The organism is Curtobacterium sp. MCPF17_003, assembly GCF_003224385.1.
GTDB classification, from domain to species: Bacteria; Actinomycetota; Actinomycetes; order Actinomycetales; family Microbacteriaceae; genus Curtobacterium; species Curtobacterium flaccumfaciens.
In genome coordinates, this window is record NZ_QKLC01000007.1 from 111,491 (window position 1) to 169,161 (window position 57,671).

Consider the following 57,671-nt stretch of genomic DNA (forward strand, 5'->3'; position numbering starts at 1 on the left):
TGAGCACGACGATGATCTTGATGCCCTCGGCCACGGCCGTGACGAGCTCGGTGTGCAGCATGAGGTAACTGCCGTCACCGACCATCACGATGGCGTCGCGGTCCGGAGCTCCGCGGCGGACCCCGATGCCACCGGCGATCTCGTAGCCCATGCACGAGAACGCGTACTCGACGTGGTACCCGAGCTCGTCACGCACCCGCCAGAGCTTGTGCAGGTCGCCGGGCAGCGAACCCGCCGCCTGGATGACGACGTCTCGGGGATCGGAGACCGACTGCACGGCGCCGATGATCTCGGGCTGGCCGGGCAGGTCTGCGCCGGACGGCGCGAAGGCACCGTCGACCGCAGCGTCCCACGCCGCCTTCAGCGAGGCGATCTCGGAGGCGTAGCCGGGCTCGACGACGTACGCCGCGTCCGAGGTGAGCGACTCGGTCAGGGCGACCAGCGCCTCCTTTGCGTCGGCAATCAGCGGCAGCTGCGAACCGTGCTTGTAGGCGTCGAACGCGGCCACGTTGACGTTGACGAACGTGACGTCCGGGTTCTGGAACGCGGTTCGGGACGCCGTGGTGAAGTCGCTGTAGCGGGTGCCGATCCCGATGACGACGTCGGCCTGGGCGGCGATCGCGTTGGCCGCCGCGGTGCCCGTCGCGCCGATCCCGCCGAGGTACTGCGGGTGGTCCCAGACCAGGGATCCGCCGCCGGCCTGCGACGTGCCGACCGGGATCCCGGTGGCCTCGACGAAGGCGCGGAGCTCGTCGGCGGCGTCGGAGTACAGCACCCCGCCGCCGGCCACGATGACCGGACGCCGGCCGGCACGGATCGCGGCCACGGCACGCTCGAGCGGGCCGCGCTCGGGCAGCGGGCGGCGGATGTGCCACTCGCGCGGCTGCAGGAACGCGACGGGCACGTCGAGCTCCTCGGCCTGGACGTCCTCGGGCAGCGCGATCGTCACCGCACCGGTCTCGGCCGGATCGGTCAGCACCCGCATCGCGGCGAGGGCGATCGAGAACAGCTGCTCCGGACGCTCCACACGGTCGAAGTAGCGCGACAGCGGACGGAACGCGTCGGTGACCTGCAACGACGTGTCGTGCGGCAGCTCGATCTGCTGGAGCACCGGGTCCGTGGTGCGCGTGGCGAAGGTGTCCGACGGCAGCAGCAGTGCCGGCAGCCGGTTCGTGGTGGCGAGTGCCGCGGCGGTCAGCATGTTGGCGGCGCCCGGGCCGACCGACGCCGTCGACGCGTAGGTCGCGCGGCGGCGGTGCATGCGGGCGAAGCCGACGGCCTCGTGCACCATCGCCTGCTCGTTGCGGGCCTGGTGGTACGGCAGCAGACCGGGCTGCTCGACGTGGAGCTGCTTGATGGCCTGACCGACCCCGGCGACGTTGCCGTGCCCGAAGATGCCGAAGATCCCCGGGATGGTGCGTTCGCGGACTTCGCCGTCGACGGTCCACTGGTTGGCCAGGAACTCGACGAGTGCCTGGCCGACCGTCATCTTCCGCGTGGTGGTGGTCACGCCTGCTTCCTTTCGTAGGGCAGTCGTGGGTCGATCGATTCCGATGCCCACGCCTGCCGGACCCACCCGTGGGCCGGGTCGTCGGTGATGTTCCAGACGCGCTCCGGGTCGGGCCCGGCCATCACGTTCAGGTAGTACATGTCGTAGCCCGGAGCGGCGACCGCCGGACCGTGCCAGCCGTACGGCACCAGGGCGACGTCGCCGGTCCGGACCTGCCGGAACTCGTCGATGGCGCGGTCGTCCGAGGCGTACGTGCGGTGCAGGGCGAACGGGTCGGCGGCCTCGGGCGCGATTGATTCGAGCCCACGGGACACCGCAGCCTCGTAGTAGTAGATCTCCTCGAGGTTCGACTCTGAACCGGGCACGTTCGTGTCGTGCTTGTGGGGCGGGTACGACGACCAGTTGCCGGCCGGCGTGATCACTTCGCACACGATGAACTTGACGGCGTCGAGCGCGGCCGGGGTGCCGAAGTTGTGCACCTGACGGCTCGACTGCCCGGCGCCGCGGAGCTCCACCGGCACGTCCGGCCGGGCCACGTAGGTGGTCGGCTTGACGGTGTCGGTGGGCGCCTCGGCGACGGCGAACCGGCCACTGCCGGTGATGGTGGCCGCGGAGCCCGATCCCAGGTACAGGACGTCGGTGGGACCGTCGAAGACGCTCCCCCGACCCTGCAGGGCCTGCTCGCCGTCGCCGGGAGCGCCCGAGTGGGTCACGTGGAACGACCCCGCGAGCGGCACGACGATGCGCTCCACGGCGTCGGCCGGGAGGCGCAGCTCGCCCCCGTCGGTCAGCGCGCCGGTCCGGAGTCCGGTGTGCGCCCACCCCTCGATGCGACCGTCGACCACGTCGGTCCAGCCCGCCTCGGGCCGGGAGCCCGCCGGGATGAACCACTGGTCGTGCTGGTGCTGTTCGTTCGCCATGCTGCGGGTCAGTTGTTCGACGGGAAGCCGAGGTTGATGCCGCCGTGCGACGGGTCGAGCCAGCGGCTCGTGATCGCCTTCTGACGGGTGAAGAAGCTCACGCCGTCGGCACCGTACGCCTTGTGGTCGCCGAACAGCGAGTTCTTCCAGCCGCCGAACGAGTAGTAGGCGACGGGCACCGGGATCGGGACGTTGATGCCGATCATGCCGACCTGCACGTCGCGCTGGAACCGTCGGGCGGCGCCACCGTCATTGGTGAAGATGGCGGTGCCGTTGCCGTACGCGCCGGAGTTGATGAGCTCGAGGCCCTCTTCGTAGGTGGCGACCCGGACGACGCTCAGCACCGGACCGAAGATCTCCTCGGTGTAGACGCGGCTGGTGGTGGGCACCTGGTCGATCAGCGTCGGACCCAGCCAGAAGCCGTTCTCGTCGCCGTCGGGTCGGACGGTGCGGCCGTCCACCACAACCACCGCACCGTCCTGCTCTGCGACCTCGATGTACGAGGCGACCTTGTCACGGTGCTGCTTCGTGACGAGCGGCCCCATGTCGCACCCGCGACGACCGTCGCCGATGCGCAGGGTCGCCGCGCGGTCCTTGATCTTCTGGATGAGCTCGTCCGCCACCGGCTCGACGGCGACGACGACCGAGATCGCCATGCAGCGTTCACCGGCCGAACCGAAGCCGGCGTTGATCGCGTTGTCGGCGACCAGGTCGAGGTCGGCGTCGGGCAGGACCAGCATGTGGTTCTTCGCGCCGCCGAGGGCCTGCACGCGCTTGCCGTGCTTCGTGCCGGTCTCGTAGACGTACTGCGCGATGGGCGTGGAGCCGACGAACGAGATCGACTCGACGTCGTCGCTGGTGAGCAGGCCGTCGACGGACAGCTTGTCGCCGTTGAGCACGTTGAAGACGCCGTCGGGCAGCCCGGCCTCCTTGAACTTCTCGGCGAGCCAGATGGCGGCCGACGGGTCCTTCTCGCTCGGCTTCAGCACGACGGTGTTGCCCGCGGCGATCGCGATCGGCAGGAACCAGAGCGGCACCATCGCCGGGAAGTTGAACGGGCTGATGATGCCCACGACGCCGAGCGGCTGGCGGATCGAGTAGACGTCGATGCCGGTCGAGACCTGGTCGGAGAACTCACCCTTCATCAGGCTCGGGATGTTGGTGGCCAGCTCCACGACCTCTTGACCACGGGCGATCTCACCCAGGGCGTCGTCGATGACCTTGCCGTGCTCGCTCGTGATGATCTCGGCCAGCTCGGCCTTGTCGCGGTTCAGGATCTCGCGGAACGAGAACAGGATCGCCTGGCGCTTGGCCAGCGACAGGTTGCTCCAGCCGGGGAACGCCGCCTTCGCGCTGCCGATGGCCGCCTGGATCTCGGACTCGTCGGCCAGCGCGACCTGCTTGGTCGCGACGCCGAGCGCCGGGTCGTACACGGGGGCGGTGTTGCCCGACGCGGATTCGACGCGCTTGCCGTCGATCCAGTGCCCGACGGTCGTGGTGGTCGTGTCGGTGAGCGTCATGCGTTGCTTCCTTCCGGGATGGACGAGTCCATGGTGGTGGCGCCCGCGAGCCGAGCGGCTGGGTCGTGGGCATCTGTGGAGAACCCGCCCCGGGCCTCCTGGCTGTGGACGAGACCGGCGGCCACGTCCACGGCGGCGGCGACGTCGCCGTCCGAGGGGTAGAGCAAGGTGCGTCCGACGACCAGGCCGCGGACGCCGGGCAGGGCCAGGGCGTCAGCCCACTTGGCGTACGTCTCCAGCGGGCGCGAAGCCGGGTCGCCGCCGAGCAGCAGCGTCGGCAGCGTCGTCGCGGCCATCACGCGCTCCATGTCGTCGACGACGGGGATCTTGAGCCAGCTGTAGGCGCTGGACTCGCCGAGCCCCGCAGCGATCGCCATCGAGGTGATCACGGCGTCGGTCGACAGGTCGTTGACGACCCGGCCGTCCCGCCACTCGGACATGAACGGCTCGAGCATGATCGGCAGCTGGAGCGCCGCGGCCTCGCTGACGGCGCGGGCCGTGGCCTCGAGCGTCGGCGCGGTGCCCGAGTCCTCCAGGGCGATGCGCACCAGCAGCTTGGCGAAGTCGAGCCCGGAGTCCTTGATCGCCTGCGCCGAGTACGCCGTGTACCGGTCGTCCATCTCGAACGTGGCGCCGCGGAGTCCACCGCGGTTCATCGACCCGACGACGACCTTGCCGTCGAGGGCGCCGAGCAGTGCGAGGTCCTCGAGGATGTCGGGAGTGCCGAGCACCCCGTCGACCCCCGGACGGCCGAGGGCCGTGACGAGCCGCTCGAGCAGGTCGTAGCGGTCCGCCATCGCGGACTCGTCGTCGCGCACGGCCAGCGCACCGCGTGCGGGGTGGTCGGCGGCGACGATGAAGAGCTTGCCGTCGTCGGCGAGCAGGGAGCGCTTGCGGCGGGCGTCGAGCGTGGCACGTACCAGGTCGGGCTGGCCGGCACGGATGTCGCGGAGGCGCTGGAAGTCAGCGGGGCTGAGCTCAGGCATGGGTCTTCTCCTCGGTGTGTGTCTCACCCGTGTGGTTCGTGCCCTCGGCGGGGTTGTCGGTCAGGAACTGCTCGATCTCGTCGCTCGTCGGCATCGCCGTCGAGCACTCGAACCGCGTCGCGACGATCGCGCCGGCTGCGTTGCAGAACGCCAGGATCCGCTCGAGGCTCCAGCCCTGCAGCAGCCCGTGGGTCAGGGCGCCGCCGAAGCCGTCGCCCGAGCCGAGCCCGTTCACGACGTCGATGTGGTGCGGACGGAACTCGACGAACTCGTCGCGGGTCTTCGCCAGCACGCCCTTCGGTCCCTGCTTGACGATCGCGATCTCGACGCCGCGGTCGAGCAGGGCGTCAGCGGCGCGGACCGGGTCGGTCTCCCCCACCGCCACCTCGCACTCCTCGCGGTTGCCGACGGCGACGGTGGCGTGCTCGAGGGCGATCGCGACCTCGCGGGTCGCGGCCTCGGGGCTCGACCAGAACATGGACCGGTAGTCCAGGTCGAGCACGGTGTGGGTCTTCGTGCTGTTCTGCGCCGCGGACCGTGCTTCGTAGGCGACGTGGTGCGCCTGTCGGCTCGGCTCCTCGCTGAGGCCGGTCACCGTGGTCCAGAAGATCTTCGCGCGCTCGATCTCGTGCAGCGGCAGGGACTTCGCCGTGATCATCAGGTCCGGCGCCTTCGGGGCCCGGTAGAAGTAGAGCGGGAAGTCGTCCGGCGGGAAGATCTCGCAGAAGGCGACGGGGGTGTTCAGCCCCTCCACCGTCTCGACGAAGGCGTTCGCGACGCCGTACTCGGGCAGCGTGCGGGCGATGTACCGGCCGAAGGGGTCGTTGCCCGTCCGGGTGATGACGGCGGCGTCCGCGCCGTGGCGAGCAGCGGCGATGGCGACGTTCGTGGCGCTGCCGCCGACGGACTTCGAGAAGGTCGAGACGTCCTCGAGCGGGCCGGTCTGCTGCGGGTAGATGTCGACGCTGACGCGTCCCATCGTGATCACGTCGTAGGCGTGGGGAGCTTGGTTCGTCATGCGACGCGGTGGACCTTCCGTGCGGCTTCATCGGCGGACGATCACGACTGTACACCCTGTTTGCCCTAATGTCATGACATGGATCCCGAGGTCCGTCGCGCTGGCCCGGCCCGTTGCGCCGGTGTGCCGGGAGGCGCGGTGTCGGTGGGTTCTGCCAGGGTCGCGACATGCAGATCCTCGCCCTGGTCATCGGTCTCGTGATCGGCATCGCCGTCGGTTCGGTCGTCGCCTGGTCGCTCGCCCGGTCGCGCGCGGGCGTCGACGCCGCATCGGCCCGTGCGACGGCCGAGGCACTCCGCGGCCAGCTCGAAGCCGCCCGGCGCGACGCCGAGGAACGCCTCGATGCCCAGGACACGCAGTACCGCCGCCAGGTCGACTCGCTCGAACGGCGCTCCGCCGAGCTCGAGCACCTGGTGCAGCGCATGCACGGCGTCGACGCTGCGCGCAACCAGAACGAGTCGAAGGTGCTCTCCGCGCTCAGCCCCGTGGCGCAGACGCTCGACGTGATGCGCACGAAGATCGCCGAGCTCGAGCAGTCGCGGAGCGAGCAGTACGGCGCGCTGTCGGCGCAGCTCCGGTCGGCCGCCGAGTCGGAAGAGCGCCTGCGCGCCACCGCCGACACCCTGGCCAGCGCCCTGTCGTCGAACAGCACGCGCGGCGTCTGGGGCGAGACGCAGCTGCGCAACGTGGTCGAGGCCGCCGGGCTGCTCGAACGGGTCGACTTCGACGTGCAGTCCTCCGTCACCACGGCCGTCGGCTCCGCCCGGCCGGACATGGTCGTGCACCTGCCCGGCGGCAAGACCATCGCCGTCGACGCCAAGGTGCCGTTCAGCGCCTACCTGCAGGCCGCCGAGATCCCGGCGACCGCCACCGGCGCCGAGGCAGCCCGACGCGACCAGCTCATCGCGCAGCACGTCAAGGCCCTCCGCGCGCACGTCGACGCCCTCGCCGCACGGGAGTACTGGACCGGCTACGACGCCTCACCCGAGCTCACCGTCGCCTTCATCCCGTCCGAGTCGCTCATCTCGAGCGCCCTCGCCGCCGACCCCGGGCTGCTCGACCACGCTTTCCGCAAACGCATCGCCCTCGCCTCACCCGTGACCCTGTGGTCCGTGCTCAAGACCGTGGCCTTCTCGTGGCAGCAGGACGTCGTCTCGCAAGAGGCGTACGAGCTCTTCAAGGTCTCCCGCGAGCTCTACGGCCGGCTGTCCACGATGGCGGGACACGTCGACAAGCTCGGCAGGTCGATCCGGGGCTCCGTCGTCGACTACAACCGGTTCGTCGGGTCCCTCGAACGCCAGGTGCTGCCGAGCGCCCGTCGGCTGTCGCTGCTCGACGAGTCGAAGGTGATCGCGGACCCGTCCTCGATCGAGGACGAGCCGCGGCTGCTCACGGCGCCGGAGCTCGTCGGGGCGGTCGACGAGGACTGACGGCGCAGCACCGCACCGCACCGCACCGCACCGCACAATGAAAACCCGCCCGAACCACGGGATCGCGTGGTTCGGGCGGGTTCAGAGGTTCAGCACGGATCTGCGCCGATCAGGACGGCCTGGGGCTCAGAACCACTTCTCCGCACGGTGGTCCGCCTGGATGCGGCGGATCGTGTTCGAGCGCGAGCGGAGCACGAGCGAGTCCGTGTGGATGACGCCGCGCGAACGACGCACGCCGTCGACCAGGACGCCGTCGGTGACGCCGGTGGCGACGAAGAACGTGTTGTCGCCGGTGACCAGGTCGTCCTGGTCGAGGACCTTGTCCAGGTCGTGGCCGGCGGCGATGGCGCGCTCGCGCTCCTCGTCGTCCTTCGGCTGGAGCTTGCCGAGGATCACGCCGCCGAGCGCCTTGATCGCGCACGCCGTGATGATGCCCTCGGGGGTGCCGCCGACCCCGACGCACATGTCGATCGTCGAGCCGGGCAGGGCGGCGGCGATGCCACCGGCGACGTCACCGTCGAGCAGCAGTCGCGTGCCGGCACCGGTCGCGCGGATGGCGCGGATCAGCTCGTCGTGGCGCGGACGGTCGAGCACGGCGACGACCATGTCCTCGAGGTCCTTGCCCTTGGCCTTCGCCAGCGCACGGATGTTGTCACCGATCGGCTTCTCGAGGTCCAGGACACCGCGACCCTCGGGGCCGGCGGCGATCTTGTCCATGTAGAACACGGCAGACGGGTCGTACATCGAGCCGCGGTCCGAGACGGCCATGACGGAGATGGCGTTCTGGCGGCCGGCGGCGGTGAGCGAGGTGCCGTCGATCGGGTCGACCGCGATGTCGCAGGCCGGACCGTGACCGTTGCCGACGTGCTCGCCGTTGTAGAGCATCGGGGCGTTGTCCTTCTCGCCCTCACCGATGACGACGACACCGTCGAAGTTCACCGTGCCGAGGAACTTGCGCATCGCGTCGACCGCGGCGCCGTCGGCGAGGTTCTTCTCACCACGCCCGACCCACGGCTGCGCACGGATCGCGGCGGCCTCCGTCGCACGCACGAGCTCGAGCGCGAGGTTGCGGTCGGGCTGGAGGAACAGGGAGCCGGTTTCGGTAGTGGGAGTCACGATCCGAGCCTACCGACCGGCGGCCGACCGACGGTCCGGACGCCGGGCCCGTGCACGCATGTGCACGCCGGACGTGAGCCGACCACGTAACCCGGACCGCGCCTCCAGAGCTTCTGACTACGATCGGCGGGGACATCACCGAAGTCGAAGGAGATCCACGTGCCCATCGCAACGCCGGAACAGTACGCCGAGATGATCGAACGCGCGAAGGCGGGCAAGTTCGCGTACCCCGCGGTCAACGTCTCCTCCTCGCAGACCATCAACGCGGTCCTCCAGGGCCTGCAGGAAGCCGGTTCCGACGGCATCCTCCAGGTCACGACGGGCGGTGCCGACTACTTCGCCGGCCACACCATCAAGAACCGCGCAGCGGGTGCCCTCGCGATGGCCAAGTTCGCCCACGAGGTGGCCAAGAACTACGACATCACGGTCGCGCTGCACACCGACCACTGCCCGAAGGACGCCCTCGACGGCTTCGTCCTGCCGCTCATCGCGGCGAGCGAGGAAGAGGTCCGTCAGGGTCGCAACCCGATCTTCCAGTCGCACATGTGGGACGGTTCGGCCGTGCCGCTCGACGAGAACATCGAGATCGCGAAGACCATGATCGAGAAGACGCGGAACATCAACGCGATCCTCGAGGTCGAGATCGGCGTCGTCGGCGGCGAAGAGGACGGCGTCCAGCACGAGGGCACGAACGACGCGCTCTACACCACCCCGAACGACGTCGAGAAGGTCGTCGACGCCCTCGGGCTCGGCGACAAGGGCCGCTGGATCGCGGCGCTCACCTTCGGCAACGTGCACGGCGTCTACAAGCCGGGCAACGTCAAGCTCCGCCCCGAGCTCCTCGGCGAGATCCAGGCGTCGGTCGCCTCGAAGCACGGCACCGGCGAGAACCCCCTCGACCTCGTGTTCCACGGCGGCTCCGGTTCGACCGACGACGAGATCCACGAGGCCGTCCGCAACGGCGTCATCAAGATGAACATCGACACGGACACGCAGTACGCGTTCACCCGCTCGATCGCGGACTCGATGTTCCGCAACTACGAGGGCGTCCTGAAGATCGACGGCGAGGTCGGCAACAAGAAGCAGTACGACCCCCGCGCCTGGGGCAAGGTCGCCGAGACCGCCATGGCGGCCCGCGTCGTCGAGGCCGCGAAGGTCCTCGGCTCGGCCGGTCACGCCAAGGGCTGAGCAGGTCCGTCGGGTCGGGTCCACCGGCCTGGAGGAACGGGGTGCGTCCGACGGACGCGCCCCGTTCTGCGTCGGGTCGCCACCACCGCGTGCCACGATGGGCGGGTGACCGTCGACGCCATCGCCTCCGAGTTCGCCCAGTTCGTCACCGACTCGCCCACCGCGTTCCACGCGGCGGCGGCGACGCGTGACCGTCTCGTCGCTGCCGGGTTCACCGAGCTGTCCGAGCTCGACGCCTGGCCGACCGAAGCCGGTGCGTACGTGGTGGTCCGCGACGGCGCCGTAATCGCGTGGCGCCTGCCCGACGGTGCCGGCCCGACGACGCCGTTCCGGATCCTCGGCGCCCACACCGACTCCCCCGGCTTCCGCGTGAAGCCGAACCCCGGCGTCCGCACCGGCGGCTGGGAGCAGCTGGGCGTCGAGGTCTACGGCGGCGCGCTCCTGTCGACCTGGTTCGACCGCGACCTGCGGATCGCCGGCCGGGTCGTCGACGCCGACGGCAGTGTGCGGCTCGTCAGCACCGACGCCGTCGCGCGGATCCCCAACCTGGCGATCCACCTGGACCGCGGGGTCAACGACGGCAAGGAGATCGACCGCCAGCGCCACACCCTGCCGATCGTCGGGGTCGACGGCGACGCCGGTGGGACCTCCGTCGTGGAGTGGCTGCTCGCCCGGCTCGGCGAGGGTGCGGTGTCGTGGGACCTGTTCCTCGCCGACACCCAGGCGCCGGCCCGGATCGGCATCGAGCGGGAGTTCCTGGCGTCCGGCCGGATGGACAACCTGACGAGCGTGCACGCCGGGCTCCGAGGCATCGTCGACGCCCCGACCGACGGTGACCACATCCCGGTGTTCGCGGCGTTCGACCACGAGGAGATCGGGTCGTCGACGCCGTCCGGTGCCGGTGGTCCGTTCCTCGAGGACGTCCTCGGCCGTGTGCAGGAGGGCCTCGGCGCCACCCGCTCCGAGGCCGCCCGGGCGTTCCGTGCGTCGTGGCTGCTGTCGAGCGACGCCGGGCACCTGGTGCACCCGAACCAGCCGGAGAAGCACGACCCGACGAACCGTCCGCGCCCCGGAGCCGGACCGCTGCTGAAGATCAGCGCGAACCAGCGCTACATGACCGAGGCGAAGGGCGAGGCCGTCTGGGCAGCCGCGTGCGAGACCGCCGGTGTGCCGTGGCAGCCGTTCGTCAACGTGAACACGATCCCCGGCGGCTCGACCATCGGCCCGATCGCGGCGACCCGGCTCGGGATCCCGACGATCGACATCGGCGTCGGGCTGCTGTCGATGCACTCGATCCGGGAGCTCGTGCACGTCGACGACCTGGCTGCCCTGCACGGAGCGGTCGCCGCCTTCCTGGCCGGCTGACCTCCGGGCGGCGTCGGCGGGCTGGGGTGAGGTGGTCGTGACTCCCCGCGTGCACCGGCCGAGCGGTCACGAACTGTCGCTCGCGGCGGTGCCGGACGACACTTTCTGACCGCTCGACGGCAGCCCCGGCGCGGGCGGTCGAGTGGTCACGACTCCCCGTACGAGCAGGGCCGAGGGGTCACGAACTGTCGATCGCGCCGGTGCCGGACGACACTTTCTGACCGCTCGACGGGGGACCCATGGCGTGTTGCGACCACACCGCAGTTGGGGCTGCGCGCGCCCGCGAGGCTGACGACGATCGCCGGAAGGGCTCCCCACCGCGACTGGCAGACGGAAGGGCTGCCGAGAGGTCACAACTCCCCGTACGCGCAGGGCCGAGAGGTCACGAAGCGTCGGTCACGCCGGTGCCGGACGACACCTCGTGACCACTCGACGGCGGGCCCGCGGCGTGTTGCGACCACTCGGCGCCCGGAGGCCGGCGCCGCGGTCAGGCCGTCAGGCCGTCAGGCGGTCAGGGGGTCAGGCGCCGGACTGTCGCAGCATGAAGTCGACGAAGGCCTGGTCCTGCATGACCACGACGACGAACGCGATCGTGCTGATCGCCGTGGCGACGACGGCTCCGGCCAGCGGCACCCAGAACGTCCGCTTCCGTGCGCGGAGCCGACGGATGGACCACCAGGCGACCAGGGCGAAGACGACCACGTTGGTGATCGCGGCGATCGCGGCCGCCGCGCTCAGGGCACTCGGGTCGTTGAGCGCCGTGTACTGGGTCTCGAGGGTGCGCCGCACGGTCGAGGCGACCTCGCCGACCGACAGGGACTGCACCACGGAGACGAGCCCGAAGGCGAGCAGCCCGACGGTGAGCACGAAGTCGGCGGGCGTGCGCCCGAACCGGCTGCGGGCCATCGACCGCTGCGCCCCAGCAGGGACTGCACCGGAACGAACATCGGTACCGGCACGGTCGCCGTGGACGCCGTCGCTCGGAGCGGCGTCGCGCACGCCGGTGGCGGAGGTCTGGTCCTGCCGTTCCTGCGCCTGACGCTCACGCTCCTGGCGTTCCTGCTCGACGAGGACCGGGTTGACCCACCCCTCTGGCGCGTACTCGCCGTACCCGGGTGCGGGACGGCCCTGGGGCCGTCCGTTCACGGGACCGGCGGCCGACGTCGGGGACGCACCCCGGGCCTCCTGGCCGGCACCGGCACCGGCGTCGACGTGGTTCGCCGGGTCGCGACGCGGGACCGAGGACCAGCCGTCCGCGCCGCTCATGCCCGACGCCCGCCGAGCGCGCGCGTCGGGTTGCCCGAGGCGTCGGTGCGGAGCTCCTTGGGGAGCGAGAACATCAGGTCTTCGTGTGCGGTGACGACCTCTTCGACGGCGGCGTACCCGGCGTCGGCGAGCTGTTCGAGCACCTCGGCCACGAGTTCTTCCGGCACGGATGCACCGCTGGTCACGCCGACCGTCTCGACACCGTCGAGCCACTCCTGCTGGATCTCTTCCGCGTAGTCGACACGGTGGGCGGCGCGCGCACCGTGCTCGAGCGCGACCTCGACCAGGCGGACGCTGTTCGACGAGTTCGCCGAGCCGACCACGATCACCAGGTCGGCAACGGGCGCGACCTTCTTGATCGCGACCTGGCGGTTCTGGGTGGCGTAGCAGATGTCGTCCGACGGGGGGTCTTGGATGGCCGGGAACTTCTCGCGCAGCAGCCGCACGGTCTCCATCGTCTCGTCGACGCTGAGCGTGGTCTGCGACAGCCAGACGAGGTTGTCCGGGTCGGGGACCGAGAGCGCGGCGACGTCGTCGGGGCCGTTCACCAGGATCGTACGGTCCGGAGCGTGCCCCATCGTGCCTTCGACCTCTTCGTGGCCGGCGTGCCCGATCAGGATGATGGTGCGCTCGGCCTTGGCGAACCGAGTGGCTTCGCGGTGGACCTTCGTGACGAGGGGGCAGGTGGCATCGATGGCGTGCAGGTCGCGCTCGGCGGCACCCGCGACGACGGCCGGCGACACACCGTGCGCGCTGAAGACCACGTGCGAACCCCGGGGGACCTCGGCCACGTCGTCGACGAAGACGGCTCCGCGCTGCTCGAGCGTCGACACCACGTGCACGTTGTGGACGATCTGCTTGCGGACGTAGACGGGCTCGCCGTACTGCTCCAACGCCTTCTCGACCGCGACGACCGCGCGGTCCACCCCGGCGCAGTAGCCGCGGGGGGCCGCGAGCAGCACCTTCTTGGGGCCGGCGACCGGTTCGTCACGCAGTCGGCCCCGTGCCGCGTGCACACGCGGCGGGGCGAGCGGGACCGTGTGGCCGTTGGTGATCGTCACGTCCCCGATGATAGGTGAGCAGCACGCACGCGACCTGGGCGCGCGGGGCGCCTGTGGAGAACACGACGGCCGTCCCCTGTCACCGGTCTCGGGCACGATGGACGTCCCAGCAGGACAAGGAGCGACATGGCGATCGAACAGGGCCCGCCGACGGCCGACAACCCGTGGCCGGTCGCGCTCCTCGGCGCGAAGCTCCGCGACTGGATCGACCGGCTCGGCACCGCGTGGGTCGAGGGCGAGATCACGCAGTGGAACGTCGCCGGCGGCAACGTGTACGGCAAGCTCAAGGACGTCGAGGTCGACGCCACCGTGTCGTTCTCCATCTGGTCGAGCGTGCGCTCCCGGGTGCCGGCGGACATCAAGCAGGGCGACCGTGTCGTCGCCGCGCTCAAGCCGAACTACTGGGTCAAGGGCGGCTCGCTGACCATGCAGGTCGTCGAGATGAAGCACGTCGGCCTCGGTGACCTGCTCGAACGCCTCGAGCGCCTTCGTCGCACCCTCGCCGAGGAAGGACTGTTCGACCCGTCCCGCAAGCTGCGTCTGCCGTTCCTGCCGCACCGCATCGGCCTGATCACCGGCAAGGACTCCGACGCCGAGAAGGACGTCAAGCGGAACGCGCAGCTGCGGTGGCCCCAGGTGGAGTTCCGCACCGTGCACACCGCGGTGCAGGGTGAACGGACCGTGGGCGAGGTCACTGCGGCGATCCTCGAGCTCGACGCCGACCCCGAGGTCGACGTCATCATCATCGCCCGCGGCGGCGGTGACTTCCAGAACCTGCTCGGCTTCAGCGACGAAGGACTCGTCCGTGCCGCGGCCTCGGCGTCGACTCCGATCGTCTCGGCGATCGGGCACGAGGCCGACCGCCCGATCCTCGACGAGGTCGCCGACCTGCGCGCCTCGACCCCCACGGACGCGGCCAAGCGGGTCGTGCCCGACGTCGCCGAGGAACTCGCCAACGTCCGGGCGGCCCGCGCCCGGCTCGGGCTGCGGCTCTCGCACACGCTGTCGGTCGAGGCCGACCGGCTCGCCGCGCTGCGGTCTCGGCCGGCCCTGGCGTCGACCGCGTGGCTCGTCGACACCCGTGCGGAAGAGGTCGCGCGCGACCTGTCCCGTGCCCGCGAACTGCTCGACCGCCGGCTCGAGCGCGGGCACTCCGAGGTCGGCCACCTGACCGCCCGCCTCCGCGCGCTCTCGCCCCGCGACACCCTGCGCCGCGGGTACGCCATCGTGCAGCGTGCCGACGGGGGTGTCGTCCGCGGCACGGACGACCTGTCCGGAGCGACGCCGGTGCACGTCACGCTCGGTGCCGGCACGGCCACGGGCACACTCGAACCGGACGGCCCCGGCCCGGACGGCTCCTGACCGCCACGGGTGTTCTCCACAGCCTGGGTCCGGGCGGCGGATCGTCGGTGGACGCTCGGTAGGATCGTCCCGTGCCATCCCAGCAGGAACCCGAGCAGACCGACGTCCAGTCGCTGAGCTACGAAGCGGCCCGCGACGAACTCGTGCGCGTCGTGAGCGAGCTCGAACAGGGCTCCGCGACCCTCGAGCGTTCACTGGCGCTCTGGGAGCGGGGCGAAGCCCTCGCCGCCCGGTGCGAAGAGTGGCTCGTCGGTGCCCGCGCACGGCTCGACGCGGCCCGTGCCGCCAGCGACGGCCAGGACGGCTCCGGGCGATGACCGACCCCAACGGCCGCCCGATCGTCGCCGAGCTCGGTCGCCCCGAGACGGCAGAGGAGACCTGGGCCCGCAAGGACGCTGCCCGGACCGCCCGCCGGCAGCACCAGACCGCGTTCAACCTGGTCATCGCGCTCATCGCCTCGCTCGGCATCGTGCTGTTCCTGGTGGCGGTCGTCGTCCGGCCGGACACCACGGTCGACCGCACCGTCGACTACCAGCAGATCGCGGCGAAGGCGAACGTCGACGACGTCACCCTGGTGGCGCCGCCGCTGCCGGACGGCTACAGCGCCAACCGCGCGGACTTCGCGAGCAAGACCACCGACGGCGTGGACGTCTGGACCGTCGGTTTCGTGACGCCGGACAAGCAGTACCTCGGCCTGCAGCAGGGCATCGACGCCAACGCCTCGTGGGTGTCGAACCAGCTCGACCAGCGGCCGTCCACCGGTGACCGCACGATCGGTGACACGGAGTGGACCGTCTACGACCGCCGCACCGAGGGCACCGACGCCGGCAACCACGCGTACTCGCTCGTCTCGACGTTCGGCAAGAACACGATCGTGCTCTCCGGTACCGCCGACGACAAGGCCTTCCGGACCGTCGCGACCGCCGTCTCCCGAGAACTGACCGAGTAGACGACGACTGACCGAGTAGACGACGACGGGCATGGTCCCGCCAGTCACCACCCCGTCCCACCCGAACCGAGGAGCCCCATGCCCGACCGCGCCGCCTCCACCCCGTCCGACGCCCTGCGCCTGCTCGTCGACGGCAACGCCCGTTTCGCCGCCGACAAGCGCCGGATGGGCCGCGTGGACCCGGACCGCCGCACCGAGCTCGAAGGATCGCAGTCGCCGTTCGCGACCGTCCTCGGTTGCTCGGACTCGCGGGTGCCGTTCGAGCACGTCTTCGACGCCGGCATCGGTGACCTGTTCGCGATCCGCAACGCCGGCCAGATCGTCGACGACGTCGTGCTGGGCTCGATCGAGTTCGCGGTCGTCGCCCTGGGCACACCGCTGGTCGTCGTGCTCCGGCACACGCGGTGCGGTGCCGTCGCGGCAGCCCGCTCCGGTGAGCCCGTCCCCGCCCCGCACCTGCAGGCTCTCGTGGACGCGATCGCCCCGAGCGTCGAGAAGGTCCGGCTCACCGACGCCGAGCTCCCGCAGGAAGCCGTCGGCGCCGCACACCTCGAAGCCACCCTCCGCCAGGTGATCGAGCGCTCCGGCGCGGTCTCCGATGCCGTGGCCGAGGGTAGATTGGCCGTCGTCGGGGCGACCTACGACCTCGCCACCGGAGAAGTCACCATCGACACCGTCGTCGGCCAGGTCTGACCGACCCAGACGAAGATCAAGTCAGACGAAGATCAAGTCAGACGAAGATCGACCCAGACGAAGATCGAGTCAGACGAAGATCGAGCCAGACAGAGATCGAGCCAGACGAAGACCGACCCCGACGACGACCGCCCCGGCGACCCCGGGGCGCAGGCACGGGCCGGCGCGACCGCGACCGGCGAGCACCCCAGGAAGGACCACGACGACGTGACCGACACCACCCCGACCGAGTTCCGCATCGAGCACGACACCATGGGCGAGGTACGGGTGCCGAAGTCGGCGCTCTACCGTGCCCAGACCCAGCGCGCCGTCGAGAACTTCCCCATCTCGGGCACCGGGCTCGAGTCGGCGCAGATCGTGGCGCTCGCGCGGATCAAGCGTGCGGCAGCCATCGTGAACGGTGAACTCGGCATCGTCGAGCCTGCCGTCGCCGACGCCATCGCCGGCGCGGCCGACCTGATCATCGGCGGCCAGCACCACGACCAGTTCCCGGTCGACGTCTACCAGACCGGCAGCGGCACGTCGTCGAACATGAACATGAACGAGGTGCTCGCGACACTGGCGTCCGACATCGCGGGTTCGGCGGTGCACCCGAACGACCACGTCAACGCCTCGCAGTCGTCGAACGACGTCTTCCCCACCTCCGTGCACGTCGCCGTGACCGAGGCGCTCCTCCGCACCCTCGTGCCCGCCCTCGAGCACCTCGCCGAGTCCCTCGAAGCGAAGGCCACGCTCTGGGCCGACGCCGTGAAGTCCGGCCGGACGCACCTGATGGACGCAACGCCCGTCACCCTCGGGCAGGAGTTCGGCGGCTACGCACGCCAGATCCGCCTGGGCATCGAGCGTGTCCAGGCGACGCTCCCCCGCGTCGCCGAGGTCCCGCTCGGCGGCACCGCGGTCGGCACCGGCATCAACACCCCCAAGGGCTTCCCGCAGCGGGTCATCGCCCAGCTCGCGAGCGACACCGACCTGCCGATCACCGAGGCCGTCGACCACTTCGAGGCGCAGGGCGCGCGTGACGCCCTGGTCGAGGCCTCCGGTGCGCTCAAGGTGCTCGCCGTCAGCCTGACGAAGATCAACAACGACCTGCGCTGGATGGGTTCGGGTCCGAACACCGGCCTGGGCGAGCTGCACATCCCCGACCTGCAGCCCGGCTCCTCGATCATGCCCGGCAAGGTGAACCCGGTGATCCCCGAGGCCACCCTGATGGTCGGCGCCCGGGTCATCGGCAACGACGCCACCATCGCCTGGGCGGGTGCCTCGGGTGCGTTCGAGCTCAACGTCGCCATCCCGGTGATGGGCACGGCGCTGCTCGAGTCGATCCGCCTGCTGGCGAACAGCTCGCGCGTGCTCGCGGACAAGACCATCGACGGGCTGCAGGCGAACCTCGAGCGCGCCCGCGCCTTCGCGGAGTCCTCGCCGTCGATCGTCACCCCGCTCAACCGGGTCATCGGCTACGAGGCGGCGGCGAAGGTCGCGAAGTACGCCGTCGCCGAAGGCCTCACCGTGCGTGAAGCCGTCGTGGCCCTCGGCCACGTCGAGCGCGGCGAGGTCACCGAGGCGCAGCTCGACGAGGCGCTCGACGTCCTCAGCATGACCCACCCGAACTAGCGGGGCGCGCTCCGGTCGCAACCACGGCCAGGAGGCGCGGTGCGGCTCCGACCCGCACCGCGCCTCCTGGCGGTTGCCCGTTCAGAACGCCGCTACACCAGGTCCGGCGAGTCCAGCAGGTCCGTCACGAGGGCGGCGATCGCGGAGCGCTCGGAGCGCGTCAGCGTGACGTGCGCGAACAGCGGGTGCCCCTTGAGCCGCTCGATGACCGACGCGATCCCGTCGTGCCGGCCGACCCGCAGGTTGTCGCGCTGCGCGACGTCGTGGGTGAGCACGACCCGCGAGTTCTGGCCGATGCGCGAGAGCATCGTGAGCAGCACGTTCCGTTCGAGCGACTGCGCCTCGTCGACGATCACGAAGGCGTCGTGCAGGGAGCGGCCGCGGATGTGGGTCAGGGGCAGCACCTCGATCAGGACCCGCTCGATGACCTCGTCGAGGACGTTGTCCGAGACCACCGAGCCGAGGGTGTCGTAGACGGCCTGCGCCCACGGGTTCATCTTCTCGCCGGCGTCACCGGGCAGGAAGCCCAGGTCCTGCCCGCCGACGGCGTACAGCGGCCGGAACACCATGATCTTCTTGTGCTGCTGCCGTTCGAGCACCGCCTCGAGTCCGGCGCACAGGGCGAGCGCCGACTTGCCGGTACCCGCGCTGCCGCCGAGCGAGACGATGCCGATCTCGGAGTCGAGCAGGGCGTCGATGGCGAGCCGCTGCTCGGCCGAGCGTCCGCGGAGTCCGAAGACCTCGCGGTCGCCTCGCACCAGGGCGACGGCTCCGGCGACGTGCACGCGGCCGAGGGCCGATCCGCGCTCGGAGTGGATGACGACCCCGGTGTTCACCGGGACGCCGTCGAGCTTCGCGGAGCGGATCTCCTCCTTCTCGTACAGGTCGGACATCTGCTCGCCGGAGACCTGCAGGTCAGCGATGCCGGTGTAGCCCGAGTCGACCGCGAGCTCGGCGCGGTACTCCTCCGCCGCCATGCCGATCGACGACGCCTTGACCCGGAGCGGCAGGTCCTTCGACACGACGACGACGTCGAGCCCGTCGTTCTTCAGGTTCGACGCGACGGCGAGGATACGGGAGTCGTTGTCGCCGAGCTGCAGGCCCGACGGCAGGACGGACTGGTTGGAGTGGTTCAGTTCGACGCGGAACGAGCCGCCGTCGCCGATCGCGATCGGGAAGTCGAGCCGCTCGTGCTCGATGCGCAGTTCGTCGAGCAGCCGGAGGGCCTGCCGGGCGAAGTACCCGATCTCCGGGTCGTTGCGCTTCGACTCGAGTTCGCTGACGACCACCACGGGCAGGACAACGGCGTGCTCGGCGAAGCGGAACAAGGCCCGTGGATCGCTGAGGAGCACCGATGTGTCGAGCACGTACGTGCGCTGGGCGACCGATGTGGACGAGTCCGCGGTGTGCTGCTGCTGTGCTCCGCGAGAGACGTTCTGAGAGGTCACGACCACTCCATCCCCGGGCCGCGACGGGCCCGGTCCTGTCCTCGAACGCGGCCACGGAGCGGGTCCCGAAGCACCGACTGTGGCCGCTTCGATCGGGCGCGGTGCCCGATGGGGACAACGTACGTCCGGCCCCCGACACCCCGACAGCGACACGCGGTTTCCGGAGTTACGGTCGCGTGAACAACGCGAGCGCGCCTCGCACCGCTCGCTGCGGTGACGCCGGCTGGTCACGAACTGTCGGCTGCGACCGCTCCGGCCGACAGGTGGTGACCACTCGGCGGACGTGAGCGGGGTGTCGTGACCGCTCGCGAGCTTCGGACGGGAGGCCCGTGGCGGCCTGGCACCGCGCCTCCAGTCCGTCCGTTGGTCGCGACTCGTCGCGCGGGCGGCCCCGGCTGGTCACGAACTGTCGGCTGCGGCCGCTCCGACCGACAGTTCGTGACCACCCGGCGGACCTGAGCGGGGTGTCCTGACCGCTCGCGTGCTGCCGACGGGCTCCGGACGAACGGGGGGCAGCAGGCGCGCCGCTGCTACTGCATGGTGGCGTACGAGACGCAGGCGTCCCGGAACATGTCCAGGGTCTCGTCGGTGGTCGACGGGAACACGGACACGCGCGCGACCCCGAGCCGCGTGGTCGCGGTGACGCCGTGGTTGTGCATCGCGGCGGACAACGCCGTCACGCGACCCTGCGTCGGCCGGAGCACCACGATGCCGGCACGCTCGGCCGGGTCACGGCTGGACTCGACCTCGAGCCCGAACTCGTCGGCGATGGCGAACACACGCTCGACGCGATCGGTGACACGCTCCTGCACGGCGGCGACGCCGACCGCGGTGAGGCGCTCGAGCGACACCGCGAGCCGGGCCTGCGCGACCGGGTCGATGCGGGACATCTGGAAGCCGGCGGCCCCCGGACGCACCGCCGGGACCTCGGTGGGCCAGCCGGACGTGCCGTGCGGGCCGGACAATGCCGGACGGATCCGGTTCAGGGCACGGTCGCTGAACGCCACGAACCCGGTGCCCCACCCGGCGTGCAACCACTTCTGCCCGCCGGTGGCGACGACGTCGGCGACCTCGTACGGGGCATCGACGACGCCGAAGCCCTGGATCGCGTCGACGATGAGCAGGCGGTCGCCGATGACCTCGCGGATGGCGGCGAGGTCGGTCAGGTAGCCGGTGCGCCAGTCGACCAGGGACACCGCGACGGCGGTCACCTCGTCGGTCAGGCGCTCACGGATCAGCTCGGGGGTCACCCAGCCGGCACCCGACTCGATGACGACGGGCTGCACCCGTCCGCCGGTGGCCGAGGCGGCGCTGGCCAGTGCGAGCGGCAGCGACGGGTACTCGTCGGCGGACACGAGCACACCGCCGGTCAGGCCGAAGGCGGTGTGCAGCAGGCCCGGGGTCGTCGCGGCCTGCGAGACGACCTGGTCCTCGCGGCGGCCGACCAGGCGTGCGGCGACGGTGCGGACGCGGGCGTCCTGCTCGTCGAGGGTCTCCATGGCACCGAAGCGCATGTGTGCCTGGATGGTGCCGAGTACACGCTGCTCCTCGAGCACGGCGGTCTGCACGGGGCCGAACGCAGCGTGGTCGAGGTAACCGGGGTCTTCGGAGAAGCCGGCGGCGTACTCGTCGATGTTCACAGGTGGTGCACCTTTCACGGGTTGAACCCTGAGAGCCTACTGGGACGCGGCTCCGCCGACGAACCCGGTGCGGGAGGTGGCTGCTCAGCCGCCGAAGCGACGCGACCGGAGCCCGAAGTCGCGGACCGCCCGGAGGAAGTCGACCTCGCGCAGGTCCGGGTAGAACGCCTCGACGAAGTAGAACTCGCTGTGCGCGCTCTGCCACAGCATGAAGTCGGACAGGCGCTGCTCGCCCGAGGTCCGGATCACCAGGTCGGGGTCGGGCTGCCCCTGCGTGTACAGGTGGTCGCCGATCAGCTCCGGCGTCAGCACCTCGGCCAGGGTGTCGATGGTCCCGCCACCCGCGCCGTGCGCCTGCACGATGCTCCGCATGGCGTCCGCGATCTCACGACGGCCGCCGTAGCCGACGGCCAGGTTGACGTGCAACCCGGTGCGGCCGGCGGTGCGCTGCTCGGCCTGTTCGAGCGCGGTCACCAGGTTCTCCGGCAGCCCCTCGTTCGACCCGACGTGCTGCACGCGCCAGTCTCGGTTGTCGGCCAGGACCCCGGCGAGGTCGGCGATGATCCCCACGAGTTCTTCGAGCTCCTCGCCGCCGCGACCCGTCAGGTTGTCGGCCGACAGCAGGTACAGGGTCACGACCTCGATGCCGAGGTCGTCACACCACGTCAGGAACTCCGGGATCTTCGCGGCGCCGGCGCGGTGGCCGTGTGCGGCGGACTCGAGTCCGAGCTGCTTCGCCCAGCGGCGGTTGCCGTCCACGATCATGGCGACGTGCTTGGGCTTCGCTGCACCCTCGAGCTGGCGGCGGATCCGGCGCTGGTAGGCGCGGTAGAGGATCCCCCGCCCTGTCCATCCCGCCGTCCCGGTCACGCACCGAGCGTAGTGCACCACCGGCACACGCTCCCTGAGGCGCCCGCTCGGCGGACACGTGGCTGTCGTTCGGGGTCAGGCCCTATGGTCGGGATCATGCAGGACGAGCACGAGACCGGAACACTCCCCCACGTCCCGTTCACGGAAGAGGCGTCGGCGAGTCCGACCACGACCGCTGCCGAACCCCGTCCGGCCTGGCGCGGATGGATCCACCTCGGCGCGTTCCCGTTCGCGATCGCGATGGGGATCGTGCTGATCACCCTCGCCGACAGCACCGCAGCGAAGGTCGGCAGCGCGGTGTTCATGGCGACGTCGCTCGCGATGTTCGGTGTCTCCGCGACCTACCACCGGTTCCCGTGGGGGCCGAAGGTGAAGGCCGTGCTGAAGCGCATCGACCACACCAACATCCTGCTGCTCATCGCCGGCACCTACACGCCCGTCGCGATCTGCGCCCTGCCGCACACGCTCATGGTCGTCGTGCTCTGGGTGATGTGGTCGGGCGCCGCGCTCGGGATCGCGTTCCGGGTGCTCTGGATCAACGCGCCCCGCTGGCTGTACGTGCCGATCTACCTGGTGCTCGGGTGCGCTGCCCTCGGGCTGCTGCCGCAGTTCTTCGCCGCGAGCGTCCCCATGACCGTGCTCATCCTGTCCGGCGGCGTCGCGTACATCATCGGCGCGCTGGTCTACGGCTTCAAGCGGCCGAACCCCGTGCCGACGCAGTTCGGGTTCCACGAGGTGTTCCACGCCCTGACCGTGGTGGCCTTCGGTGCGCAGTGGGTCGGCGTGCTCATCGTCGCGCTGGACCCGGTGCGCTGACCGTCGCACGTTCCTTCCCAGAACGCGCGCGATGCCTGGTGGTTCCGGGCGTACTCACCAGGAACTTCTGACCAGGTACGCCCGGTTCAACCAGGTACGCCCGGTTCAACCAGGTACGCCCGGTTCGACCAGGTACGCCCGGTTCAACCAGGTACGCCCGGTTCGACCAGGTACGCCCGGTTCCGGTAGGCGCGTACAAGGCGGACTGGAGGCCCGTGGCGGGATCGCCACGGGCCTCCAGTCCGCCTCGGAGTCGCGTCAGCCGCGCTCGGTGTCGTCGCCGACGTCGGCCCGGCCGTCCTCCGCCGCCCGCCGCTCCGGCTCGTCCGTCGCGGCGCCGTCACCCGCCGTGCCGTTCTCCTCGGCCTCGAGCCGCTCGCGCACCTCGGCGCGGTAGCGGGTCCGACGGATGCGTCGGGTCATGTCCACCACGAGCAGGATCGTCACGATCGCGACGAGCGCGATCGCGATGAACCCGACGACGCCCGGGGTGACGTCGACGTCGGGGACGACCGAGGGGCTGGGACTGGGGGTGGCGGCGAGTGCCGCCGCGATGGTGCTCACGAGGTCGGTTCCTTGTCGGCTGGGATCCCGGCGAACAGGTCGGTCTCCGGGAGCTCGGTCGGCACGCGCGCCTCCACGAGCTGGTAGTCCTCGGTCGGCCACACCGTCGCGAGGAGGTCGTTCGGCCAGTAGAAGAAGGCGCTGTCCGGTGCGACCTGGCTGGCGTGCGCGCGGAGTGCGGCGTCACGCTGGTCGAAGTACTCGTGCACGTCGACGTGGGTGGTGGCGAGGTCGGGCCGGTCGGCGAACCGCTCGACCCACTCGCGCAGCTGCTCGATCGCGGGGCTGTCCGGGTCGCGCTCCTGCAGGGCTTCGAAGATCGTGCGGAAGCGGCGCGGGTTCATCGTGCGCTCGTAGTAGAGCTTCGCGATCGACCACGGGGCGCCGGCGGACGGGTACGCCGACGGGTCGGCGGCGGCGGACCACGCGGCCATCGACACCTCGTGCGTGCGGATGTGGTCGGGGTGCGGGTAGCCACCGTTCTCGTCGTAGGTGACGAGCACGTGCGGGCGGAACCGGCGGATCACGCGGACGAGGGCCTCGGTGCTGTACTCGAGCGGCACCGTCGAGAACGTGCCCGGCCGGACCGTCTCGCCCTTCTCGGCGTCGGGCAGCCCCGAGTCGTGGTAGCCGAGCCACACGTTGTCGATGCCGAGCACCTGCTGCGCCGCGGCCATCTCGGTGCGGCGGTACCCGGCCATGTCACGGTGCGCACGGCTCGTCGCCGGCTCGCCGAGCTGGTCGTTCAGGATGTCGCCGGCCTCGCCGCCGGTGCAGGACACGACGAGCACCTGGTGCCCGTCGGCCACGTACTTCGCGGCGGTCGCGGCTCCCTTGCTCGACTCGTCGTCGGGGTGGGCGTGGACGGCCAGCAGACGGTAGGGCACGTGGGGTTCCTCACTGCGGGTGAGCGGCGTCGGACGCGGGCAGCGCACAGCATCGCGTGAACTACCCTGGGATCAGGATATCCACCCCGGGAGCCCCGAACTGTCCGAACAGCACCAGACCGCCACCCTCGACGAGCGCTACGGCCGCACCCCGGCCCGCAAGCGCCGCAGCCGCCTCTTCGCGATCGTCGCGGCCATCGCGGTCGTCGTGGTCTTCGGCGCGTGGGTGATCTGGGCCGGGTTCGACCAGTCCGACCGCGGCCTCGACCAGGACGTCATCGGGTACGAGGTGCTGTCCCAGCACAGCACCGTCGTCCACTCGCACGTGTCCGTCGACCCGGGCGTCGAGGCGAAGTGCGCCGTGCAGGTCCTCGACAAGAGCTACTCGATCGTGGGCTGGAAGGAGATCACCGTGCCAGCGTCCGAACAGCGCAGCCGGAGCATCTCCACGCAGGTCACCACGACGACGCGGGGCGTGACCGGCTTGATCCACGACTGCTGGATTCCCTAGACTGTCCTGATTCGCCTCTCGAGACCGACCACTCGGCCGGTCTCGTTTTTTCATGGTCGAAGGGACAGAACATGAGCAACGACACGCAGGTCACCTGGCTGACCCAGGAGGCGCACGACCGTCTCAAGGCGGAGCTCGACGAGCTGAGCGGCGAGGGCCGTGCCGAGATCGCGCGCCGCATCGAGGCCGCTCGCGAAGAGGGCGACCTCAAGGAGAACGGCGGCTACCACGCCGCGAAGGACGAGCAGGGCAAGATCGAGGCCCGCATCCGCGTCCTCACCGAGCTCCTCAAGCACGCCACCGTCAGTGAAGCCGAGTTCGACGGAACGGTCGAACCGGGCACCGTCGTCACGGCGGTCATCGCCGGCGACGAGTCCACCTTCCTGGTCGGCAGCCGCGAGATCGTCGCTGAAGGCTCCGACCTGACGGTCTACAGCCCCGTCAGCCCCGTCGGCGCGGCCATCGTCGGCCTCAAGGCCGGCGACAAGGCCACGTACACGGCGCCGAACGGCAAGGAGATCGCCGTCGAGGTCGTCAAGATCGAGCGCTACGAGCCGTAGACCGGCCCGCCGACAGACAGGAGGCCCGTGGCGACACCGCCACGGGCCTCCTGTCTGTCCGCTGGTCGCGCCCAGGGTGCGCACCGCACTTCCGACAGTCCACGCGTCGAACGACTCGTGGATCGTCGCGGACTAGTGCTCGAGGAGTTCCGGGCGGAAGCCGACCTCGTGCAGGCGCTGGATGACCTCCTGCGCGTGCTCGGGGCCGCGCGCCTCGATCGACAGGTCCAGCGCGACCTCGTTGATGACGAGGCCCTGCCCGTGGCGGGTGTGCAACACCTCGACCACGTTCGCGCCGGCGTCCGAGATGACCTGCGCGACGCGGGCGAGCTGGCCCGGGCGGTCCGGCAGCATGATGCGGATGCCGATGTAGCGCGAGGCCGCCACGAGCCCGCGGGTGATCACGCGCTCCATCATGAGCGGGTCGATGTTGCCGCCGCTCAGCAGCACCACGGTGCGGCCGGTGTCGCGGACGGCACCGGACATGATCGCGGCGACGCCGACGGCCCCCGCTGCCTCGACCACGAGCTTGGCGCGCTCGAGCAGGACGAGCAGCGCGCGGGCGGTGTCGTCGTCCGAGACGGTCACGATGTCGTCGACAAGGTCGCGGATGATCGGGAAGTTCAGGTCGCCGGGGCGCGCCACCGCGATGCCGTCGGAGATGGTCGGCTTCGTGGTGATGGTGACGGGCTCGCCGGCGGTGATCGACGACGGGTAGGCCGCAGCGTTCTCCGCCTGCACGCCGATGACCCGGATCTGCCGTCCGAGCCGCTCGGCCATGCCCTTCACGGCGAGTGCGATGCCGGAGATGACGCCGCCGCCACCGATCGGCACCACGACGGTGTCGACGTCCGGCACCTGGTCGATGATCTCGAGGCCGAGCGTGCCCTGCCCGGCGATCACTGCCGGGTGGTCGAACGGCGGGATGAACACGGCGCCGGTGTGGGCGGCGAAGTCCTTCGCGGCGCTCAGCGCTTCTTCCACGGAGTGGCCGCGCAGCACGACGTCGGCTCCGTAGTGGCGGGTGGCCTGCAGCTTGGGCAGAGCGACCCCGACCGGCGTGAAGATCGTCGCGGGGATGCCGAGCTCGCGGGCGGCGAGGGCAACACCCTGCGCGTGGTTGCCGGCGCTCGCGGCGACGACGCCCTTGGCACGCTGCTCGGCGGACAGGGTCGAGAGGCGGTTGTAGGCGCCGCGCACCTTGTAGGCACCCGTGCGCTGCAGGTTCTCGCACTTCAGGTGCACCGGCGACCCGAGCAGCTCGGCGAGGAACTGCGACGTCTCCATCGGGGTGACGCGTGCGACGCCCTTGATGGTCTCGCGCGCCGCCTCGATGTCCGCGAGCGTCGGGATCGCGGTGAGCGTGTGCGGGGAGGCGCTGGTGTCGGTCACTCCCCCATCATCGTCGTTCCCGGCCTCCGCGGCGAACTCGTGACGCTCAGTTGGTGCTGGCGGTGTCTTCTTCGGCCGAGGGACCCGAGTCGACGCCCGGCGCCGGGACGTCGTCGCCGACCTTGTGCCGACGGCGTCGGAGCAACTGGATCTGCCCGTGCTGTCCGCGCTTCGGCGTCGCTTCGAGGACGTGGTCGGAGTCGAGCCGTCGCCAGCGTCCGCTCGCGATGGTGGTGACCATGGCGTTCAGGGTCGCGATCAGCGGCACGGCGAAGAACGCGCCGGCGATGCCGGCGAGACCGGAGGCCGCGGTGACGCCGAGGACGACCGCCAGCGGGTGGACCTTGACCGCGTTGCCCATGACGAGGGGCTGCAGGATGTGCCCCTCGATCTGCTGGACCAGCAGCACGACGCCGAGCACCAGGACCGCGGCGAGGGGGCCGTTGAAGATCAGCGCGACGAACACCGCCAGGAAGCCCGTGACGATGGCGCCGACGACCGGGATGAAGGCGCCGAGGAACACGAAGGCGGCGATCGGGATCACCAGCGGCATGCCGCCGAAGAAGAGCCCGACGATGAAGGACCCCAGACCGATGCCGACCGCGTCGACGAAGGCGACGAAGATCTGCACCCGGATGAAGCTCGTCAGGGTGATCCAACCGGCGACACCGGCGCCGTCCACCGCTGCACGCGCCTTCTTCGGGAACAACCGGACGGACCAGCGCCAGACGTTCTTGCCGTCGATCAGCAGGAAGATCGTGGTGAACAGGGTGATGAAGAGCGCCGCGAACACGTGCGTCGCGCCCGACCCCGCGCTGGCGACCCCGGACAGGATCGACGCCGAGTTGTCCTGCAACCACTTCGTGCCGTCGTCGAGCCAGCCGTTCACGTCGGACTGGTTGATGCCGAACCCGGAGTTCAGCACGAAGTCCTTGATGTTGGCGTACTGGTCGATCGTCCGGTCACGCAGCGACGGGTACGACGCGATGATCTGGTCGACGACGAGCCAGATCAGGCCGCCCAGGGCGGCGACGCCGCCGAGCAGGCTGATGACGACCGCCAACCATTTCGGCACGTGGTGTCGCTGCAGCCAGTTCGAGACCGGCACCAGGAGCGCCGAGACCACGATGCCGATGAGGAACGGGATGAGGATCTCGCTGAAGACCGTGACGAGCCAGATGAAGACGGCGATCACGCCCACGACGACGAGTGCACGCCACGACCAGGCACCGGCGATGCGGACGCCGATCGGGACCGATTCCTCGACCACGGGGTCGGGATGTGTCTGCTTGCTTCCCCATGCCATGGCCCGAGTGTATCGACGTGCTCTCGGCCAGGTGCCAGATACGGCATACGTTCGTGGACGCTCATGTCGGCGGGGTTCGGTAGCGTCGCCGCATGCCCAGGTCGACGCTCTCCGCCGCCGAGGCCCGCCGGGTCGCACTCGCCGCGCAGGGCTTCGGACGGCCACCCGCCGAGCCGGTCTCGACCCGTGCGCTGAACGGCGCGTTCGGCCGGCTCGGGCTGCTGCAGATCGACTCCGTCAACGTGTTCGAACGCAGCCACTACCTGCCGCTCTTCGCCCGGCTCGGGGCCTACGACCGGTCGACGCTCGACCGGCTGACGCTCGGACGCTCGGGTCCGTACACCGAGTACTGGGCGCACGAGGCGGCGTTCATCCCCCGCGACGACCTGCGGCTGTTCCGGTGGCGGATGGACGCCCTGCGGGAGCGTGACGCCGGCCCGACCAGGGTCGACGGCGTCACCCGGACCGCTGCCGTCCGGCGCGAACTGCACGCGCTGCTCCGGGCCGAGGGGCCGATGCGGGCGAGCGCGGTGGAACACGAGTCCAACGTGCGACGCGGCCCCTGGTGGGGATGGAGCGACGTGAAGCTCGGGCTCGAGCAGATGTTCCGCTGGGGCGAGGCGGTGAGTGCTGGACGAGCCGGTTTCGAGCGCGTGTACGCCCTGCCGGAGCAGGTGTTGCCCGCAGGCTTCCTCGAGACCGCGCCGCCGCGTGCCGACGCCGTGCTCGAGCTCGTCCGTCGGGCCACGCGGGCGCTCGGCGTCGGCACCCGAGCGGACATCGCGGACTACTACCGGCTGCGCTCCGACGACACGGCCACCGCGATCGCCGAGCTCACCGACGCCGGCGAGCTCCTGCCGGTGCGTGTCGAGGGGTGGGGCGAGCGGGCCTGGCTGCACGTGAGGGCTCGGGTCCCCCGGCAGATGACCGCCGACGCGGTGCTGAGCCCCTTCGACCCGGTCGTCTGGTTCCGGCGGCGGGCCGAGCGGATGTACGGCTTCCACTACCGGATCGAGATCTACACGCCGGCCCCGAAGCGGGTGTTCGGCTACTACGTGCTGCCGGTGCTGCAGGACGACCGGCTCGTCGGCCGGATCGACCTGAAGAGCGACCGGCAGCGCGGGGTGCTCCGCGTCCGGACCGCGTGGCAGGAACCCGGCGAGCACCTGGACCCCGAGCGTCTCGCCGACACACTGCGACGGACTGCGAGCTGGCAGGGCCTCGGCGCGATCGAGGTGACCGACCGCGGCACCGCTGCTGCGGCCGTCGCCGGAGCCCTCGGACTGCCCCTGGTGGCACACGAGTCCGCTGACGACGCGGACGCCCCCGAACCGGTCACGTCGGCTGACGACTCGGCCGCGGACGGCGTCGGCTGACCCCTCAGAACCGGTCGGCGTTCGCGCGCAGCCGCGCGATGCGGTCGGGCAGCGGCGGGTGTGTCGAGAACAGCCGGTCCATCACGCCGGGGCGCATCGGGTCAGCGATCCACAGGTGCGCCATCGAGGAGTTCTGCGTCTGCATCGGTCGACCGTACGCACCGAGCTTCTCGAGGGCCCGCGCCAGGCCCTCCGGGTGACGGGTCGTCATCGCGCCCGTCGCGTCGGCCAGGTACTCGCGCTGCCGGGACACCGCCGCCTGCACCCCGGCCGCGGCGATCGGGGCCACGATGACGGCGGCGATCCCGGCGATGAGCAGCACCGGGTTGGCGCTGCCACCGTTGTCGGAGTTGCGGTTCCGCCCGCCGGACAGACCGCTGAAGATCGAGATGCGGAGCAGGACGTCGGCGATGAGGCCGACGGCCACGACGAGACCGAAGACCATCGTGGACACCCGGATGTCGTAGTTCCGGACGTGTCCGAGCTCGTGCGCCATCACACCCTGCAGCTCCTGGTCGTCCATGAGCTCGAGCAACCCCGTCGTCGCCGCCACCACCGCGTGCTCGGGGTCACGCCCGGTGGCGAAGGCGTTCGGCGAGGGGTCGGGGATGACGAACACCCGGGGCATCGGCATGCCGGTCGCGATGGCGAGGTTCTCGACGGTGCGCCACAGCCGCGGTTCTGAGACGCGGTCGATCTCGACCCCGCCGGCGATCGCGGTGGCCTGCCGCGCCGCCAGGAAGTACTGCAGCACCGCGTACCCGAGCGCGACCACGAGGACGATGAAGCCGATCGAGACGTTGCCGGCGAGGTACCCGCCGAGGAACCCGAGCGCACCGATGATCAGCAGGAACACCAGGACGATGACGACGGTGTTGCGCTTGTTCCGCGCGATGGCGCTGTACACGTCGGCTCCGACGCCGGGGTCAGAACTGGACGCGCGGCGGCTCGGCGATGGCCGCCGGCTCGTTCGTCTCGAAGAACGGTGCCTCGGAGAAGCCGCGGTTCTTCGCGAACGTGGAGTTCGGGAACACCCGGATCTTCGTGTTCAGCTCGCGCACGCCACCGTTGTAGAACCGGCGGGCGGCCTGGATCTTGTCCTCGGTGTCGACGAGTTCGGACTGCAACTGCAGGAAGTTCTGGCTCGACTGCAGCTGCGGGTACCCCTCGGCCACCGCGAACACGCTCTTGAGCGCCTTCTGCATGTGCCCCTCGGCGGTGGACGCCGTGTCGGCGTCACCGGCGGACAGGGTCTCGGCGCGGGCCTTCGTCACGTCGTCGAAGACCGCCTTCTCGTGCGTGGCGTACCCCTTGACCGTGTCCACGATGGTGGGGATGAGGTCGGCGCGGCGCTTCAGTTGCACCGAGATGTCGCTCCAGGCCTCGTCGACCCGGACCTTGAGCGTGACGAGGGAGTTGTACGTCACCCAGAGGTAGATCCCGATGATCACCAGGACGACCACCACCACTCCGACGACGATGAGCGTCGTGACGAGTCCGGTGTCCATGCGGGCGTACTCCTTTGCGCGTCGGGATCCGCGGTGCTGCGTTGGCCTGAACGGCCATCGTGAAGTCTATCGACGCGCTGAGCATGCTCCGTTCCGTGAGCAGTGTTCACGGCCGATTCCCGAGTCACGCACACCGGGCTCCCGGACTGCGGCCCGATACGGAACCTCATCCGCGAGGTGTATTGACCGGAGGCCGCCGATCCCGTGGGATGGGTCCGGTGAACACGAGCGGGGAGAACGTGGACGAGGGGGCTGTCGGGGGCGTCAGCCCTCGTCGTCGTGCCCGCTTCGCCCTGCTCGCAGCGGCGACGACGGTCCTCGTCGCCGCCCTGCTCGGCGCCGCGGCAGCCCCGGCCGTCGCGGTCGCCACGGGCGGCCCGTCGCTCGTCGCGGCCGCTGCAGACGCCCCGGCAGCCCCCGCCGCCGCTCCTCCCACCGCCACGCCCGGAACGAGCGAGATCGCCCCGCCGAGCACCGGCCGTCCGGGCGCTCCGACGCCCGCACCCACCCGACCCGCCGTGCGGCCCACCATCGCCGACCCGGGTGACGTCACGACGGGTACGACACGCTTCCACGGCACCGGCACCCCCGGGCACGCGGTCCGGGTGGCGGGGCCGGGCGCGACGGGTTCGTCCGGGTGCACGACCCGGGTCGACCCGAACGGATCGTGGGCCTGTCTCGGCACCGTCCGCTCCGGTCCGCAACAGGTGTTCACGGTGCGCGACCTCACGGCCGCGCTGCCCGTCGCGAGCGCACCGGCATCGGACGTCATCGTCCCGCCAACCCTCGCGTCCGCCGGGCCCACCGGCGGGACGGTCTCCGGTACGGGGTACCCCGGATCGACGGTGACGCTGTCGGTGTCCGGGTCCTCGGCGCAGCAGACCGCCCGGGTCGGTGCGGACGGCCGGTGGGTCGCCGCCCTGGGGACCCGGGCCGACGGCCGGTTCACCGTCACGGCGTCGCAGACGGCCAGCACGGCCGACGGGTACCGGTCCGACCTGCGGAGCGCGGCCTCCGCTCCCGTGACGGTCACGGTCGACCGCACGGCGCCGGCAGCCCCGCGCATCACGACACCGGACGACGGCCAGCGCATCGGCACCCGCGGGACGACGGTGGCCGGGACCGGTGAGCCCGGCGCCCGCGTGACCGTGTACGTCGACCGTGCGCCGGTGTGCGGCGTGGTGGTCGGGTCGGATGCCGCATGGTCGTGCTCCACCACGGGGTCGACGTTGCGCGCCGGCGGGCACCGGCTCACCGCGACGCAGCACGACGTCGCGGGCAACTACTCCCGGTCGTCGGCCGCCGTGCGGGTCACGGTGCGGTCCACCACCACGGCCCCGACCGCAGCACCGACGCCGGGCGCCACGGACACCCCGGGGACACCGGGCACCTCGACGCCGGGGTCCAGCGCGACGGCGGGCACCCCCGGCACGACCGGCCACGGCAACAGCACGCACCCGGACGGCCCCGGGGGAGGCGATGACGACAGCGCCGCAGCCGGCAACGGCAACGGCAACGGCAACGGGTCCAGCAACGGCACCGGTACCGGCAGCGCCCCGGCCGGCGTCGGCAGCACCGGAGGCCACCCCGACTGGTCCGGCCCCGCGGGCGACTGGACCGCGGCGACCACCTACGACCGCACCGTCCCGACCATCCAGGCGGCGTTCTCGTGGCGGACCGTCCTGGTCGCCACCGCCGTCGCCGCCGGGTTCCTCCTGCTGATCGCCGCGCCGCTCGCCCTCGTGGCCGCAGTCACCCGCGGCCGCCTCCGCTCGCCGTTCGCCGGGCTGCTCGGACGCAACCGCTCGCGGTCGGACCGCGCCCGGGGCGACGACGTCCTGCCGACCTGGGCGTCCATCACCATCGCGGTGTCCGTCGCGGCGCTGTGCACCCTGCTCGGGGTCGGCGTCGAGCTCGAGGCCCGGTACGCCCGTCTGGCGATCGCCGTCCTCGCGGGTACCGGTGTCCTGACCGCCGCCGTCGTGTTCGCCACGCGGTGGGCCGCCGGCAGCGATCACCGCACCGTCGGGTTCCGGGTGTCGCCGTGGCTCGTGCTCGCAGCGCTCGTGGCGTGCGGCGTCACCCGTGCGGCCGACCTCTCCCCCGCCCTCATCGTCGGTGTCGTCCTCGTGCCGTCCGGCCGCCCCGGACTGGGGACCGGCCCACTCCGCCTCGGCACCGGAATCGCTGCGAGCGCCCGGGGTGCGACCTGGCGGGTGCTGGCCCTGCTCGGACTCGCCGCGGCCGGCTGGGTGCTGCACAGCCTGCTCGCCGGCGGGGGTTTCTGGGCGTCGCTCGGGTCGGAGTTCGCCATCACGCTGTGCGTCGGTGGCCTCGGTGCCGTGGTCGCGACCCTGCTGCCCGTCGCGGGTTCCGCCGGCAGCGCGATGCTCGCCGCCTCCCGCGGTCGGTACGTCGCACTCGCGGTGGTCGCCGTGACGCTGACCACGGCGGTCTACTCGGGGGCGACCGGCACGCACGCCGCACCGGCCCTGCTCGTCGGGAGCGCCGCGGCCTGTGTTGCGGCCGCGATCGCGGCCCTGGTCTGGCTGCGCACCGACCGGCGCGCGGCGCGCGTCTGAGCCGGGCCGGGCCTCCAGAGCGGCGCTCCGCACCGGCCGTGGGACAGAAGACGCACATCAGAGCCGGTTCGCGGAGCGCGGGCTAGTGTGACGAGCGGTGCACGTCACACCGCACGGACGACGCACGCCGCACCGGACCAGCGGTGCAGCAGGACGCGCGATCGGTGCCCGCGCGCAGCACCGACGGTGCGCGCCGCACCGCATGACCGCGGCAGGAGCGATGATGACCGACACCCGATCCGACTACGACGCGACACGCTTCCGCGAGGTGTTCGAGGGCAGCTTCACCTACGCGAACGGCTTCGCCCGCAACACCCACCGCTTCGCCGGCCGACCCGCGCTGCGCGAGCCGGAGACGGACCGCTCGTGGACCTACGCCGAGCTCGGCGACGCCGTCGACCGGATCGCCGGATGGCTCGTCCGGCACGGCGGCGGACGGGGATCGATCGTGATGGTCGAGCTGTTCAACACACCCGAGTTCGCGATGCTCTACCTGGCATGCCACCGCATGGGCGCGGTGTTCTCGCCGACGAACTTCCGGCTCGCCCCGGACGAGGTCGCGTTCATCATCGAGGACTCCGCACCCGCCGTCCTGGTGCACGACACCGAGCGGACGAGTGCGATCGCCGCCGCGCTCGGGTCGTCGCCGCACCTGCCGGACCAGGTCGTCCCGGTCGGCGGCGACCACGACCGGTTCGCCGAGCTGCTCGCGTCCGAGCCCCTCTCCCCCGAGGAACTCGCGGCGATCGGCCCGCGCAGCACCTACGACGAGTCGACCCGGCTCTACACCTCGGGCACCACCGGTCGCCCGAAGCCCGTCCCGCTGCCGAGCCTCGTCGAGGTGCTCAGCGCGCACGACGTGGTCATGCACTTCCCGCTCAGCCCGTTCGACAAGACGCTCAACATGTCGCCGCTGTTCCACCGTGGCGGCTTGTTCTCCGGCGGCCCGAACCCGGTGTTCTACGTCGGCGCCGAGCTCACCACGTTGCGCCACTTCGACGCCGACCGCGTACTCGACCTGGTCGAGTCCGAGCACCTGACGTTCCTGATCGGAGCACCACCGAACCTGGTGCAGCTCGCCGATGCACAGGAACGTCGGGCGAGGGACCTGTCGAGCCTCAACGGCATCGTGACGATGGGAGCGCCGCTCGACCGCGCCGCGGCCCTGCGCTACCAGGAGCTGCTCTCGCCCCGCATCTTCAACGGCTACGGCACGACCGAGACCTTCTGGAACACGTTCCTGCGCCCCGAGGACTTCCCGGACGGCGCCGGCTCCACCGGCCGCGCGTCGACCGACGACGACGTCGCCGTCGTCCGCGTCCACGAGGACCGGCTGGCCGACCCGACCGACACGGTGGCGAAGGACGGCACCGACATCGGTGAGTTCGCCGTGCGCACCGTGAAGTCCGGCTACTCGTACCGGAACCCCGGGCTCGAGGCCGAGAAGTTCGCGAACGGTTGGTTCTACCCGGGCGACCTCGCCACGTGGGACGAGCACGAGCGGGTGACGATCGTGGGCCGCAAGGACGACATGATCATCTCCGGTGGCGAGAACGTGCACCCCGTCCAGGTCGAGGCCGTGCTGCAGGAGCACCCCGGGGTCGCCGACTCCGTCGTGGTCGGCGTGCCGGACGCGCAGTGGGGCGAGGTCGTCACGGCGTACGTCGTCCGCGCCGGCGACCGGCTGCCGACCGACGATGTCGAGGCCGCCGCCGTCCTCGAGGAGTGGACCGGCTCCCACCCCGGCCTCGCCCGGTACAAGCGCCCTCGGCGGTACCGCTTCGTCGCGGACGTCCCCTACAACGCCACCGGCAAGAAGGTGCACTACCTGGCGAAGGCAACGGCCGCGGCGGACCAGGCAGCAGGCCGGCTGATCGAGCCGTAGCGGGCCCGGTACCCGGCCGGTGACGGACTGGAGGCCCGTGACGACGCCGCCACGGGCCTCCAGGCCGTCAGCTGGTCGCGTCCACTGCGCGCCGGGGCGCGTTGCGGGCGAAGAGGCCGGGCAGGAGCCCGCCGATCTTCGTCCCGATGCACAGGCTGACGAAGGTCGCGAGCGGGGTCGCGAGCGCCTCCGGGTCGAAGGTGGCGACCGCCACCAGCCCGACCGTCCCCGGCACGAGCAGCAGGAACGCCGGGAAGAACGAGACCGTCGCCGGGATCGCCGGCACGAGCCGCTCCAGCAAACGGGTCGTGACGAACAGCAGCGCCGCTGCGGCACCGGTCGCGACCACGCTGCCCCAGAGCGGCGTGGTCGCGCTCACCACCGCGTACGCGGTGACCATGACCGCCACCGACACGAGCGTCAGGCGCCACCCGGACCGGAACACCAGGCCGAGGCCGACCGCCAACACGACGACGGCGACCCACGACACCCAGTACACGGGGACGGACTCCCAGCCGGCCAGGTCCGTGCCGACCCCCGCGACCTCGCCGACGAGCGCGGCCGACGACGGATCGACGTGCAATCCGGTCAGGGCGCTGCCGGACGCGATGCCGGCGGCCATGAAGCCGAGCATGATGAGCCCCTGCACCAGCCGCGACGACCCGGTGACGATGTCCGCGGCGGTGAGTTCGAGCAACGCGTTGGTGATGAGGGCGCCGGGGACGAACACCGCCACCGGGGCGCAGACCGCGAAGAGCGGGACCTGCTCGAACCCGGTGCCCGCGGCGACCAGGCCGACGATCGCCGTCGACACGAACGCGGCCAGGAACGGGATGATCGCCACGGCTTCGCGGAAGCGCCGGAGGACCAGTCCGATCACGCCGACCAGTCCACCGACGACGAGCGCCAGCACGATCGCCCACCAGGGGCAGCGGAAGACGACGGCCAGGCCGGCGGAGGTCAAGGCGTTGCCGAGGATCCACGGCAGGGCGGGCGGCGGGACGGTCCCGGCGCGGATGGCCCGGACGCGGGCGGGGATCTCGGCGAGGGCGATGGAGCCGCTCTCGAGCCCGAGCACGACGCGGTTGGCGCGGGCGGCCTGGCGGGAGGACAGTTCGACGCCCTCGGCGTTGACGATGGTGGCGGCGCCCGTCGAGACCTCGCTCACCATCACCAGGGCGGGCAGGACCCCGATCGCGAGCGTCGGTCCGACCCCGGCGGCGTCCCGGGCCTTCTCGAGCGCCGACCGGACGTCGGTGACGGAGCTGCCCGCGTCCAGGAGCAGGGCTCCGAGGGTGCCGAGGAGCATGCCGACCGGGACGCTCTCGCCGTCGACGACCTCGACGTGGGCCTCCGGTCGGCGGAGGGCGTTCTGCAGGTTGGCGAGTGCGCTTCCGAGTCCGACCACGATCGTCGATGCTACTGGGCGTGCGGCGTTCGGTACCCCCGGTGGGACTCGAACCCACAACTCGGCGATTGTGAGTCGCGTGTCGGTTCACGAAGTCGGTACCCCCGGTGGGACTCGAACCCACAACTCGGCGATTTTAAGTCGCATGCCTCTACCGATTGGGCCACGGGGGCGGGCCGCAACAGCCTACCGATGCACGAAGGCGGCCACCCTTCGCAGGTGACCGCCTTCGTGACGAGTGTTGCTACTTGGCGTCGGCCTCGGCCTTCACCGGCTCGGCGGCGTTGGAGACGTCCTTCGCGGGCTCGCCGTAGACGGGGCCGGCAGCACCGGCGACCTTGCCCTCTTCCGGAGCCGGGGCCGCGGCGGGCGCGGCCGGGGCCTCGGCAGCGGGCTTCGGACGGGACGCGAACGCCTCGAACGCGGCACGCGGGGTCTCGCGGTCGTCGAGCGACACGATGTCGCGGCCCAGGAAGAAGCCACCGACCCAGTCACCGATGACGCGCCACTTGCGCTCCCACGACGGCATGGCCAGGCCGTGGTAGCCGCGGTGCGCGCCCCAGGCCAGGAAGCCCTTCATGGCGAACTTGCCGGACTGGAACACACCGGTGCCCAGGCCGAGGCCCGCGACGGCACCGAGGTTCTCGTGCTTGTAGTCGGTCGTCGCCTCGCCACGGATGGTCGCGACGACGTTCTTCGCCAGCTGCTTGGCCTGGCGCACGGCGTGCTGTGCGTTCGGCACGCAGAACCCGCCGACACCGCCACCGGTCAGGTCCGGCACGGCTGCGACGTCGCCGCAGGCCCATGCGTCGGCGATCACGCCGTTGTCGTCGACCACGCGCAGGTCGGGCTGCACGCGGATGCGGCCACGCTGCTCGAGCGGGAAGTCGGTGCCCTTGACCATCGGGTTCGCCATGACACCGGCGGTCCAGATGATGAGGTCGGACGGGATGGTCTCGATCGCGCCGTCGCTCGTCTTGAGCTCGCAGACGCCACCCACGGCCGAGGCCAGCTGGGTCTCGAGGTGCACGGTCGCGCCCCGCTCGGCGAGGTTCTTGAGCACCCAGTGCGACGTCTCGAGCGAGACCTCGGGCATGATGCGGCCCATCGCCTCGACCAGGTGGAAGTGCGTGTCGTCGAAGGACAGCTGCGGGTGGCTCTTCAGCAGGTCGGTGACGAAGGAGCGGAGCTCGGCGAACACCTCGATGCCGGCGAAGCCGCCACCGACGACGACGACGGTGAGCAGGCGGTCGCGCTCGGGACCGGCCGGCAGGTTCGCCGCCTTGTGGAAGTTGCTGAGGATGCGGTCACGGATCGACGCGGCTTCCTCGATGGTCTTCAGACCGATGGCCTCGTCCGCGACGCCCGGGATCGGGAACGTGCGGGACACCGCGCCGGCGGTCATCACGATCTGGTCGTAGGACTCCTCCCACGCCTCGCCCTCGGTCGGGGTGATCGTCGCCGTCTTGGTGGCGTGGTCGACCTTGGTGACCTTCGCCGTGACGACGCGGGTCTTCTTGAGGTGACGACGGTGCGCGACGACCGCGTGACGCGGCTCGATGGAACCGGCGGCGACCTCGGGCAGGAACGGCTGGTACGTCATGTACGGCAGCGGGTCCACCATGACGACCTCGGCTTCGCCCTGGCGAAGGTGCTTCTCGAGCTTCCATGCGGTGTAGAAACCGGCGTAACCGCCGCCGACGACGAGGATCTTGGGCACGGGGGATGATCTCCTTGGATGGGGGTGTGCGGGAGTCGAGTCAGACTTCGCCGCCACCCGCCCCGACTCCAGCGTCTGCACCGTCATCATACGCCCGGCACTCACACCGGGAGGGCGACCAGTCCGCGCGCTCGAGCGCGAGGTCGCCGATGGGGTTGACGCCGGGTCCGGCGGCGAGGGCGTGGCCGACGAGGGCGTGCAGGCACTTCACGCGGGTGGGCATGCCACCGGCGCTGATGCCGTCGATCTCGTCGACGTGTTCGATCGACTCGCGATCGGCCAGGTAGGACTCGTGGGCCGTGCGGTACTGCGCGGCGACTTCGGGGTCCTCGAGCAGGGCTGCCAGCTCGGGCATCACCTGGTTGGCCTCGAGGGTGCTGACCGCAGCGGTGGCCGCGGGGTGGCACAGGTAGTAGAACGTCGGGAACGGGGTGCCGTTCGACAGCCGGGGCTTCGTGGAGACGACGGTGGGGTTGCCACAGACGCAGCGTGCCGCGATCCCGATGACGTCACGTGCCGGTCGGCCGAGCTGCGCCGACACGACCTGGACGTCGCGGTCGGAGGGCGGGTCGAAGGGAGGGGTCGTCACGGGAACGTGAGCCTACCGGAGAAGCGGAACCCCTGGCACCGTCGGGCCGGACGGCTCCGCGCCCCGCGGTCCGGGACTACTTGCTCTCGCCCGTCCCGGAGACGTCGGGCGCGACGAGGTCGGCTGCCCGCTCGTCGGTGAGCCCGGACTGCAGCACCGACGAGAGCATCGCCTGCACCCAGTCGACCTTGGGCGTCTGCACCTTCGCGCTCACGGGGGTGCCGGAGTCGGTGGTGGGGGTCGTGTCGGCGGCCCCGCCCTCGGTGCCCATCACGAGGTAGCTCTCCTCGCCGGGGTACACGTAGAGCAGTCGGTCGCGGGCCTGTGCCTCGATGTACGCCGGGTCGTCCCAGCGCGCGACGTCCTGCTTCTTCTGCGCGACGTCGGCCTTCTGGCTCGCGACCTCCTGCTGCTGCTGGGCGATCTGCTCCTGCTGCTGGATGAGCGTCCGGAGCGACGGCGCGAGCACCACCACGAAGAGCACGATGATCGCGAGCATGAGCAGGCTGAACCCGGAGAAGTGGATCGAGCGGTACCAGGGCTGCGCGGGCGTGCTGCCGTCGGGCATCGCCACGGGGACGCGGCGGACGCGGGGCTTCTGGCTGGGCACGGTCCGACGATAACCCGGCACGGTCGGTCCGGCCGCCCGGCACGCGGCCGTTCGGCGCCCTCCCAGCGTCTCGCGTCGTCACGTCTCTGCCCAGCCGAAGACGCCGTCGTCTCGTCGAGACGCCTCCGGATTCGGCGGCGTCTCACGGACTTCGCGGCGTCAGCCTGACACGACGGCGTCTTGCAGACGGCGGACGGGTCCGGGTCCGATCGAGGCAGCCGGGAGGCACGGCTTCGGCCCGCCCCTGAAGTCCCGCACCTGGAGTGGTCACCACACACCGCCCGACGCACGTCCGGTGGTCACGTCCTGTCGGTCAGGCCCGGGCCAGCCGACGACTCGTGACCACTGGACGCAGCGCGCGCGGCACGTCCTGACCGCTCGACTCTTCGGGGCCGCACACACGACGAGACGCCGTCCTCGCGGAGGAGGACGGCGTCTCGGTGGTGCGGGTACTGCTGGCCGGGCCGGCTACAGCGACGCGGCGCGCGGGAAGGCCGAGCGCCCGGCGTACACCGCGGCGTCGCCGAGCTCTTCCTCGATGCGGAGCAGCTGGTTGTACTTCGCGACGCGGTCCGAGCGGGCCGGGGCGCCGGTCTTGATCTGACCACCGTCGACCGCGACCGCGATGTCCGCGATCGTGGTGTCCTCGGTCTCGCCGGAGCGGTGCGACAGGATCGAGGTCAGGCCGTGACGGTGCGCGAGCGAGACCGCGTCGAGCGTCTCGGTGAGCGTGCCGATCTGGTTGACCTTGACGAGGATCGAGTTCGCGGCCTTCTCGTCGATGCCCCGCTGCAGACGCTTCGGGTTGGTGACGAACAGGTCGTCGCCGACGATCTGGACCTTGTCGCCGAGCTCGGCGGTCAGGTGCGACCAGCCTTCCCAGTCGTCCTCGGCCAGCGGGTCCTCGATGGTGACGAGGGGGTAGTTCGCGACGAGCTCGGCGAAGTAGGAGGTGAACTCCTGGCTCGAGAGCTGCTTGCCCTCGAACTGGTACTTGCCGTCCGAGAAGAACTCGGTGGACGCGACGTCGAGCCCGACGGCGATGTCCTTGCCGGGCGTGTAGCCGGCCTTCTCGATCGCGGTGAGCAGGAAGTCGAGCGCCGCGCGGTTCGACGCGAGCTCCGGCGCGAAGCCGCCCTCGTCGCCGAGGCCGGTGGCCAGGCCCTGCTTCTTCAGCTCGCCCTTGAGGGCGTGGTAGGTCTCGACGCCCCAGCGGAGTGCCTCGGAGAAGGACTCGGCGCCGTAGGGCACCAGGAAGAATTCCTGGATGTCGACGTTGGTGTCCGCGTGGGCACCACCGTTGACGACGTTCATCAACGGGACGGGCAGCGTGTGCGCGTTCGGGCCGCCCAGGTAGCGGAAGAGCGGCAGGTCGACCGAGTCGGCTGCGGCACGGGCGACGGCGAGCGAGGCACCGAGGATCGCGTTCGCGCCGAGGCGGGACTTGTTCTCGGTGCCGTCGAGCTCGATGAGCGCGGCGTCGACGAGGCGCTGGTCGGTGGCGTCGAAGCCCTCGAGCGCCGGGCCGATCTCGTCGAGGACGGCGTCGACGGCCTTGAGCACGCCCTTGCCGCCGTAGCGCGAGGCGTCGCCGTCGCGCAGCTCGTACGCCTCGAACGCGCCGGTGGATGCACCGGACGGGACGAGCGCGCGGGACACGACGCCGTCGTCGAGGAGGACCTCGACCTCGACCGTCGGGTTGCCTCGGGAATCGAGGACTTCGCGTGCGCCTACGGCATCGATCAGGGCCACGGGGTACTCCCTACACATTGGTTGTGGTGATTGCGGTGTCGATCCTAGCGAGCGGAGGTGAACACGACGTCGGCCGTGACGCCGGGCTGTGGACGAGTCCGTGCTGGAACGAGGACTGGGTGCTCAGTCGAGCGGGCGGAACTCGACGCCCTCGAGCGACGCGGTGTCCGCCGAGACGGTCGCGAACGCCGTGAAGCCCTGGGCGGCGAGGCCGGCGAGCAGGTTCTTCGTGTTCTTCGTGCGGCGCTCGAGCCGGACGCGTCGGTGGGACGCCAGTGCCTCGGTCTTCAGCGCGGCGAGCCGGACCGGGTCGACGTCCTTGTCGTACACGAGCACGACGGCGTCGGCTTCGGCGGAGTCCGGGAGGGTCACGAGGTCGACGAGCCGCTCGAACCCGAGCGAGAACCCGACCGCGGGGACGTCCTGCCCGAGGAACCGGCCGATCATCCCGTCGTACCGGCCGCCGCCACCGAGGCTGTAGCCGAAGTCGGGGTGCGCGACCTCGAAGATCGTGCCCGTGTAGTAGCCCATGCCGCGTACGAGCGTCGGGTCGAAGCGCAGGTCGACCCCGGGCAGCGCCTCGCGCAGGCGGAGCAGGTCGGCGAAGGCCTCGGCGTCGAGCCACGGCGCCCCCTCGACCGACGCCCAGTCGGCGGCCTCGAGCGCGCGGATGGTGTCCTCGAGCCCGGGCAGGTCGGCGCCCACGGTGCTGCGGAGTTCCGCCGCGACGCCGTCCGCACCGATCTTGTCGAGCTTGTCGATCGTGATGAGCGCGCGGTCGGCGGCGGGCTCGGTGATCCCCCACGACGCGAGGAGCGCCAGCAGGATCCGGCGGTCGTTGATCCGGATCGTCGTGCCGCTGACCCCGAGGGCGTCGAGGGCCGCGGTCGTCGCGCGGATGAGCTCGATCTCGGCGAGCTGCCCGGGCTCCCCCAGGATGTCGATGTCGCACTGCACGAACTGGCGGTAGCGGCCCTTCTGCGGGCGCTCGGCGCGCCAGACCGGCGCGATCTGCACGGATCGGAACACCGACGGCAGCTCCGCACGGTGCGAGGCGTAGAACCGGGCCAGCGGGACCGTCAGGTCGAACCGGAGACCGAGGTCGGCGAGGTCCAGCGGTGCTTCGGCTGCCCGCAGGTCCTCCGTGGTGAGCCCGCGCTTCATCACCGCGAACGCCAGCTTCTCGTTGTCGCCGCCGAGCCCGGAGTGCAGCCGCGCAGCGTCCTCCACCACCGGGGTCTCGATCTCGTCGAAACCGTGCCGCGAGTAGACGTCCCGCACGACACCGAGCACGTGCTCGCGCCGGGCCTTGTCCGCCGGGAGGAAGTCACGCATGCCACGGGGTGCCGTCACGGTCGTTGCCATGCGGTCAATTCTGGCAGACGGGCGCTTTCGACTTGCGCGCCTGCCGACCTACTGGCATACTGCATGCAGAACCTCGGTCCAGAGCGTGCCTGATCCACGCTCCGGACCGTTCGCGGGGCGACGTGCTGCAGTGCGTCCCGCGGTTCGAGCGGGCTTCCCTGTCGGCCCCTCTCCCTGGTGGAGCCGACGCCCGCTCACGGGCGTCCTCTCTTTTTCGGGTTGGGAGGGCGCCCGTTCTCCCCTGCCCGGATTCTCCGAGCCCGGACCGACGTCGCGCACCAGGGATCACTCCACGGCCCGACCGGCCTCCTCCAGCGCCGACACGGCGGCCCGCAGACTCGCGACCGGGTCCACCCCGCGTCGTGCCGCAGCCGCGACCTCCCCGAGCACCGCTCGCCCCCACTCAGCGTCGACCGTCCCCACGCCGTCGTCCGCCGCCGGCGCGGCGGACGCACCACGGGCCTCCAGGCCGACGCCGGAACCGACGCCGGAGCCGGACCCGGCCCCGGCCCCGACGACGGACGCGACGACCGCGTCGGCATCCCCACGTTCCTCCAGGCGTTCCAGTAGCTTCACCGCGCGCTCCAGCGGCGGCATCGCCCGCGGCACCCCGTCGAACGCACTCCGTCGGCTCGCCTTCTCGGCCGCCTTGGCCGCACGCCAGACCCGCACGACGTCCTCGACGGTGTCCGCCGTCTCGTCACCGAACACGTGCGGGTGCCGCCTGGTCATCTTGTCCCGCACCCCGGCGGCGACGTCCTCGAGGGTGAACTCCCCCGCGCGGGCGGCGATCCCCGCGTGCAGGACCACCTGGTAGAGCAGGTCGCCGAGTTCCTCGCGGACGTCGTCCGGGTCGCCGTCGTCGATGGCGTCGACGAGTTCGTACGACTCCTCGACGGCGTAGCGCGCGAGCGAGGCGTGGGTCTGCGCCCGGTTCCAGACGCACCCGCCGTCCTCGGCGAGCAGGCGGTCGACGACGGTCACGAGGTCCGGTACGGCGGTCATCTGGTCATCGTGCCACCCGCGTAGACTGGCCGTGGTGTGTCGGGAAGTCTGGTCGACGGACACTCACCCGACCCCTCGAGACGGAGATCCATGTCGTCCCTCGTCCGCTCCCCCCGCTTCAGCGCCATCGCGCTCCTCGCCGCCGCCGTGCTCGGCCTGGTCGTGGCGAACTCGCCGGTCGGCCCCGGCCTCGAACGGCTGCTCGACGCGCACCTGCCGCTCGGTGCCCTCGGCCTCGACCTGTCGATCGCGCACTGGATCAGCGACGGTCTGCTCGCGGTCTTCTTCCTGCTCGTCGCGATCGAGCTGAAGCAGGAACTCGTCGACGGCGAGCTGTCGAACCCCAAGACCGCGATCATCCCCGCCATCGCGGCAGTCGGCGGCGTGCTCGTCCCGGCCGGCATCTTCCTGCTCGTCACCGCGGGCACGCAGTACACGCACGGTTGGCCGATCCCGACGGCGACCGACATCGCGTTCGCGCTCGGGGTGCTCGCCATGTTCGGTCGCGGGCTGCCGAGCGGCATCCGGGTGTTCCTGCTCGCGCTGGCCGTGCTCGACGACCTCATCGCGATCATCATCATCGCCGTGGTGTTCGCCCACGACACCGACTTCCTGGCCCTCGCGGGCGCTGTCGTCACCCTCGCGGCGTTCTGGCTGCTCGGCCGGATGCTCCGTCCGGGGCGCAGCGGGCAGACGCTCATCATCGTGGCGATGGTCGTGGTCGGGCTCCTGACCTGGTGGCTCGTCTACCACTCCGGTGTGCACGCCACGATCGCCGGCGTCGCCTTCGGGCTCGTGCTGCCCCGCCGCCCGGGCCACACCCTGCACGAGAACGTCGAGCCGTGGTCGAACGCCATCGTGCTGCCGGTGTTCGCGTTCGCGTCGGCCGCCGTCATCATCCCCTCGGTCGGCATCAGCGAGCTCTCCCCCACGTTCTGGGCGGTCGTCCTCGCACTGCCGGTCGGCAAGGTGATCGGCATCACGCTGTTCGGCACGATCGCCACGCGGATCTTCCGCTCGCCCGGCCGCTCGTCGCTGTCGTTCTTCTCGATCATCACCGTCGGCGTGCTCGGCGGCATCGGGTTCACGGTGTCGCTGCTGATGAACGAGCTGGCGTTCGCCCGCAACGAGGAGATCCTCGACGAGGGCGTCCTCGCCGTGCTCGTCGGCTCGGGCATCGCCATCGTCGCGTCGGCGGTCGTCGTCACCCTGCGGGCGCGGGCGTACCGCGCGCGCCGCGAGCTGTCCGAGGCCGAGGACACCGAGTAGCGACTCGCGGGCCGGGGTTTGCACTCGTTCCGCGACAGAGCGCGCGTCGTTCGACGCGTGGATCGTCGCGAACGGCGTGCGCGCCGTGGACGGCTACGCGGCCGGCGCCTCGGCCGGGGTCGTCGCCCCGTACACGGCGGTGAGGATGCTCTCCACCCACTGGATGAGGGCGTCGTCCGGCAGCGCCTGGTCGTGCGGACGCGGCATCGGGATGCTCGTCGCGTTCTGCTGCGGGAACCAGCGCGCCCCCGGGAACATGCGCTTGAGCCGCACCTGCGACGAGTCGGCGAGCTCCTTGCCGGCGACCCGCAGGTTCGAGCCCATCACCACGACGTCGGACAGGCCGACCTGCTGCGCCATGCGACGGAGGCGGGAGACCTCGACCAGGGTCTGCACGGCCTGCGGCGGCTGCCCGTAGCGGTCGGTGAGCTCGTCGAGCACCATGTCGATCGCGTTCGGCTGCGCCGTCGGGGCCGAGGCCGCCGAGAGCTTCTGGTACGCCTCGAGCCGGAGTCGCTCGGACTCGACGTAGTCCTCGGGGATGTGCGCGTCGACGGGGATCTCGAGCCGGAGCTCGGTCTGCCCCTCGGCCACGTCGCCACGGAACTGCGACACCGCCTCGCCGATCATCCGCAGGTACAGGTCGAACCCGACCCCCGCGATGTGGCCGGACTGCTCCCCGCCGAGCAGGTTGCCGGCCCCGCGGATCTCGAGGTCCTTCATGGCGACCTGCATGCCCGCGCCGAGCTCGTTGTTCGCGGCGATGGTCTCGAGGCGGTCCTGGGCGGTCTCGGACAGCGGCTTGTCGGAGTCGTAGAGGAAGTACGCGTACCCGCGCTCCCGCCCACGGCCGACTCGACCGCGCAGCTGGTGCAGCTGCGACAGGCCGTACTTGTCCGCCTTGTCGATGATGAGCGTGTTCGCGTTCGCGATGTCCAGGCCCGTCTCGATGATCGTCGTCGAGACGAGGACGTCGAAGCGGCGCTCCCAGAAGTCGACCATGACCTGCTCGAGGGTGGTCTCCGACATCTGCCCGTGGGCCACGGCGATGCGGGCGTCCGGCACGATCTCGGCCAGGTGCGCGGCCACCGACTGGATGTCCTTCACGCGGTTGTGCACGTAGAACACCTGGCCCTCGCGCAGCAACTCGCGGCGGATCGCCGCCGCCACCTGCAGGTCGGACTGCGGCCCGACGAAGGTCAGGATGGGGTGGCGGTCCTCGGGCGGGGTCGCCAGGGTCGACATCTCGCGGATGCCCGTGACCGCCATCTCGAGCGAGCGCGGGATCGGGGTCGCCGACATCGCCAGGACGTCGACGTTCGTCTTGAACTTCTTGAGCTGGTCCTTGTGCTCGACGCCGAACCGCTGTTCCTCGTCGATGATCACGAGTCCGACGTCCTTGAAGGTGATGCCCTGCGACAGGATCCGGTGGGTCGCGATGACGATGTCGACCGTGCCGTCGGCGAGCCCGGCGATGGTCTCCTTCGACTCCTTCTCGGTCTGGAACCGGCTCAGGGCGCGCAGGTGCACGGGGAACCCGGCGAAGCGCTCCTGGAACGTCTCCATGTGCTGGCGGACGAGCAGGGTCGTCGGGACGAGCATGACGACCTGCTTGCCGTCCTGCACGGCCTTGAACGCGGCACGGATCGCGACCTCGGTCTTGCCGTAGCCGACGTCGCCGGAGAGCAGGCGGTCCATCGGGATCGGGCGTTCCATGTCGCGCTTGATCTCGTCGATCGTGGTGAGCTGGTCGGCGGTCTCGGCGAACGGGAACGCCTCTTCCAGCTCGCGCTGCCACGGGGTGTCCGGACCGAACGCATGCCCCTTCGACGCCATGCGCGCCGAGTACAGCTTGACCAGGTCGACGGCGATGTCGCGGACGGCCTTGCGAGCCTTCGACTTGGCGGCGGACCAATCCGAGCCGCCCATCTTCGACAGCGTCGGGGACTCGCCGCCGACGTACCGCGACAGCTGGTCGAGCTGGTCGGTCGGCACGAAGAGCTTGTCACCCGGGTAGTTGCGCTTCGACGGCGCGTACTCGAGCACGAGGTACTCACGCTGCGTCTTGACGGCATTGCGGCCGCCGCTGGAGACCTCGCGGCTGACGAGCTCGACGAACTTGCCGATGCCGTGGGTCGCGTGCACGACGACGTCGCCCGGCTTGAGCTGCAGCGGGTCGACGACGTTCTTGCGCCGGCTCGCGAGCTTCTTGACGGTGCGGGCACCCTGCTGGACGCTGCGGCCGTAGAACTCCGCCTCGCTCAGGACCGCGATGCGGGGGTCGGGGATCGCGAAGCCGTGCTCGACGGTCGCGGTCGTCACGACGGCGACGCCGGGCTCGGGCGGCGCGGTCACGGCATCGGCACGGGCGGCGACCCCGGCGTCGGCGAGCACCTGCACCGCACGCTCGACGAGGCCCTGGCCCTGCGCGGTCACCACGACGGCCCACCCGTCGTCGGTCAGCGACTTGACGTGCGCGATCGCCCCGTCGGCGCTGCCGGCGAAGCTCGGGACGGCCTCGGCCCGGACGCGGATGTACTCGCCGGCCTCGGCAGCGGCCTCGGCGTCGGTGAGGACACGCTCGGTGTCCCCTTCGTCGAGGCCGGAGTCGAACGGCGACACCGTCCACCAGGTGCGCTGCCCGCGGGTGTTCTTGAGCTGCTGCACGGTCAGGAAGTTGCCGGCGTCCAGGTCGATCGGGGCCTGGGCGCCGGCGACCGCTGCGCTCCAGGCCGCCTGCAGGAACTCGGTGTTCGTCTCGGCGAGGCTGTTCGCGCGGCCGTTCACCCGCTCGGGCGAGAACACCGCGATGGTGGCGTCGTCCGGCAGGTAGGAGGTCATCGGCACGAGGTCCTGCACGAGCGCCGGAGCGAGGGACTCCATGCCCTCGACCGGGATGCCCTCGGCGATCTTCGCGAGCATCTGCGACAGGTTCGGGAACTCGTGCAGCATCTCGCGCGCCCGTTGCCGGACGTCGTCGCTGAGCAGGAGTTCGCGCGAGGCGGTGAGCTCGACCGACCCGAGGTCGTCCTCGGTGGTGCGCTGGTCGGCGACGGAGAACGCCTTGATCGCCTCGATCTCGTCGCCGAAGAAGTCGATGCGTGCCGGGTGGTCGGCCGTCGGTGGGAAGACGTCGAGGATGCCACCGCGGACCGCGAACTCACCACGGCGGGTGACGAGGTCGACGCGCGAGTAGGCGAGGTCCACCAGCTGGGACGCGATCGCCGCCAGGTCGTTGCCCCGCGAGTCGGTCCGCAGCACCACGGGCGCCAGGGACGTCAGGTTGCTCGCGATCGGCTGCAGCGCGGCGCGGACGCTCGCGACGACGATGGTCTGGCGCCGCTCGGCCGGGTCCGCCGCCTGCCACGCAGCGAGCTTCCGGAGCGTCGCGATGCGCGTGCCGACGGTCTGGGCACTCGGGCTGAGGCGTTCGTGCGGCAGGGTCTCCCACGCCGGGAACTCGAGCACGTCGGCGTCGGGGACGTAGCTGCCGAACGCTTCGCGGACCGCCTCGGCCTCACGCCCGGTCGCCGTGATGACGAGGACGCACTGCGGACCGTTGCGCTCGGCGAGCAGCGCGCCGAGCAGCGGCACGCGCAGGCCGTCCACGACGGAGAAGTCGGCGTCGCGCGGTGCGGCGCGCAGCACGCGATCGAAGGCGGAGGCGCGCGAGAGCGCAGGGATGATGCCCGAGATCGTCACTCAGGAGATGGTACCGGCCGCCACCGACACCGGCCGCGGCGTGCGCGACGGGCGAACAGCGCCGAGTGCTCAGGACGGAGCGTGCACGCGCTGCTGTGCGGCGAGCAGCCCGACCTCGGCGATCGCCTGTACCGCGTCGGCGGCGTCGGCCAGCAGGATCGGCAGCGTCTTCTTCTCGGCTGCGGAGAAGTCACGCAGCACGTAGTCGGCCGGGTCCTGCCGACCGGGCGGACGTCCGATGCCGACCCGGACGCGCATGAACTCGTTCGTGCCGGTGGCCTTGATGATGTCGCGCAGCCCGTTGTGCCCGCCGTGGCCGCCGTTGCCCTTCAGGCGGACGGTGTCGAACGGCAGGTCGAGCTCGTCGTGCACGACGACGAGGTCGGCCGGGGTGGCGCTGTAGAACCCGAGCACCGAGGAGACCGGTCCGCCCGAGGTGTTCATGAACGACCCGGGCTTCGCCAGCACGAGTCGTGTGCCGCCGGGCACCAGGCGCCCCTCGGCGACCTGGTTCGGCGTCTTGTGCTTCTTGAACGTCGCTCCCATGCGGGAGGCGAGTTCGTCGAGGACCATCTGGCCGACGTTGTGGCGGTTGCCGGCGTAGTCGGGCCCGGGGTTCCCGAGCCCGACCACGACGAGGATGTGATCCGTCACAGCGTCGACCAGATGTCTTCGAAGGGGTGTTACTCGGAGTCCGCGGAGCCCTCGGCACCCGACTCGGCGCCGGCCTCGGCCGAGGCCTCGTCCGCGGCGTCGTCGTCAGCGGTGCCACGCGGGGTGACGATCGCGACGACGAGCGCCTCGGGGTCGGTCTCGAGCTCGGCGCCCTCGGGGAGCTCGAGCTGCGAGGCGTGGATCTGCACGCCGTCCTCGAGGCCCTCGACGTTCACGGAGACGTGCTCCGGGATGTCGGTGGCGAGCACGAGCAGCGAGATCGTGTTGAGGTCCTGCACGTGGATGGTGCCGGAGAAGGACTCGCCCTCGATGACGACGGGCACGTCGACCGTGACCTTCTCGCCGCGGCGGAGGACCACGAGGTCGATGTGCTCGATGATCTGGCGCACCGGGTCACGCTGGACGTCCTTGACGAGGGCGAGCTGCGCAGCACCCTCGATGTCGAGGTCGACGACCGCGTTGGCGGTACGGACGAGCAGCATGGTCTCGTGACCGGGCAGCGAGATGTGCATCGGCTCGGTGCCGTGACCGTAGACGACCGCGGGGATCTTGTCGGCCGCGCGGAGCTTGCGAGCAGCGCCCTTGCCGAACTTGGTGCGGACTTCCGCTGCGAGCTTGGTGTAGTCGGCCATGGTGCCTCCTGGTGTCGTGGACGACGCCGGAGTGCCGGCATCGTGGGGGTCTGTGGTGTTGCAACTCGAACGCGTGCACGCGTGAGGAACGATCCCAGGGTCTTGCCGGGTATCCCACCGCGTCGATCACGGCCGCGCGTGCGCAGCCCTCGCCGAAGTCAGTCACCGAGTCTAGCAGCACCGTCCGGGCGTGTCGCACGTCACGATCCGGACGTGCGCCGGGACGGACGGGAGGCCCGTGGCCGTCCCGCCACGGGCCTCCCGTCCGTCGTCCCCACGCGGCGGGCGCGGGGCGCTCCCCCCAGGACCGCTCCCCGCGAACGCCGGGTCAGTCGACGTCCGTCGGTGCCGCCGGGGCGAGCCGCGCGATCACGCGGTCGAGGCGGGCGTCCACCTGCGGCTGCCGCGTCGAGCCCTTCCGGAGCGCGGCCGCGTCGGTCGCGGTGACGTGCAGCAGCCGTTCCCACTCCGCCGCGTACAGCGCGCCGCGGTAGCCGGATGACTCCTGGCACGCGACGTCCCGTTCGGCGACGGCGACCTCGGCCTTCCCCGGATCGTCCGAGAACAGGACGACCCGGTCGCCGTCACGGGCGCTGACGTGCATCGAGGGGGTCGGCATGCCCTCCGGACCCGCCGGCAGGTCCGGCACACCGGACGGCGCCATGCAGGTGCGCCACCCGGCCGCGGCCGTGCGGACCGGGTCGTCCTGGCGTGCGTCCAGCGCCGCCAGGTACGTCAGGCGCTGGGCCAGTTCGGATGCGGTCTGCTCGGTGCCACGGAGCGTGGTGCCGAGGGTCTTCCGGGCTGCGTTCCAGCAGCGGGCGGCCACGTCGTCCGGGAGCGCGGCGAACGCGGCCTGGCGGTCCGGGTCGTACCCCCACTGCCGCATGCCCTCGTGGTTCGCACCGGCGGCGGACGGCCCGTGGTAACCGCGGGTCTCGGCGAGCGCCGCGGTGAGGGGCCGGGTGGTCGCGAGTGCGGGTGAGGGGTTCGCCCGAGCGGCGGTGTCGGCCGCGTCGTCGTCGGCCTGCAGCCCGGTCGCGGTCGCCCAGGGAGCCGGGTCGTCGATGCCGGCCTTCCGCAGGCAGGGCTGGGCCACGAGGTCCTCCGCGTACGCGGTCTTCGACGAGGCCGGTGCGACGAAGGCGTCGAGCGGCATCGCCCACGCCGTGCTGTCCTGTTCGACGGTGGGTGCGACCGCGACGTCGGCGCGTTCGGGCAGGCCGTGGACGACGGCGGCGGCCAGCCCGGCGAGGACGACGACGAGGGTGCCGGTCTTCGCGACGCGGTTCGTGATCTGCATGGTTCCCCCTAGGCGCGGACGAGGCCGCGTTCGTGTGCGGTGATGACGACCTGGATCCGGTTCCGGAGTCCGAGCTTCGTCAGGACGGCGCGGACGTGGGTCTTCACGGTGGCGTCGCTCAGGAAGACCGACTCGGCGATCTCCGCGTTGCTCAGCCCCTTCGCGACGAGCAGGAATACCTCGCGCTCGCGGGCCGTCAGCGCGTCGAGGACCTCGTCGCGTCGGTCGGTCACGGCCGGGGTGCCCTGCGCGCGCAGCAGGTCGAGCGCCTCGGCTTCGGTCGGAGCCGGTCGGCCGGCGTGCACGTCGCGGATGGTCGCGATGACGACCTCGGGCAGGGCGTCCTTCGTCAGGAACGCGGCGGCGCCGGCGCGGAGTGCGGCGAGCACGGCATCGTCGCGGCGGATGGTCGTGAGCGCGACGACCCGTGGCCGGTCCTGGGTCGAGGCGACGAGACGCGTCAGGGTCTCGATGCCGTTCATGACCGGCATCCGCAGGTCGAGCAGCAGTACGTCGGGGTGTTCGGCGGCGCAGAGCTCAAGGGCGGCGGCACCGTCGCCGGCGGCCCCGACACAGGTCATGTCGTCCTGGGCATCGACGAGCATCTGCATCCCGGTGGCGAACAGTCGCTGATCGTCGACGACGGCGACGCGGACGGCGCTCATCGGACGTGCTCCGGCAGGACGGGGTCGTTGTCGGTGTCGGCCGTCGCCGTGGTCGGCACGGCGACGGTCGTCGGCAGCCACGCGGTGACGACCCACTCGTCCGGGGTGTCGCCGACACCGGCACGCAGCCAGCCGCCGGACAGTCGGGCACGCTCCTGCATCCCGGCGACACCGGACCCGACACCGTCGAGCTCGACGAGGGGTTCACTCCCCCGTGACGTCACGACGACGCCCAGCCCCGGACCGCGCCAGTCGAGCGCCACCCGGGCCGTCGCTGTCCGCCCCTGGTGCTTCAGCACGTTCGTCAGGCTCTCCTGCACGATCCGGTGCAGCGCACTGGCACTGCCCGCGGGCAGGAGCCCGGCGCCGTACTCCTCGAACGTCGCGGTCATCCCGAGCTCCCGCATGTCCTCGACCAGGTCGGGGACGTCGGGCAGCCCGTGGCGGTCGGCGTCGTCACTCGCCTGGATGCGTTCCACCAGCGCCCGGACGTCACCCAGTGCCGAGCGGCTCCCGTCGGCGATGTCCTGCAGCGCCCGGGCGGCGTGTTCGTCCCGCACGGCGATGGCCGCGGCACCCTGGGCCTGGGACACGACGACCGCCAGTGAGTGGGCGAGCGAGTCGTGCACGTCGCGGGCGATCCGTGCGCGTTCCTGCTCGGCCCGGAGCTCGGTCGTGGTCACCTCGGTGCGGCGTTGCGCCTCGATCACCCGGACCCGGGCGAGGCCGATCCGCCACGCGGCACCGATGGCCACACCGACCGCCCAGGTGACACCGCTGACCCCGACGAACGCGAAGGTGATCGTGACGAGGTCGGACCGGGTCCCGCCGGAGTTCCCCACCCAGCTGCCCCAGACGTCCTGGTCGGCAGCGGTCGGGACCGCCATCGCCCAGGCGGCCGCCGCACTCGCGAGCAGGAGCACGGGGACCGCCAGGTAGCGAAGCAGGTCGGACCGACCGGCGCCGACGACGCCGACGACGATCGCGATCGCCAGGTACTCCGGCCAGGTCGTGTCGGTCGGCCGGGTCAGCAGCCGGGCCGCCTGCAGGAGCGGGATGCCGACGACCAGTCCGAGCGCGGTCGCGGGCATCCACGCGGAGAGGCCGATGGCGACGGCGAGGGCCGACACCACCACGACGTGGTCGGCGAGCCCCGCACGTCCGGCCTCGGCGACGATCCAGAGCACGAGGTACACGGCGCCGGCGGCGGGGGCCAGCAGGTGCCGGTACCGGCGGAGGAGGGAGGTCATGACGCGAGCGTATGGGCCGCGCCGGACGGGGACCGAGCCGTGCGGCAGCTTTTCATCCGAGGTGATGAGGTCCGACCGGACGGCTCAGCGACCGACCTTCCGACGGTGCTCCTGCGCGGCGCGGAGGACGTCTCGCGCCCGGTCGCTCGCCGCCTCGGCCTCGTCGCGGGCTGCCTCGAGCCGGGTGATCTCGGCCTCGGCCTGCTCGAGGGCACGCTGGAGCTCCGCGCGGCGCTCCTCCGCCTGTTCGAGATCGGCCTCGGCGGTGTCGAGTGCTGCGTCGGCGTCGCGGGACTCCGTGCGCGCTGCGGTCTCGGCCTGGCGCGCGGCCTTCCGGTCGGCGGCCGGGTCGCGCTTCGGTTCCGGTTCGGGATCGGGATCGGTATCGGGTTCGGCGTCCGGCTCCGGGGCGTCGCGCTGCGCGGGCCTGGAGGCACGGCTCGCCTTCCGCGCACCCCTCGCCTGGGAGATGGGGATGGGTGGGGCATCGCTGCCGGACCAGGCATCGGGGACCGCGTCCGGATCCGCGAGCGCCCCGTCGAGGTCGACCGCGTCGAACCCCACGCTCTCGAGCGCCGTCACGAGCAGCCCCGACCGGACGGCCGCGCCGGCGTGCGGGTCCGCCATCGCCGCCTCGATCGTCGACCGGACCTGCTCGAGCACCGCCGGGGTGACGGGGTGTCCGGCGTCGGACGCCAGGTCCGCACCGGCCTGCGCGAGGGCGTCGACGACCTCGGCGCGCTGCCGACGGAGGGTCCGGATCGCGTCGGGGTCGGCGTCGGCCTGGGCCTTGCGGAGCGCCGGTCCGAGGTCGACGGCGTCGTCGAGGGCGCCGTCGCGGGCGAGCAGGTCGATCACCCAGGCCGCCGGGGCGGGCTTCCGGAGCTTCCCGATCGCCGTGGCGAGGGCACGGTCGTCCTTCCGCACCGCGCGCGCTCGTGCGGTGCGCTCGGCGACGAAGTCCTGCGGCGCGACGAGCAGCAGCTCCCTGGCGACGTCCGCGAACTCCATGTCACCACTGTGCCCGCTCAGCACCCTGCCCGCCGGACGACCTGCCCGCCGGGTGACCTGCCCGCCGGATGGCCTGCCCGCCGCTACCAGTCGTGGACGGTGCCGTCGGCCAGGCGGTTGAACGGCAGGTACGCCTGCTCGTAGGGGTACTTGCCGGCTTCGTCGACGTCGAGGCTGACCCCGAGGCCCGGCTCGTCACCCGGGTGCAGGTAGCCGTCGGTGAACGTGAACGTCTGGTGGAACACCTGGTTGGTCTGCGGGCCGTGCTGCATGTACTCCTGGATGCCGAAGTTGTGGATCGCGAGCCCGAGGTGCATCTGCGCGGCGAGGCCCACCGGGGAGATGTCGGTCGGTCCGTGGAACCCGGACTTGACCTGGTAGAGCGCCGCGTACTCCATCGTCTTCTTGAGCGGGGTGACGCCGCCCATGTGTGTCACGGCACCGCGGACGTAGTCGATGAGCTGGTCGCGGATGATGTCCTTGAAGTCCCAGACGGTGTTGAAGACCTCGCCGATCGCCAGCGGCGTCGTGGTGTGCTGCCGCACGAGCTTCAGGGCCTCCTGGTTCTCGGCGGGGGTGCAGTCCTCGAGCCAGAACAGGTCGTAAGGCTCGAGGGACTTGCCGAGCTTGGCGGCCTGCAGCGGGGTCATCCGGTGGTGGCCGTCGTGCAGCAGCGGCAGTTCGGGGCCGAACTCGTTGCGGACGGCCTCGAACACGGTGGGCACGTGGCGCAGGTAGGCGCGGGTGTCCCAGTCCTCCATCGCCGGGTACGCACCGCGCTGGGCGGGCTCGAAGTCGTAGCGGACGCCGGCGTTGCCCTCGGTGGTCCTGTTCGACGCGATGCCGTAGATGGACTCGAGGCCGGGGACACCGGTCTGCACCCGGATCGAACGGTAGCCCTCTTCCTGGTGTTCGCGGATGGAGTCGAACAGCTCGGGCAGCTCCTTGCCCGAGGCGTGGCCGTACGCCATGAGCCCGGTGCGCGATGCCCCGCCGAGCAGCTGGTACAGCGGCATGCCGGCGACCTTCGCCTTGATGTCCCAGAGGGCCATGTCGACGGCGGCGATCGCGGCCATGGTGACCGGACCACGGCGCCAGTACGACGACCGGTACAGGAACTGCCAGGCGTCCTCGATGCGGCTGGCGTCACGGCCGACGAGCAGCGGGACGACGTGCTCGGACAGGTAGGCGGAGACCGCGAGCTCACGGCCGTTCAGGGTGGCGTCACCGAGCCCGGTGACGCCGTCGGCCGTGGTGAGCTTGAGTGTCACGAAGTTCCGGTTCGGACTGGTCACGATGACCTCGGCCCGCTCGATCAGCTGCCCGCGGTCCGCCGAGGCCCAGGTGTCCGGACGGCCGGCGGTGGTCTCGGCCGGCCCGCTGTCGGCGGCGCCGGGGACCGGAGCCGCGGGGTTCGTGGTGTTCGTGTCGGTCATGCGTGGACTCCTCCGTTGGAGTGTTCGCGGGCGCGTGCCGCGGCGGTGCGGATGGCGTCGGCCGCCGCCGTCACGGCGGCGACCACGGGGGTGGTGTCGAGTTCGGGCGCGACGACGGCCAGGACGTCGTGCACATCCGAGTCTGGCCCGGGGGCACCGGGGTCGTCCACCAGGTCGGACTGCTCGGTGACGTGCAACCACCACGCGGCGAGGGCGGTGGCCGCTCCGGTGCCGATGCCGGCCGAGGGGTCGCGGGCGAGCCGGTGCCGCACGACGTCGACGACCCGGACGGGCAGCTTCTGCGAGCCGCCGGACGCGATCTGCCGCAGGGTGTGCCGGATGCGCGGGTTGGCGAACCGCTCGACCAGGGCCGCGCGGGCGTCGGTGACCTCGGCGTCGGGCAGCGGGAGCTCGAGCGCGGCTTCGTCCCAGAGCTGCTCGACGGCGGTGCGGCAGACCGGGTCGTCCATCGCCGAGGCCACGGTGTCGTGGCCGAGCTGCAACCCCAGGTAGGCGAGGAGCGAGTGCGAGCCGTTCAGCAGCCAGAGCTTCCGCTGCTCGTACGGGGTCACGTCGTCGACGATCCGGACGCCGGCCGTCTGCCACGCGGGTCGGTCGATTCCCGCGAAGGCGTCCTCGAGCACCCACTCGGCGAACGGCTCGGTGACGACGGGGACCCGGTCTCCGGCGAGCGCACCCGGCAGTTCCGACAGGTGCGCGACGTCGGTGTCGGTGGTCGCGGGGGTGATCCGGTCGACCATCGAGCTCGGGAACGCGACGTTCGCCTCGATCCAGTCGCGCAGGTCGTCGTCGGCGACGGCGTCGAGCACGGCACCGCGCAGGACCTCCCCGTTGTGCGTCAGGTTGTCGAGACTGACCAGCGCGATGCGCCCGGAGCCGGCGGCACGGCGGGCGTCGAGCCCCGCCACCAACCGCGCCGGCACGTCGGAAGCGGGCCGGTAGCCCTGCTCGGTGACCGTCAGCGTGACGATGGTCGTCTCGGGGGACGCGACCAGGTGCCTCCAGGCCGTGTCGTCGCTGCCCGGGTGGGCGGCGACGATCGTGTCGACCACCTCGGCTCCGTCGCCGGACGCGGCTCGGGTGACCAGCGTGTACCGGCAGTCCTGCGCGGCCAACGCGTCCGCCGCCGCGGGCGAGCGGCCGGTGAAGGCGGTGATGCCCCACGGCTCCCCCGTGGTGTGGGCGGTGTACCAGGCGAGGTGGGCGCGCGCGAAGGCCCCGACCCCGACGTGCACGATGCCCGGTCGGCGCTCCGTCATGCGGTCACCGGCACGAGGGAGCGGAGGTACGCGAGGTTGTCGGCGGTGCGGGCCTCGAGCGGCAGGTCGGTGGAGAAGTCCTCGATCGTGACCCACCCGTCGTAGCCCACCTGGCGGAGCGCGTCGAGGTACTCGGAGACCGATGCCCGGCCGGTGCGCAGGGGCGCCCACTCGTGCTGCCAGATCGAACTGCCGTCGGCACGGGTGTCGCCGGTGTCGACCCAGCGGGCGTTCTTCACGTGGGCGTGTGCCAGGTACGGCCCGAGCAGTTCGAACGCGGCGAGGTGGTCCTCGTCACCCTCGATCACGAGGTTGCCGAGGTCGTGGATCACCCCGACGTGTGCGGGGTCGAGACCGTCGATCAACCGCAGTGCCGCCGAGGCCGACGGCGTGATGGTCATGTGGTGGAGCTCGACCAACACCTTGACGCCGAGTTCGGCCGCGCGGTCCACCGCCCACTCGAGGTCGGTGCGGGTGCGGTCGAAGAGCCGGGGGTAGGTCTCGCCGGTGCGTTCCTTCTCGGCTCGGTAGTTCGGCATCGTGACGCGGACCTGCCGGGCACCCAGTTCGCTGGTCACCCGCAGCATCGTCTCGACGCCGTCGTGGTCGGCGGCCGGCTGGTAGCCACCGATGCCCGAGTACTCGAGCCCTGCGGCGTC

49 protein-coding genes and 1 tRNA gene (2 of these 50 running past the window's edge) are annotated in these 57,671 nt (G+C 71.3%); 15 read left to right on the forward strand and 35 right to left on the reverse strand.

The features are described 5' to 3' along the window. The 5 genes in view from iolD to iolC are tightly spaced (at most 17 nt apart) and all read right to left on the reverse strand, a layout consistent with a single transcriptional unit that may run on beyond the window. Positions 1-1,489, reverse strand: the 5' portion of a protein-coding gene (gene iolD / locus DEJ30_RS09210; protein WP_110860806.1) for a 3D-(3,5/4)-trihydroxycyclohexane-1,2-dione acylhydrolase (decyclizing). 401 nt of this gene lie to the left of the window's left edge; only the first 1,489 of its 1,890 coding nucleotides appear in the window; its start codon is at positions 1,487-1,489; the stop codon falls past the left edge of the window. Positions 1,490-1,506: 17 nt separating this feature from the next. Continuing rightward, a complete protein-coding gene (gene iolB / locus DEJ30_RS09215; RefSeq protein ID WP_110860675.1) occupies positions 1,507-2,430 on the reverse strand; it encodes a 5-deoxy-glucuronate isomerase in 924 nt (307 codons plus the stop codon). Positions 2,431-2,438: 8 nt separating this feature from the next. Further along, entirely contained in the window at positions 2,439-3,950 is a 1,512-nt protein-coding gene (locus tag DEJ30_RS09220; RefSeq protein WP_027464521.1) for a CoA-acylating methylmalonate-semialdehyde dehydrogenase, read from the reverse strand. Continuing rightward, complete coding sequence (locus tag DEJ30_RS09225) at positions 3,947-4,936, reverse strand: class I fructose-bisphosphate aldolase (protein WP_110860677.1); 990 nt, start codon at positions 4,934-4,936, stop codon at positions 3,947-3,949. The genes DEJ30_RS09220 and DEJ30_RS09225 overlap by 4 nt, the downstream gene beginning before the upstream one ends. After that, positions 4,929-5,954, reverse strand: coding sequence for a 5-dehydro-2-deoxygluconokinase (iolC, locus tag DEJ30_RS09230; RefSeq protein WP_110860679.1), 1,026 nt, complete (start codon positions 5,952-5,954; stop codon positions 4,929-4,931). Before iolC ends, DEJ30_RS09225 begins: the two co-directional genes overlap by 8 nt. A 167-nt stretch (positions 5,955-6,121) precedes the next feature. Between iolC and DEJ30_RS09235 the strand changes: the two genes are divergently transcribed. Further along, entirely contained in the window at positions 6,122-7,384 is a 1,263-nt protein-coding gene (locus tag DEJ30_RS09235) for a DNA recombination protein RmuC (RefSeq protein WP_110860681.1), read from the forward strand. A 126-nt stretch (positions 7,385-7,510) separates the two neighbouring features. On the opposite strand, the gene glpX is transcribed toward DEJ30_RS09235, so the two are convergent. After that, positions 7,511-8,500 carry a class II fructose-bisphosphatase gene (gene glpX, locus DEJ30_RS09240; protein WP_017886722.1) on the reverse strand — a complete coding sequence of 330 codons (990 nt, stop codon included), beginning with the start codon at positions 8,498-8,500 and terminating at the stop codon, positions 7,511-7,513. A 159-nt stretch (positions 8,501-8,659) separates the two neighbouring features. Between glpX and fbaA the strand changes: the two genes are divergently transcribed. Further along, a complete protein-coding gene (fbaA, locus tag DEJ30_RS09245; protein ID WP_110860683.1) occupies positions 8,660-9,688 on the forward strand; it encodes a class II fructose-bisphosphate aldolase in 1,029 nt (342 codons plus the stop codon). 105 nt (positions 9,689-9,793) lie between these two features. Beyond that, positions 9,794-11,053, forward strand: coding sequence for a M18 family aminopeptidase (locus DEJ30_RS09250; RefSeq protein ID WP_110860685.1), 1,260 nt, complete (start codon positions 9,794-9,796; stop codon positions 11,051-11,053). A 519-nt stretch (positions 11,054-11,572) separates the two neighbouring features. Here DEJ30_RS09250 and DEJ30_RS09255 read toward each other — a convergent pair. Beyond that, positions 11,573-12,319 (reverse strand): DUF6264 family protein, encoded by a 747-nt coding sequence (locus tag DEJ30_RS09255; protein ID WP_110860687.1) that lies wholly within the window; start codon positions 12,317-12,319, stop codon positions 11,573-11,575. Then, positions 12,316-13,380, reverse strand: a complete 1,065-nt coding sequence (locus DEJ30_RS09260; RefSeq protein WP_375231874.1) for a 4-hydroxy-3-methylbut-2-enyl diphosphate reductase — start codon at positions 13,378-13,380, stop codon at positions 12,316-12,318. Before DEJ30_RS09260 ends, DEJ30_RS09255 begins: the two co-directional genes overlap by 4 nt. Before the next feature lie 126 nt (positions 13,381-13,506). Here DEJ30_RS09260 and xseA point away from each other — a divergent pair, with 126 nt between their 5' ends. From xseA to DEJ30_RS09285, 5 genes are all read left to right on the forward strand, one after another. Beyond that, positions 13,507-14,742, forward strand: coding sequence for an exodeoxyribonuclease VII large subunit (xseA, locus tag DEJ30_RS09265; protein ID WP_110860689.1), 1,236 nt, complete (start codon positions 13,507-13,509; stop codon positions 14,740-14,742). A gap of 71 nt (positions 14,743-14,813) precedes the next feature. Further along, on the forward strand, positions 14,814-15,059 hold the full coding sequence (locus DEJ30_RS09270) for an exodeoxyribonuclease VII small subunit (protein WP_110860691.1): 246 nt from the start codon (positions 14,814-14,816) through the stop codon (positions 15,057-15,059). After that, the gene (locus tag DEJ30_RS09275; RefSeq protein WP_110860693.1) at positions 15,056-15,691 is read left to right on the forward strand and encodes a DUF4245 domain-containing protein; all 636 of its coding nucleotides are present in this window, start codon (positions 15,056-15,058) and stop codon (positions 15,689-15,691) included. Before DEJ30_RS09270 ends, DEJ30_RS09275 begins: the two co-directional genes overlap by 4 nt. 78 nt (positions 15,692-15,769) lie before the next feature. Then, a complete protein-coding gene (locus DEJ30_RS09280; RefSeq protein ID WP_027464510.1) occupies positions 15,770-16,384 on the forward strand; it encodes a carbonic anhydrase in 615 nt (204 codons plus the stop codon). Positions 16,385-16,591: 207 nt separating this feature from the next. Then, entirely contained in the window at positions 16,592-17,995 is a 1,404-nt protein-coding gene (locus tag DEJ30_RS09285; protein WP_110860695.1) for an aspartate ammonia-lyase, read from the forward strand. A gap of 92 nt (positions 17,996-18,087) precedes the next feature. On the opposite strand, the gene DEJ30_RS09290 is transcribed toward DEJ30_RS09285, so the two are convergent. The 3 genes from DEJ30_RS09290 to DEJ30_RS09300 all read right to left on the reverse strand — a co-directional run bounded on the left by DEJ30_RS09290 (position 18,088) and on the right by DEJ30_RS09300 (position 21,953). Beyond that, positions 18,088-19,449: a PhoH family protein gene (locus DEJ30_RS09290; RefSeq protein ID WP_181420074.1), complete on the reverse strand. Its 1,362-nt coding sequence runs from the start codon at positions 19,447-19,449 to the stop codon at positions 18,088-18,090. A gap of 524 nt (positions 19,450-19,973) precedes the next feature. Then, the gene (locus tag DEJ30_RS09295) at positions 19,974-21,083 is read right to left on the reverse strand and encodes an aminotransferase class V-fold PLP-dependent enzyme (protein ID WP_110860697.1); all 1,110 of its coding nucleotides are present in this window, start codon (positions 21,081-21,083) and stop codon (positions 19,974-19,976) included. An 84-nt stretch (positions 21,084-21,167) separates the two neighbouring features. Then, positions 21,168-21,953: an isoprenyl transferase gene (locus DEJ30_RS09300; protein ID WP_027464506.1), complete on the reverse strand. Its 786-nt coding sequence runs from the start codon at positions 21,951-21,953 to the stop codon at positions 21,168-21,170. Positions 21,954-22,049: 96 nt separating this feature from the next. Here DEJ30_RS09300 and DEJ30_RS09305 point away from each other — a divergent pair, with 96 nt between their 5' ends. Continuing rightward, on the forward strand, positions 22,050-22,769 hold the full coding sequence (locus DEJ30_RS09305) for a hemolysin III family protein (RefSeq protein ID WP_258369886.1): 720 nt from the start codon (positions 22,050-22,052) through the stop codon (positions 22,767-22,769). A gap of 258 nt (positions 22,770-23,027) precedes the next feature. Here DEJ30_RS09305 and DEJ30_RS09310 read toward each other — a convergent pair whose 3' ends face one another. Then, on the reverse strand, positions 23,028-23,333 hold the full coding sequence (locus tag DEJ30_RS09310) for a hypothetical protein (RefSeq protein WP_110860701.1): 306 nt from the start codon (positions 23,331-23,333) through the stop codon (positions 23,028-23,030). Further along, positions 23,330-24,220, reverse strand: a complete 891-nt coding sequence (mca, locus tag DEJ30_RS09315) for a mycothiol conjugate amidase Mca (protein ID WP_110860703.1) — start codon at positions 24,218-24,220, stop codon at positions 23,330-23,332. Before mca ends, DEJ30_RS09310 begins: the two co-directional genes overlap by 4 nt. Positions 24,221-24,239: 19 nt before the next feature. Here mca and DEJ30_RS09320 point away from each other — a divergent pair, with 19 nt between their 5' ends. Then, positions 24,240-24,731, forward strand: a complete 492-nt coding sequence (locus DEJ30_RS09320; protein ID WP_181420075.1) for a DUF4307 domain-containing protein — start codon at positions 24,240-24,242, stop codon at positions 24,729-24,731. Between the two features lie 71 nt (positions 24,732-24,802). Continuing rightward, a complete protein-coding gene (gene greA, locus DEJ30_RS09325) occupies positions 24,803-25,291 on the forward strand; it encodes a transcription elongation factor GreA (protein ID WP_017886739.1) in 489 nt (162 codons plus the stop codon). 132 nt (positions 25,292-25,423) lie between these two features. On the opposite strand, the gene ilvA is transcribed toward greA, so the two are convergent. Continuing rightward, positions 25,424-26,683 carry a threonine ammonia-lyase gene (ilvA, locus tag DEJ30_RS09330; protein WP_027464502.1) on the reverse strand — a complete coding sequence of 420 codons (1,260 nt, stop codon included), beginning with the start codon at positions 26,681-26,683 and terminating at the stop codon, positions 25,424-25,426. Between the two features lie 46 nt (positions 26,684-26,729). Next, positions 26,730-27,989, reverse strand: coding sequence for an AI-2E family transporter (locus DEJ30_RS09335; protein WP_258369887.1), 1,260 nt, complete (start codon positions 27,987-27,989; stop codon positions 26,730-26,732). 92 nt (positions 27,990-28,081) lie between these two features. On the opposite strand from DEJ30_RS09335, the gene DEJ30_RS09340 reads away from it, so the two are divergent. Next, positions 28,082-29,365 carry a winged helix-turn-helix domain-containing protein gene (locus DEJ30_RS09340; protein ID WP_110860709.1) on the forward strand — a complete coding sequence of 428 codons (1,284 nt, stop codon included), beginning with the start codon at positions 28,082-28,084 and terminating at the stop codon, positions 29,363-29,365. A gap of 4 nt (positions 29,366-29,369) precedes the next feature. Here DEJ30_RS09340 and DEJ30_RS09345 read toward each other — a convergent pair whose 3' ends face one another. Both DEJ30_RS09345 and DEJ30_RS09350 read right to left on the reverse strand, forming a co-directional pair. Then, positions 29,370-30,272, reverse strand: coding sequence for a M48 family metalloprotease (locus tag DEJ30_RS09345; protein ID WP_110860711.1), 903 nt, complete (start codon positions 30,270-30,272; stop codon positions 29,370-29,372). A 19-nt stretch (positions 30,273-30,291) separates the two neighbouring features. Beyond that, the gene (locus DEJ30_RS09350; RefSeq protein WP_027464499.1) at positions 30,292-30,873 is read right to left on the reverse strand and encodes a LemA family protein; all 582 of its coding nucleotides are present in this window, start codon (positions 30,871-30,873) and stop codon (positions 30,292-30,294) included. A 218-nt stretch (positions 30,874-31,091) separates the two neighbouring features. Between DEJ30_RS09350 and DEJ30_RS09355 the strand changes: the two genes are divergently transcribed. Both DEJ30_RS09355 and DEJ30_RS09360 read left to right on the forward strand, forming a co-directional pair. Next, positions 31,092-33,455 carry an Ig-like domain-containing protein gene (locus tag DEJ30_RS09355; protein WP_146238542.1) on the forward strand — a complete coding sequence of 788 codons (2,364 nt, stop codon included), beginning with the start codon at positions 31,092-31,094 and terminating at the stop codon, positions 33,453-33,455. Between the two features lie 223 nt (positions 33,456-33,678). Further along, the gene (locus DEJ30_RS09360; RefSeq protein ID WP_110860812.1) at positions 33,679-35,340 is read left to right on the forward strand and encodes a class I adenylate-forming enzyme family protein; all 1,662 of its coding nucleotides are present in this window, start codon (positions 33,679-33,681) and stop codon (positions 35,338-35,340) included. Positions 35,341-35,407: 67 nt separating this feature from the next. Here DEJ30_RS09360 and DEJ30_RS09365 read toward each other — a convergent pair whose 3' ends face one another. From DEJ30_RS09365 to DEJ30_RS09400, 8 genes are all read right to left on the reverse strand, one after another. Beyond that, positions 35,408-36,748 (reverse strand): threonine/serine exporter family protein, encoded by a 1,341-nt coding sequence (locus DEJ30_RS09365; protein ID WP_110860715.1) that lies wholly within the window; start codon positions 36,746-36,748, stop codon positions 35,408-35,410. A gap of 99 nt (positions 36,749-36,847) precedes the next feature. Further along, positions 36,848-36,921 (reverse strand) — tRNA-Leu (locus DEJ30_RS09370). A 71-nt stretch (positions 36,922-36,992) separates the two neighbouring features. Beyond that, positions 36,993-38,468, reverse strand: a complete 1,476-nt coding sequence (locus DEJ30_RS09375; RefSeq protein WP_110860717.1) for an NAD(P)/FAD-dependent oxidoreductase — start codon at positions 38,466-38,468, stop codon at positions 36,993-36,995. A 40-nt stretch (positions 38,469-38,508) separates the two neighbouring features. Next, positions 38,509-39,057: a DUF501 domain-containing protein gene (locus DEJ30_RS09380; RefSeq protein WP_110860719.1), complete on the reverse strand. Its 549-nt coding sequence runs from the start codon at positions 39,055-39,057 to the stop codon at positions 38,509-38,511. A gap of 76 nt (positions 39,058-39,133) precedes the next feature. Next, positions 39,134-39,667: a septum formation initiator family protein gene (locus DEJ30_RS09385; RefSeq protein WP_110860721.1), complete on the reverse strand. Its 534-nt coding sequence runs from the start codon at positions 39,665-39,667 to the stop codon at positions 39,134-39,136. Between the two features lie 468 nt (positions 39,668-40,135). After that, a complete protein-coding gene (gene eno, locus DEJ30_RS09390; protein ID WP_027464494.1) occupies positions 40,136-41,419 on the reverse strand; it encodes a phosphopyruvate hydratase in 1,284 nt (427 codons plus the stop codon). A gap of 123 nt (positions 41,420-41,542) precedes the next feature. Beyond that, positions 41,543-42,784, reverse strand: coding sequence for a histidine--tRNA ligase (hisS, locus tag DEJ30_RS09395; RefSeq protein WP_110860723.1), 1,242 nt, complete (start codon positions 42,782-42,784; stop codon positions 41,543-41,545). Between the two features lie 285 nt (positions 42,785-43,069). After that, positions 43,070-43,789: a MazG family protein gene (locus DEJ30_RS09400; RefSeq protein ID WP_110860725.1), complete on the reverse strand. Its 720-nt coding sequence runs from the start codon at positions 43,787-43,789 to the stop codon at positions 43,070-43,072. 90 nt (positions 43,790-43,879) lie between these two features. On the opposite strand from DEJ30_RS09400, the gene nhaA reads away from it, so the two are divergent. After that, positions 43,880-45,058: a Na+/H+ antiporter NhaA gene (nhaA, locus tag DEJ30_RS09405; protein ID WP_110860727.1), complete on the forward strand. Its 1,179-nt coding sequence runs from the start codon at positions 43,880-43,882 to the stop codon at positions 45,056-45,058. A 93-nt stretch (positions 45,059-45,151) separates the two neighbouring features. On the opposite strand, the gene mfd is transcribed toward nhaA, so the two are convergent. From mfd to DEJ30_RS09455, 10 genes are all read right to left on the reverse strand, one after another. Further along, positions 45,152-48,760 (reverse strand): transcription-repair coupling factor, encoded by a 3,609-nt coding sequence (mfd, locus tag DEJ30_RS09410; protein WP_110860729.1) that lies wholly within the window; start codon positions 48,758-48,760, stop codon positions 45,152-45,154. A 69-nt stretch (positions 48,761-48,829) separates the two neighbouring features. Next, entirely contained in the window at positions 48,830-49,414 is a 585-nt protein-coding gene (pth, locus tag DEJ30_RS09415) for an aminoacyl-tRNA hydrolase (RefSeq protein ID WP_110860731.1), read from the reverse strand. 29 nt (positions 49,415-49,443) lie between these two features. Beyond that, positions 49,444-50,067, reverse strand: coding sequence for a 50S ribosomal protein L25/general stress protein Ctc (locus tag DEJ30_RS09420; RefSeq protein WP_110860733.1), 624 nt, complete (start codon positions 50,065-50,067; stop codon positions 49,444-49,446). 328 nt (positions 50,068-50,395) lie between these two features. Beyond that, positions 50,396-51,370 (reverse strand): hypothetical protein, encoded by a 975-nt coding sequence (locus tag DEJ30_RS09425; protein WP_110860735.1) that lies wholly within the window; start codon positions 51,368-51,370, stop codon positions 50,396-50,398. Positions 51,371-51,378: 8 nt separating this feature from the next. Next, on the reverse strand, positions 51,379-52,035 hold the full coding sequence (locus tag DEJ30_RS09430) for a response regulator transcription factor (protein ID WP_110860737.1): 657 nt from the start codon (positions 52,033-52,035) through the stop codon (positions 51,379-51,381). Next, complete coding sequence (locus DEJ30_RS09435; RefSeq protein ID WP_110860739.1) at positions 52,032-53,285, reverse strand: sensor histidine kinase; 1,254 nt, start codon at positions 53,283-53,285, stop codon at positions 52,032-52,034. The genes DEJ30_RS09430 and DEJ30_RS09435 overlap by 4 nt, the downstream gene beginning before the upstream one ends. Positions 53,286-53,369: 84 nt before the next feature. Next, the gene (locus tag DEJ30_RS09440; RefSeq protein WP_110860741.1) at positions 53,370-54,296 is read right to left on the reverse strand and encodes a hypothetical protein; all 927 of its coding nucleotides are present in this window, start codon (positions 54,294-54,296) and stop codon (positions 53,370-53,372) included. 83 nt (positions 54,297-54,379) lie between these two features. Then, positions 54,380-55,732 carry a D-mannonate dehydratase ManD gene (gene manD / locus DEJ30_RS09445; RefSeq protein ID WP_258369888.1) on the reverse strand — a complete coding sequence of 451 codons (1,353 nt, stop codon included), beginning with the start codon at positions 55,730-55,732 and terminating at the stop codon, positions 54,380-54,382. Further along, the gene (locus DEJ30_RS09450) at positions 55,729-57,012 is read right to left on the reverse strand and encodes a mannitol dehydrogenase family protein (protein WP_110860743.1); all 1,284 of its coding nucleotides are present in this window, start codon (positions 57,010-57,012) and stop codon (positions 55,729-55,731) included. The genes manD and DEJ30_RS09450 overlap by 4 nt, the downstream gene beginning before the upstream one ends. Next, positions 57,009-57,671: the 3' portion of a sugar phosphate isomerase/epimerase gene (locus DEJ30_RS09455; protein ID WP_110860745.1), read on the reverse strand. Its footprint extends 225 nt past the window's final position; only the last 663 of its 888 coding nucleotides appear in the window; the start codon falls outside the window, past its right edge; it ends in the stop codon at positions 57,009-57,011. Before DEJ30_RS09455 ends, DEJ30_RS09450 begins: the two co-directional genes overlap by 4 nt.

Bases quoted from the DNA above. Each gene is read 5' to 3' on its own strand.
- DEJ30_RS09435 (WP_110860739.1), bottom strand. From the start codon at position 53,285: ATGACCTCCCTCCTCCGCCGGTACCGGCACCTGCTGGCCCCCGCCGCC.
- DEJ30_RS09360 (WP_110860812.1), top strand. From the start codon at position 33,679: ATGACCGACACCCGATCCGACTACGACGCGACACGCTTCCGCGAGGTG.
- DEJ30_RS09350 (WP_027464499.1), bottom strand. From the start codon at position 30,873: ATGGACACCGGACTCGTCACGACGCTCATCGTCGTCGGAGTGGTGGTG.
- DEJ30_RS09430 (WP_110860737.1), bottom strand. From the start codon at position 52,035: ATGAGCGCCGTCCGCGTCGCCGTCGTCGACGATCAGCGACTGTTCGCC.
- xseA (WP_110860689.1), top strand. From the start codon at position 13,507: ATGGCGATCGAACAGGGCCCGCCGACGGCCGACAACCCGTGGCCGGTC.
- DEJ30_RS09305 (WP_258369886.1), top strand. From the start codon at position 22,050: ATGCAGGACGAGCACGAGACCGGAACACTCCCCCACGTCCCGTTCACG.
- DEJ30_RS09450 (WP_110860743.1), bottom strand. From the start codon at position 57,012: ATGACGGAGCGCCGACCGGGCATCGTGCACGTCGGGGTCGGGGCCTTC.
- iolC (WP_110860679.1), bottom strand. From the start codon at position 5,954: ATGACGAACCAAGCTCCCCACGCCTACGACGTGATCACGATGGGACGC.
- manD (WP_258369888.1), bottom strand. From the start codon at position 55,732: ATGACCGACACGAACACCACGAACCCCGCGGCTCCGGTCCCCGGCGCC.
- hisS (WP_110860723.1), bottom strand. From the start codon at position 42,784: ATGGCAACGACCGTGACGGCACCCCGTGGCATGCGTGACTTCCTCCCG.
- nhaA (WP_110860727.1), top strand. From the start codon at position 43,880: ATGTCGTCCCTCGTCCGCTCCCCCCGCTTCAGCGCCATCGCGCTCCTC.
- DEJ30_RS09275 (WP_110860693.1), top strand. From the start codon at position 15,056: ATGACCGACCCCAACGGCCGCCCGATCGTCGCCGAGCTCGGTCGCCCC.
- DEJ30_RS09425 (WP_110860735.1), bottom strand. From the start codon at position 51,370: ATGCAGATCACGAACCGCGTCGCGAAGACCGGCACCCTCGTCGTCGTC.
- iolB (WP_110860675.1), bottom strand. From the start codon at position 2,430: ATGGCGAACGAACAGCACCAGCACGACCAGTGGTTCATCCCGGCGGGC.
- DEJ30_RS09220 (WP_027464521.1), bottom strand. From the start codon at position 3,950: ATGACGCTCACCGACACGACCACCACGACCGTCGGGCACTGGATCGAC.
- DEJ30_RS09400 (WP_110860725.1), bottom strand. From the start codon at position 43,789: ATGACCGCCGTACCGGACCTCGTGACCGTCGTCGACCGCCTGCTCGCC.
- DEJ30_RS09255 (WP_110860687.1), bottom strand. From the start codon at position 12,319: ATGAGCGGCGCGGACGGCTGGTCCTCGGTCCCGCGTCGCGACCCGGCG.
- DEJ30_RS09335 (WP_258369887.1), bottom strand. From the start codon at position 27,989: ATGGCATGGGGAAGCAAGCAGACACATCCCGACCCCGTGGTCGAGGAA.
- DEJ30_RS09340 (WP_110860709.1), top strand. From the start codon at position 28,082: ATGCCCAGGTCGACGCTCTCCGCCGCCGAGGCCCGCCGGGTCGCACTC.
- DEJ30_RS09225 (WP_110860677.1), bottom strand. From the start codon at position 4,936: ATGCCTGAGCTCAGCCCCGCTGACTTCCAGCGCCTCCGCGACATCCGT.
- DEJ30_RS09440 (WP_110860741.1), bottom strand. From the start codon at position 54,296: ATGGAGTTCGCGGACGTCGCCAGGGAGCTGCTGCTCGTCGCGCCGCAG.
- greA (WP_017886739.1), top strand. From the start codon at position 24,803: ATGAGCAACGACACGCAGGTCACCTGGCTGACCCAGGAGGCGCACGAC.
- DEJ30_RS09280 (WP_027464510.1), top strand. From the start codon at position 15,770: ATGCCCGACCGCGCCGCCTCCACCCCGTCCGACGCCCTGCGCCTGCTC.
- DEJ30_RS09420 (WP_110860733.1), bottom strand. From the start codon at position 50,067: ATGGCCGACTACACCAAGCTCGCAGCGGAAGTCCGCACCAAGTTCGGC.
- DEJ30_RS09235 (WP_110860681.1), top strand. From the start codon at position 6,122: ATGCAGATCCTCGCCCTGGTCATCGGTCTCGTGATCGGCATCGCCGTC.